This is a genomic window from Chloroflexota bacterium, from assembly GCA_013152435.1.
Classification (GTDB): Bacteria; Chloroflexota; Anaerolineae; order DUEN01; family DUEN01; genus DUEN01.
In genome coordinates, this window is the sequence record JAADGJ010000118.1 from 1 (window position 1) to 50,610 (window position 50,610).

The following is a 50,610-nucleotide window of genomic DNA, read 5'->3' on the forward strand; positions in this document are numbered from 1 at the left end:
TGAAGGATATGCATAGGCGACGGGGTTACCGATACCCGCCGCCTGTCCCCAAATGGACGAAAAAGGCTCTGCTTCAATACAATATCTCAGCGTCTTTGTACCTTCGTGGTGAATGGTTAGATGCCCTTTAAGGGAATTCATGTCGCCCATTCCAAAAATGAGCGGAAAGCTCTTACCCCGGGCAAAGGCAGCCGATGCGGGACGGAGAAGGGAGGGTTGTTATAGGTCCAAACCCCTATCACTGCTTGTTCCCGCCGGTGTGTCCTTGAGGACACGCCTATTCTGCGTGGAATGAGCGAGATGTCAGGGAGGCAATCATCTTCTGGCCGCCATCTTGCTCTTCCGGCAAGAGGGAAGGAGTCTCAAATGCCCAAATATCTGGCTCAGTGCAACTACGTCGGAGAAGGCATCAAAGGGCTACTGAAAGAGGGAGGTTCCAGCCGGCGTGCCGTTGTTGAGAAGCTGGTCGAGTCGATGGGAGGAACGATTGAGGCCTTCTACTACGCCTTCGGCGAGACCGATCTCTACGTGATTGCCGATCTCCCGGACAACGAGAGCATGGCGGCAGTCGCTCTGTTGGTCGCTGCCAGCGGAGCGATCGCGATCAAGACGACGGTGCTGCTCACCCCCGAAGAAGTGGACGAAGCGGTGAAGAAGACGCCGGTCTATCGCCCACCCGGACAGTAGACAAAGGACGGTGTGGGCACATGAATGGCCGTCCCAACAGGCTGCCTTTCGAAGAGCCGTGCGCGGAACCCCCGCCGTCGGCTTCGTAACACCGGCCGGCGGCGGGGAACTCACGAGCCTTGGGGCCTATGCGTATCAACGGACGGTGCTCTTCAGATTTGGAATTCAGGGAGCCGCACATTGCTCCTTGCAGGCATAGCCAGGATATAATTATCCACACGGCTTTGATCTTCCCAACGGTGCTTCCCCCGTCCAACACCGAAATCTTCCGATAAGCGAGGGAAATGTATGTCGAAGCACATAGGAATCGTCGCATGCAGCGCAGAAGGAGCAGCTCTTTGCTATCGCACCATCTGCATAGAAGGGGAACAATTCCTTGGGAAGCGATACGCCCACCCCGAGGTCACCATGCACACATTCCCCTTCAGCGAGTATATGCAACACATTGAGGCAGCGGATTGGCAAAGCGTAGCGGATCTCATGCTCGCCTCCGCCGAAAAGGTGGCCGGAGCAGGGGCTGATTTCGCCATATGCCCGGATAACACCATCCACCAGGCGTTCGAGCTTATGGCCGGGAAGTCCCCTATCCCCTGGCTCCACATCGCCGAAGAAGTGGCCCATGAGGCAAAGCGCAAGGGCTACACGTGCTTGGGAATCCTGGGGACTCGCTTCCTGATGGAATCCTCCGTCTACCCGGAGAAGCTAAGCGCCATGGATATCGCGTACAGAATCCCCGAGGCGGAGGATCGGGAGCGAATCAACGCGATCATCTTCGACGAGCTCGTGTACGGCCGGTTCTATCCTGAATCTCGCGCTTACTTCCATCAGGTCATCAGCGAATTCAAGAGCCAGGGATGCGACGCCGTTGTGCTCGGTTGTACGGAGATCCCCTTGCTGGTAACGCGAGAAGGCTCCCCCTTGCCGACCCTGGACTCTACGCGAATCCTGGCCAGGGCCGCCTTGCGGAGAGCCGTTCAGGCGACATCCGGGTGAGAACGGGGAACAGGCACTTTCCTCTGTGGCCGGATGAGTCGCCCGCCGGAGCGTGAAAATTCCTATCCCATACGGAGAACATAACACATGAAACTCGTGGATAAGATCGTGGAGGTGTCGAACAAGCCCCCTTCCTCGAAGAGACGATTGGCGGCGATCATTCCCCCCATTCTTGTCTTCTTCTTTTTCTTCCCCTCCTTGCTCTTCTTGATCCCAAACCTCGTTCTGGACAGGCGACTCAACCTGCCGACGCTTCCTGGCACTCCCATCAGGGTGGCAGTCGGTTCCATCCTGATCGCTCTAGGCGTCCTCTTCCTCCTCTGGACGATCAAGGCACAGAGGGAGATCGGAAAGGGAACGCCCATGCCGTTGATGGCCACGCAGAAACTCGTGGTACAAAAGCCCTACTCCTACTGTCGAAATCCGCTGGCCTTCGGGCTGATTAACTTCTATCTGGGTATCAGCATACTCATCGGTTCGATCAGTTCCATGATCATGGTGCTCCTCTTTTCCACGATCATCTTGTCGTACATCAAGCTCATTGAGGAGAAGGAGCTTGAGAGAAGATACGGAGACGAGTACATCGAATATAAAAAGAGGACACCTTTCATTATCCCCGGATTGAGGCGTGAGCACTGAGCGTTTGAAAGCCATAGGCGTGTCTTCGGGGTCCTTTGCGCGTTGGATTCCGTTCACCTCGCATACCAGAACCTGGAGGCCGGGCAGTGCTGGCGGGTTGTCTACAAGCATAGGGCCGCTGTCGTTAGACAACCTGGCCATAGCCTTGAAATCATAACCGTTTTCCAATAAGTGTCTGGCGATGGGGGATCAGAAGTATGGAAGCCGAATTCGATTATGGCGAGCCCTCGCCGCGCTATACTGGAATTGCGACTTTCATGCGCACGCCACTGGTTCGCGATCCGTCTGGGCTGGATATCGCGCTCATTGGTGTGCCCTTCGACGGCGGGGCAGAAAACCGGCCAGGTCAGCGTCACGGGCCACGCGAGATCCGCAACATGTCGAGCTTGATACGTACCACTCACCATGTCACCAGGGTTAACCCGTACAAGCTCTGTCGTATCGCCGACCTGGGCGACGTCCCAATTGCCAACGTATTTCATATCGAGGCGAGCCACGCCGATATCACAGAGTTTTACCGCAAAGTACACGCTGCAGGCGTGGTGCCACTGAGCGCGGGGGGCGACCATTCGATCAGCCTGCCCATCTTACGCGCCATTGCCGCGGATAGACCCGTTGGCATGGTGCATATCGACGCTCACACCGACACTTGTGACGAGGAATTGGGCTCTAAGTTCACCCATGGCACGCCCTTCCGACGGGCTGTCGAAGAGGGGCTCCTTGATCCCAAACGAACGGTGCAGATCGGAATCCGTGGTACCCAGAACTCAGAGGAGGGGTGGGATTTCTCTCTGGAATCCGGCATGCGCGTCATCTTCATGGAGGAATTTGCCAAGCTGGGTGTGGAGGCGGTGATCGCTGAGGCGCGGCGCGTGGTGGGGGATGGTCCTACTTACGTCTCCTTCGATGTAGACAGCCTCGACCCGGCATTCGCGCCTGGCACGGGGACACCCGAGGTTGGTGGGATGACCTCTCTCGAGGCACAAATGCTGTTGCGGGGCCTACGTGGCCTTGACCTGATCGGCGGCGACGTGGTCGAAGTATCGCCGCCTTTCGACCCCTCGGGAAACACAGCGCTCGTCGGCGCCACCATGATGTACGAGATCCTATGCATTTTGGCCGAAGCCGTCGTCCGACGAAGAGAGGCCACGGAGAAGATTATCTAACAGCGTGTCTGAAAATTTACCGGCAAGATGTCTGAGGGACCTCCCTCAACGACCAACTCCACAGGGGGAGGTGTGGAGGGGGCCTCCCCTCCACGGAAATCCCACTTTTCCAGCCTGCACCTGCCTCTCTCGGTCCTTCCCGAAGGGTCCGGGCCGAGGCTGGGCAGATCGAAGACAAAAGAAGGGCTTTTTCCGGAGGGCCTCTCCACAGCAGAAGCAACGGCATTTTTCAGACACACTCTAACAGCTCGCTGAAACCGCCCTGCCAAGCGCATCAGGCGTATCACGCCCTGGACTGAGGAATTTCTTCGATGAGAAAAACGCCAAAAAATAGCGGCGAGCATATGCTCGCCGTTATTCTGAGAGCCCGGGAGGCGTGAACCAAAGCCGAGCCACCATCTATTTGCTGGGTTGATCGGGCTGGCCGCTGCAAAAAGGAGCGGATCCCTCGACGCCTCTACCGCATGGATCGCCAGCGGTCGGCCAGACTCTGCGATCGAGTGGCATCCCGGATCAGCGCCTTCGCGGAGGGCTTCGCCCAGGAAGGCGGCGGCACGTCATAGTCGAACCCCGGCAGGGTTCTGCGCTCGATCTTGCGCCCCAGCAAGTGCTCGATCCGATAGACCAGCGCCTCGTCGTCCGGGGTGACCAGCGTGATGGCATCGCCATCCGCCTCGGCGCGGGCCGTACGCCCGATCCGATGCACGTAATCCTCGGGGTGCTCCGGCACGTCGTAGTTGAGCACATGAGAGATGCCCTTCACATCCCACCCCCGAGCGGCGATATTCGTGGCGACCAGGACTCGATGCCTGCCAGATCGGAAGCCCTCCATGGCGGCGATTCGATCCCGCTGCTTGAAATCCCCATGGATGCACGCCGTGGCGATCCCGGCCTGACGCAGCTGCCGGGTCACGATATTGGCCTGCTGCTTGGTCCGGGTGAAGACCAGCATACTCTGGATCTCCATCTGTTCCAGCATGGCCACCAGAAGCTTCGTCTTAAGGTGCCTGGGCACCGGGTAAAGCGTCTGCTGGATCGCCTCGGGAGGACGGGCCAGATCGATCTTGATGTTCACCGGATCGCGTTGGAACTGGCGAGCCAGCGCCAGGATCGCCGGGGGCATCGTGGCTGAGAAGAGCATGGTCTGGCGTTGGCGAGGCATGCGGTTGACGATCCGCTTGATATCGGGCAGGAAGCCCATATCCAACATCCGGTCGGCCTCATCCAGCACGAGGACCTGCACGTCCTGGAAGCTCACGTTCCTGCGGCGCATATGGTCCATCAGGCGCCCCGGTGTGGCGACGACGATATCGACGCCCCGACGCAGTTGATCGGTTTGCTTCTTCATCCCGGCCCCGCCGTACACGGCTACGCCGCGCAATGAGGTGCGAGCGGTGAGCTTCCGGGCTTCCCCGGCGACCTGGATGGCCAGCTCACGAGTCGGCTCCAGGATCACGATGCGGGGGTTGCGGGTTCGGGCTGGCTCTCGCAGCAGGCGATCCAGCGCCGGCAGGAGAAAAGCCAACGTCTTGCCGGTGCCCGTCTGGGCGCAGCCGACGATATCGCGCTTTTGCAGGCCGGGCGGGATCGCCCGGGTCTGAATCGGTGTCGTCTCCTCATACCCTAGGGCGCTGATCGCCTCCTGTATAGGTCCGCTTAAATCTAATTCTGTAAAGTACATGGAACTCCTTTGATCTTCCTCACGTTCATGCAGGCATTTGACCTGCGGATTCGCGTTGGTTCGAGTGTTATAAAAAACCGCCCCGATTGCGTGAATCGGAGCGGTAAGGGATGCCAAACCGATTGACTTCACCAACGGTACCTGATTATACCCGCGAATGGGGCTGGTGTCAAAACGGATAGGAAGGGTAACCGAACGGATTCAAATGCGCTTGACCCCCCCACCCAGGGAAGGCACAACGGACACCGGGGTCGCCCCGCGGCATTTCCACCATTTTGGATACGCCATCGGTCAGGGGGCGAAATGGCCACAGATCAGGGGATGGATGTATACTTACCGAGAGGTCAGGGAGGGCCGTCGCGAGATCGGGCATCCGGGACAACACCAAACCATGGGGTAGATGATGACCAGACAGAAGATCACGTTCTTCCTCATCGTCGGATCGGCGGTAATCCTCGTGATCGTCGCCTCGGCCCTGCATGGATGGCCAGGGGAACCATCAGGACTTCCGAGCCGGGGTACGGCAGAGCCCACCGCCGAGGGGACGCCCTCTCCCGAGGCACTGGTCACCGAGATCCTCAGCGGTAAACGCACGTGGAACGGGCTCCAGATCGGGGTGATCAGCGTCGAAGAGGACGGGTGGCCGCTGGTGAAGGCGCAAAACCCATACAATGAGCCGCCAGCGCCCGGGAAGCGGATGTTGCTGGTCACCGTGCAGGTCGAGAAGGCGGAAGACGCGGACGATCAGCCGGTCTCCGTCGGGGCACAAGACTTCAAGGTAGTCGGCGAACGGGGCGTCGTCTACACCACGTACGGCAAGGAGACGAGATGTGGGGTGGTGCCCGATGAACTGGACGGGGTGGTGACGCCCGATCACCCGATCAGCGGCGCCATATGCGTGCAGGTACCGGAGGACGAGAAGGACCTCGTCCTGGTGTATGAGCCGTATGTCGGGGACAAGCCGGCGGTGTACATCCCCCTACCGCCGGGGAAATGAACGAGGAAGGTCGCTGGCCCGGCCGCCCGTCCGGAGCCTCGGCCCGATGAGGCGGCACAGGACACGAATAGCGAGGTTGCATATTGGCTTCGTACGATGACAAATATCGTCAGGAAGGCTACTACTGGGGTGTGCGCCCTTCGGCTCTGTGCTATCGGGTGCTGGCATTGATGCCCCCAGAACGGCCGTTGAGGTTATTGGACATCGGATGTGGCGAAGGTCGCAACGCCGTCTTCTTCGCCCGCAACGGCTATCAGGTCACGGCGTTCGACCTGTCGCCCGTAGGGGTCGAGAAGACCCGGCGGATGGCTCGGGAGGTGGGCGTCTCCCTGGAGGCGTTCACCGCCGATCTGTTGGAGTTCCGCCTGGAGGAGCCCTTCGATATCTTCTTCTCCACGGGCACGCTGCACTTCGTCCCCGAGGAGTTGCGAGCGGAGCTCCTCGATCATTACAAGCAGTTCACCCGCCCGGGCGGCCTCCACGCCTTCTCCGTATTCGTCCGGAAGCCGTTCATCGCCGAAGCCCCCGATGCCGACGAGGGGACTCGCCTGTGGATCTCCGGCGAGTTATTCACGCACTACCACGATTGGAAGATCGAATTCTGCACGGAGGAGATCTTCGACTGCACGTCCGGGGGCATCCCCCATCAGCACGCGGTCAACCGCATCCTCGCCAGGAAGATCCTCGCGTGATGCTCCGCCGGGCAGCGATCACATAGGAATCGTTTAGAGCGTGTCTGAAAATTTCCCGGCAAGATGTCTGAGGGTCTCCCCCAACTCCAGATCCACAAGGGGAGGTGTGGAGGGGAGGACCCCTCCACGGAAATCCCACTTTTCCGGCCTGTACCTGCCTTTCTCGGCCCTTCCCGAAGGACCCAGGCCGAGACCAGGCAGGTCGAAGGCAAAAGAAGGGCTTTTTCCGGAGGGGCTCCGCCCCTCCGAGCCTCCCCACAGCAGAAGCAACGGCATTTTTCAGACACACTCTTAGATGGATCACCCGAGATGCAGGAGGAGAGAGCGATGAACAGCGAGGGATACTTCGAGCAGGTGGCCGGGCGGTGGGACGAGATGCGGCGACAGTTCTTCCCCGATACAGTCCGGGAGACGGCCCTGCTCGCCGCAAACGTGCAGGCAGGAGAGATCGCTGCGGACATCGGGGCCGGAACGGGGTTCATCACGGAAGGGCTGTTGCAACGAGGGGCAAAGGTCATCGCCGTCGATCAGTCCAAGGCGATGCTCAAGGAGATCCGGAGGAAATTCGGGCCGGTGGATTGCCGGGTCGGCGAGGCGACTCGTCTGCCGGTCCCGGATGGGACGGTGGATTACGTCTTCGCGAACATGTGCCTTCATCATGTGGACGTGCCACCGGAGGCGATCCGAGAGATGGTCAGGGTGCTGAGGCCAGGTGGGAAGCTGGTCATCACCGACCTGGACGAACACGATTTCGAGTTCCTGAGGACGGAGCAACACGATCGCTGGATGGGATTCAAGCGGGACGACGTGAGGCGCTGGTTTGAGGCGGCAGGGCTAACGCACATCCGAATCGACTGCGTGGGCGAGGAGTGCTGTGCGGACTCAGCCTGCGGCGACGAACGCGCCAGCATCAGCATATTCCTGGCGCTGGGGACGAAGCCGTCGGGGAATCAGAAAAGCGACTAACAGAATCAGGATCTGCTAGTCGCCTTTCGGGGTTCAGCTCGGGGACGAGGACTCGAACCTCGACCAAGGGATCCAAAGTCCCCCGTCCTGCCATTAGACGATCCCCGACTACACGGGTACTCCTGAGTGCCGAGGCCCAGAATCGAACTGGGGACACCGCAATTTTCAGTCGCGTGCTCTACCAACTGAGCTACCTCGGCAAACAGAAAAGGAGCGGGCGATGGGATTCGAACCCACGACCTTCTCCTTGGCAAGGAGACGTTCTACCACTGAACTACACCCGCTTGTTGGATCGGGACATGAGATAGAGATAGAGGAGAATCCTCCATCACTATCGCCTGCCCCTATCTCTATCCGCTCGGTGGACCCGGTCGGATTCGAACCGACGATCTCCTGCTTGCAAAGCAGGCGCCTTCCCACTTGGCCACGGGCCCGAACGACCAGGTGCCCGTCACGACGTGGTGCCGACGAGAGGACTCGAACCTCCACGCCCTTGCGGGCAGCAGATCCTAAGTCTGCAGCGTCTGCCAATTCCGCCACGTCGGCAACCTGGATACGGCCGGACAGCCTTTTGGACTGGCCATACCCCCGATTCTGTATTAGCCGTCATCTGTCTCACCGGGCCCACAACCCGGTGGCGGCTCCTAGCTTGTAGGGTGTTACCCTACCTCGCCGTCGCCGCTGCGGCGAGACCGAACCTGCTTCCGCAAGCCCGGCCCACTCGCCTTGCTCCCGGCCGCACACTCGCCCAGCCGGTGACATTACTGCCACCGCTGGTGGGCTCTTACCCCACCGTTTCACCCCTTACCCGGCAAGAGCCGGGCGGGTCTGCTTTCTGTTGCGGTTGTGGTCACCTGGCGATTACTCACCAGGCGCCCCCACTTACTGTTTCGTGGGGCGGCCTTCCCGGCCGAACCGGGTGGGAGTCGGGAAGTTCCTCTGAGGCGCTTTTGCGCCCCAGCGACGGCGACCAGCCCGCTGTCCAGCCGTATAAGTTTCCTCGCTTGTAACGTGCCTCAGCGGGCAGCATTATAGCACAGCGACCCCCATGTGTCAACTGTTATTTAAGCCTCGGAGCATAAAATCCGCAACCCTATGTGTCTTCGAGCCGCCGACGCCATGCCTCCAACAGCTCGGCCAGGTCCGAAAACACCCAATCCGGCGGCGGATCCGCCGTAGCGAACTGCTCTGCCGTGGTCACCCCGCACAACACGCCGATCGTGGGCAACCCGGCCCGATGCCCCCCCACGATATCCGTCTCGTACCGATCCCCGACCATGGCCGTCTCCTCCGGCCGGGTGCCCAACCGGGCCAACGCCAACTCGAAGATCCCCGGCTCCGGCTTGCCGATCACCTTCGCCTTCACCCCGGTGGCCACCTCCAACATGGCGATGATCGAGCCCGCCCCGGGTGCCTGTCCCTCCTCCGTAGGCAAACTGGCATCCGTGTTCGTAGCGATGAAGGGAGCCCCGCGACGGATCGCAAAGGCGGCCTCCTTCGCCTTCTCATACGTGAACGTCGAATCGAATCCCGCCACCACATAATCCGCCTGGTCGTGACGATCCACCAGCCGGAATCCCTGATCGGCCAACGCCTCCCGGATGCCGCGCTCGCCGATGACCAGCACGGCCGCCCCCTCCGGCGCCTCCTGTCGCAGCCAGGCCGCCGTGGCCAACGCCGATGTGAACACCCGATCCTCGTCGACACGAATACCCAGACCGGCCAGCTTCTCCACATACTGGCCGGGCGTGCGACTGGAATTGTTGGTCAGAAAGAGAAACGGCGTGCCCTCCGCCTGTAACTGAGCGATGAACTCCCGAGAGCCGGGCAACAGCTCCGTCCCGGCGTATACCACGCCATCCATGTCCAGCAGAAACGCTCGTATATCACGCAACGATCGTGCGACCATGATCTTCTACGACGATTCCTCCTTGTGAGATTCCGCCTCGGCGGCCGCCACATCGGACTCCACGTCCACGGCGGCCGTGGCCACCGCCCAGGCCACGATCCCCCACGCCCCGCCGGAGATCAACAAGGCCAGCAGAATGGAGACGGGATTCAGGGGCACCTGTCCCCGCAGGATCCCGACCACGGCCAACAGCAACCCCACGACGGCCGCACCCAACCCGATCTTCAGCGGAGCCGACAGTCGCCTCATCCCCCCTCCTCCCCGGCCGGGCGCCAGTCCAGGACGTTCAACTGAAACTGCTGTCTGCCGTTCCATTCGTTTACCTCAAAGGTGAAGGCCAAATCGACGCGAGCGGGCATTTGATCCACCCACTCGCCCTGCTGGAAAGCGATCGCATCGAATACCACGCGGCCGTCGCTCACCGTTAATCGCAGATGCCGCTGATCGGCCCCCACCGCCCGACAGGAACGCACGGTCACGCCATGAGCCACCAGCACCGGCTGCTCGTTCCCATGGCCGCACGGCTCGACCCGCCTCAACTGCTCGTACATATCCCGGTTCAGCTCGCTCAGCTCCACCACCGCGTCAACGTACAGCCTGGGCACCAGGTCCTCATCAGATAGCTCCTCCCGGGCAATGGCCTGGAGCCGATCCTTGAGCTCGGACAGATGCTCATTGCGCACGGTGAACCCGGCCGCGGCCGCGTGGCCGCCATGCCGCACCAATAGATCCCGGCAGCGATCCAACGCCCGCGTGATGTTGAACTCCGGGATCGAGCGGGCAGATCCCCGGCTGACCTCTTCCTCCTGACGGACGACGATGGCTGGGCGATAGGTGGCCTCCACGATCTGCGACGCCACCAGCCCGACGACGCCGTGCTCATAGTGGGGCGCGGCCACCAGATGCAGGTAAGCATCTTCCTCCAGCTGCATCAGCGCGTCCTCCGTGTAGCGCCGGGTGAGGTCCTGTCGCCGCTGGTTGAGCCGGTTCAGCTCCGCCGCCAACGTGAGCGCCCGAGCGGGATCGTCCGTGGTCAACAACTCGAACGCCAACATGCCGGAGGACAGGCGGCCGGCCGCGTTGATGCGAGGCCCCAAGATGTATCCGATCGTCGTGGCCGTGACCCGACCCGGCCGCACCCCGGCCTGATCCATCAGCGCCAGCATACCCCGACGCGTGGGCTCGTTCAGGCGCTCCAGGCCATGGCGCACCAGGTCACGGTTCTCGCCCAACAGCGGGACGATATCGGCCACGGTTCCCAGGGCGACCAGATCCAGGAGGTCCTGCTCCCGCAGACCGCCATCGGGGATGTCCCGGTCGTGTGCGGCGGCCCGCAGCAAGCCTCGAGCCAGATGATAGGCAACCCCCACGCCCGCCAGCGAGTCGAACGGATAGCGGCTATCCGCCCGCTTCGGGTTGATCACCGCGCGGGCGGGCGGCAGCTCGGGCCCGATCGAATGATGGTCGGTGATGATCATGTCCATGCCCAGGCGCTGGCCATACGCGACCTCCTCCACCGACCGGATCCCGCAATCGACCGTCACCACGACCCGGCACCCCTCCTCCCGCAGCCGCCCCAACGCGTCGAAGTTCAGCCCGTATCCCTCGTCCACCCGATGAGGGATATAGGGGCGCACATCCCCGCCCAGGGACTGCAGCGTGACCGTCATCAGCGCGGTGGACGTGACCCCGTCCGCGTCGAAATCGCCGTAGACGGCGATGCGCTCCCCGCGGCGCAGGGCATAACGCAGCCGGGTGACCGCCTCGCTCACGCCCGCCAGCCGATACGGGTTGTTGGAGATCTCAGAGCCTTCGAGGAAAGCCGCCGCCTCCTCGGCCGAGGTGATCCCGCGTCGGGCCAGGACGCGCACCAGCAGCGGATGGAGATGGGATAAGCGAGCGGCGATCTCAGGCGAGGGGTCTGGGGCGATGACCCAATGTTTGGCTCGTGGCGGCACCGATTCCCCCTGCAATGTCGATGTCATGCGCTCCGTGCGAGAAAGCGGCTGCATTATAGCCCAGCCGGAGAGAACAGGCAACGCGCCGCGAGTCCCTGGGAACCAAGATCCCCGGGCTTTAGAGGCCCGGGGATCCATCGAGGCGAGAGCCAGTATCTGCCCTCCTCACTATCGGCGGCTACGGAAACCCGCCCTGTTGAAGCGTCACCGCCAACCTGTTGATCACAGCCAGCCCTGATTGCGTGCGAACTCCGTGATGAATGGGATCTCGGTTTGCTTTCCCTGATAGGCCTGGTAAGCGTAGTAGAACGCCACCAGATGCGGGAAGAAGAAGATGATCCACAGGAAAAACCCCAGACAGCCCAGGGTGACAAAGGTCAATATCAGGTAGACGATCATGGCGATGATCTCGTAGACAAACCCGACCACCCAGAAGATCGTGGAGTTGATGGCGTGGAAGCGCTGGAACGGTCGTCGCTTGTTCTCCTCCGCGATCAACAGGACCAGCGAGACCAGGGGGATTTGAAGGATGGCCAGCCCCAACCACGCCAGCGCGGCCATCAGACGATCATCGTCCGAAACCTCCACGTCGCCTCCTCCCTCCGGCACAGTCGGGCCGGGCGCCGGTGAGGGCTTCTCGGGCTGGGCGGGCTCCTCCTCCGCCGGCTCAGCCTGAGCGGGCTCCTCCTCCGCCGGCTCAGCCTGAGCGGCCTCCTCTCCGGGCTCCCCTGTCGCAGACGGCTCCGCCTGCGAGGTCCCCTCTACGGATTCCGTGGCTTCCTCCGTCGGCTGGGCCTCCGGAGATGTCTCCTCCCCCTCAACTTGGGGCTCCTCTGCCTCAGGCAGATTCTCGTTGCGTTCCTCTTCCATCATCGTTCCCTTCCCTCCAGAAACTGATGAACCTCTTCCACTCCTCGCGATACGAGCGATATGGCCAGGCTTTCAACCGCCAGGCAGCATCACTCCATATCCGCTACGACCGCCGAGGTCGGCCAGTCATTGAATATTACGTCTAAAGGCCGCCTCGGGTTTCGCGCCCCGTCACGTCCATCATGCCACGATTGGGAGGCGAATACTTGACCGGCATCCGACCGATGGCTGACGATCGGGCATCCAATGGGGTGGAAATGCAGCGAAACAGCCTCTGATGCCCATCGCAGGGTCTCAGAGCGCTTCCGGTCCCTTGGGAACGCGGGCCGGATATGCTACAATCCACGGGCACGGCTTCGAGAGGAGGCGCAGATGAACAAGCCGTCTCAGACTCGCGTGATCTTTATGGGGACGCCCGAGTTCTCCGTACCCAGCCTGGCCGCCCTGGTGGAGGGCGGCTACGATGTGGTCGCTGTGGTGACGCAGCCGGATCGCCCGGCCGGGCGAGGACGCAAGGTGGTCCCCTCCCCGGTGAAACAATACGCGCTGAACCATGGCCTGAAAGTATTGCAGCCGACCAGCGTGCGGAAGCCGGAGACGGTGGCGGAGCTGGCAGCCCTGCGTCCGGACGTCATCGTGGTCGCCGCCTACGGGAAGATCCTGCCCCCCGAGGTGCTGACATTGCCCCCCAAGGGCTGCGTCAACGTCCACGCGTCCCTGCTGCCCCGCCACCGGGGGGCGGCGCCCATCGCCGCCGCCATCCTGGCCGGGGACACGATCACCGGCACCACCATCATGCTCATGGACGAGGGAATGGACACGGGCCCTATTCTGGCACAAGCCACCCTGGAAATCCAGCCGGATGACACGGCGATCACGTTGGGTCAGCGGCTGGCCCGCCAGGGCGCCGAGCTGCTCGCGGCCACGCTCCCCATGTGGCTGACGGGGGAGATCCATCCACAACCCCAGCCCGAGGAGGGAGCGACGGTCTGTCGCCCGATCCGGAAGGAGCACGGCCGGATCGACTGGGCGCGTCCCGCCATCGAGATCGAGCGGATGGTGCGGGCATATCAGTCATGGCCGGGCGCCTATACCTCATGGCAGGGACAGCCGCTGAAGATCCTCCGGGCGCATGTCGCGGAGGGCTCGGCGGAGCCCGGAAAGGTCATCCCGTGGGAGGAAGGAGCGGCCGTAGGCACGGGACAAGGGCTGCTGGTGCTGGAGGAGGTCCAGCCGGCGGGAAAGCGGGCCATGTCGATCCAGGACTTCCTGCGCGGCCGCCCAACGTTCCTGGAGGCCCACTTGGGATAGGCCACAGGGATGGCAGCGCACCCATCCGTTGACCGTCGGCAGCAGCTGTGCTATCCTCAGGCGAACCTACCCTGAGGAGATGCGCTTTATGACATCGCCCGCCGTCGACATATCATTCCACGTGCGATACGCCGAAACGGACGCCATGGGCATCGTCCATCACGCGGCCTACATCGTCTGGTTCGAGGAGGGGCGCAGCGCGTTCATGCGAGCCTGCGGCTTCCCTTACTCCGAAGTGGAGCGACGCGGCTATTGGTTTACCGTGGCCGAGGTGCACGCCCGCTTTCACGTGCCCGCTCGCTACGACGAGCGGGTGACCGTACGCACCCGCCTGGCCGAGCTGCGCAGCCGCGGCCTCACCTTCGCCTACGAGATACGCCGTTGCGCAGACGATCAGCTGTTGGTCACCGGGGAGACCCGTCACATCTGCATCGATCACACCGGCACGGTGCGCCGGATCCCGCAGGACCTGCTGGCCATCCTGCGCTCGGCGCCCGTTAGCCAGGCCGGAGAAGCACCCACCCAGAGGAGGGAATCATGAAGGAGATCGTTCGCACGGAGAAGGCACCGCGTCCCGCCGGTCCCTATTCCCAGGGCGTCATCACCGGCGGACGGACCCTGTACGTGGCCGGCCAAGGGCCGGCGAACCCTGCCACCGGCGAGATCCCGGAGGGGATCGAGGCCCAGGTCACCCAATGTCTGGAGAACGTGAAGGCCATCGTCGAGGCGGCCGGCGCCACCATGGCCGACGTCGTCAAGGTCCACGCGTACCTGAAGGACATGGCCCACTTCCCGATCTACAACCAGGTCTACCAGCGATATTTCCCCGAGCCTTATCCGGCGCGCACCACGGTGCAATCCGATCTCTCCGGCATCCTGGTGGAGATCGATGCGATCGTAGCACTCCCGGATTAGGAGGTCCCCATGCGCCGCGATGACCTGGACACCCCCGCCCTGATCGTGGACCTGGACATCATGGAGGACAACATCCGGAGGCTCCAGGCCTACTGCGATGAGCATGGGATCCGCCTGCGCCCACATATCAAAACGCACAAGACGCCCGCCATCGCCCACATGCAGGCGCGAGCCGGGGCGCAGGGCATCGCCTGCCAGAAGCTGGGCGAGGCGGAGGTGTTCGCCGCGGCCGGCTTCGACGATATCCTGATCCCGTATAACATCGTGGGGCGGACCAAGCTGGAGCGGCTGGCACGCCTCATGCACCAATGCCACCTGATCGTGGCCGCGGACTCCATGACGACGGTGCGCGGGCTGGCCCAGGCCGCCGCCGAGGCCGGTCGGCCGCTGGACGTGATCATCGAGCTGGAGGGAGAGATCGGGCGAGCAGGCGTGCACACGCCGGAGGAGGCGGTAGAGCTGGCGCGGGCGATCGAGGACGCGCCGGAGCTACGCTATCGCGGCGTGATGACCTATCCCAGCATGCCGGAATCCGCCCCCCGCCTGCGCGCCTTCCTGGACGCCCTGGCCGCGACGGGGCTGCCGGCGGAGATGGTGAGCGGGGGCGGCACCGGGGCGGCCTATCACTCGCACGAGATCCCGGAGCTGACGGAGATCCGCGTGGGCACCTACGTGTACAACGACTGGAACACAGTGAAGCACGGCTGGTGCACACCGGAGCAGTGCGCCCAAAAGGTGATCTGCACAGTGGTCAGCCGCCCCACTCCAGACCGGGCTATCATCGACGGCGGCAGCAAGACCTTCTCCAGCGATGGCGGCCTGCCCATGGGACGTATCGAGGAGTACCCCGACGCGGCCATCTATCGGATGAACGAGGAGCACGGCTACGTGGACATCAGCCGATGCCGCCGCAAGCCGGAGGTGGGCGAGCGGGTCACGGTGATCCCCAATCACGCCTGCCCCGTCAGCAATCTGTTCGACGTGATCTATGGGGTGCGTGGCGACCAGGTGGAGGCCATCTGGCCCATCCTGGCCCGCGGCAAGCTGCAATAGCGAACGCCGCACAGCGCCGGCGTGGGAGCCGGCACCGCTACGATGGGACGCCGGCGGTCTGGAACCGCCATGCCCGGCCACACACAGCAGGCCGAGCTCCCACGCTCGGCCGCTTACCCAGCGACCGGCGCCGGCGTGGGAGCCAGCGCCGCTACGATGGGACGTCAGCGGCCCGGACCGCCATGCCCGGCCACACGCGCAGGCCGGGCTCCCACGCTCGGCCGCACAACAGCAGATCAAGACGATTAGCGACAGGTGGGAGCCGCTGCTGCGAAGGGGGATAACGAGGTGACGCAACCGAATCCGAACACGCTCATGGTGATCGGCGGGGGGTTGGCCGGATGTGAGGCCGCCTGGCAGGCCGCGCAGCGCGGCATTCAGGTCGAGCTGTACGAAATGCGCCCGGTGCGCCAGACGCCAGCCCACGTCACCGATAAACTGGCCGAGTTGGTCTGCTCCAACTCGCTGGGATCCAAGCTGCCCGACAGGGCAGCGGGCCTGCTCAAGACCGAGCTGCTACGGCTGGGCTCCATGGTCCTGGCCTCCGCGTTCGAGACCGCGCTCCCGGCCGGGGGAGCGCTGGCCGTCGATCGGGAGGCGTTCGCCGATCTGGTCACCCGGCGCATCGAGGAGCACCCCAACATTCGCGTCATCCGGGAGGAGGTGACCTCCATCCCCACCGATCGGCCCGTGATTGTGGCTAGCGGCCCCCTCACCTCGGACGCGCTGGCGGAGGACATCGCCCGGATCACCGGGCAGGAGTACCTGTACTTCTTCGACGCCATCGCCCCCACCATCACGGCCGAGTCGATCAACATGGAGATCGCGTTTCGCGCCTCACGCTACGGCCGCGGCGAACAGGAGGAGGGCGATTACATCAACTGCCCGCTGAACGAAGAGGAATACAACCGCTTCGTGGATGCATTGCTGGAGGCGGAGACCATCGAGCTGCGAGAGTTCGAGCGACGCATGTGGGAGGATCCTCGCTTCTTCGAGGGCTGCCTGCCGGTGGAGATCATCGCCCGCCGGGGCCGACAGGCACTGGCGTTCGGCCCCATGCGCCCCGTAGGGCTCATCGACCCGCGCACCGGCCGCCGCCCGTACGCGGTGGTCCAGCTACGCCAGGATAACCTGGCCGGCACGCTCTACAACATGGTCGGCTTCCAGACGAACCTGAAGTGGAGCGAGCAACGCCGGGTCTTCCGCATGATCCCCGGACTGGAACACGCGGAGTTCGCCCGATATGGGATGATGCACCGGAACACCTTCATCAACTCCCCCACGCTGCTCCGTCCGACCCTGCAATTCCGCCAGCGGGATGACCTTTTCTTCGCCGGGCAGATCACCGGCGTCGAGGGGTACGTGGGCAACATCGGCACCGGGCTGGTGGCGGGGATCAACGCCGCCCGGCTGATGCAGGGCCAGCCCCCGCTGGTCTTCCCCCCAACGACGATGCTGGGCGCCCTCTGCCACTACATCACCCACGCCGATCCCAAGGATTTCCAGCCCATGAAGGCCAACTTCAGCATCCTGCCTCCGTTGGAGAGGCGCATCCGGAAGAAGCGAGAGCGCTACCGGGCCTACGTGGCGCGGGCGCTGGCCGATCTGGAAGCGTTCGCTCGGGAGCACGGGCTGACGCTGAACCCCACGCCAACCCTGTGATCGGAGTTACGCCGCCCATCCCCCTCGCGGGATAGCCTCGCACCCAGCGTTCTCCCGCGGAGGGGCTTCTCTCCCGCACTCCCCCTTTGCAAGCGCAGTAGCCGCTCACAACCCTCCCAATCGGAGGCAGCGCTTCGCGATCAACTGAGTGCCCCCGAACGGTCTTGGACGAGATCCCAGATCCCTTCAACGGTGAACCGTCACCAAGCGCGGGCATGTTGACGGGTCATCCAGAATTTCCTATAATAGAATCGTCTTGAGGCGTGTCCGAGGAATCCAGTTGCTCCTGCGACGGGGAGGGGCGGAGCCCTTCCGAAGAATGCCTTCCTTCCGCCTCTGGCCTGTCCGGCCTTGGCCCAGATCCTGCGGAGAGGGCCAAGAAAGGCAGGTGCAGGCCGGAAACGTGCGGGCATCCGGCTCTGTGGAGGGGAATCCCCCCACAGCTCCTCCCGTGGAGCGCATGGCTGAGGGATGCCCTCAGACACCTTGGCGATAAATCTTCAGATACGCTCTTGAATCGCGTCTTCTGATTCGCCCTTGCCGCACGAAGGAGGGATCTCAATGGAACGCTCATCACTTCTGATCGCCATACTGTTGGTCGGAGGACTGGCCTTCCTGGCCGGCTGCGCCGCGATGAGCCCGGAACAACTAGAGCAATTCGCGGCGGCTCGCGCCACGGATGCGGCCGCCAGCCAGGCCATCGCGAACGCGAAGGCGACCGAAGTGGCCGCGGCAGCGCAGCTCGCCACGATCGCCGCACAACTCACCGTCACGCCGACCCTGACGATCACCGCGACGGCCACCGTATCACCGACCATGGTGCTCACCGAAACGGCCTCTGCCGCCCCCACCCCCACACCCCCAGAGGCCTTCGTCAGCCCGGCGGGCGACGTGGCGGTCAACGTGCGCTCCGGCCCGGGGCTGGTCTGGGAGCCATTCGCCACGCTCGCGCCGGGTCAGGAGGTTCGGATCATTGGCGTCAACCCGGATCGGACCTGGTGGCGCATCTGCTGCGTGCAGGAGGACAAGCCCGGCTGGGTCAGCGCACAGGTCACCCGCGCTCGCGGCGAAGTGGACAACGTGCCCGTGGTCCCGCCCATCCTGCCGGATGACCTGACGGCCACCTGGAGCATGCACTGGGAATGCCACTCTCGCGGCTGTAAGACCACCCAATGCGAGGGGAAGAATACCGCCCAGGCGAGCAAGGTCATCAACGAACGCTGGCTCGAAGTCGCACGCGAGGCGACGTGGGAAGACGACTGCGGGGAGACATCCACCTGGGTCGTGCTGGTGGACCGATACTCCGGAGAGGAGGGATCCCCCCCGGAGAAAGAGGTGCTCTTCCACTTCTTTGAAGGGCCCGCCAACCTGGGGGAGGCCAATCGTACCATCACGCTGGGCGACAAAGAGATCCCCGTATGGTGCACGGAACCCCGGTCTATGGAGGAGGAACAGGGAGAGGGATGGACCGTCGTGCTGGAGGGCGAAGCGTGCTACGACCTGCGAAGCGGGGTCGCTCTCACCATGGATTACGTCAAGCGATGGCTCTTCACCGGCACGTATGAGGGGAAGGAATACGAGCGCGAGTACTTCGGAGACTACGAGGTGTACAAGCAGGTCCTGGAGGAGACCAACCTGGAGCTTGGCTCTTCGTCGGGGCCCTGATCACCCGGCAGGCCGGGAGAAGAGGAGCACACAGGCTCGGGCGGTTTCGCCCGAGCCTGTTTCATCTTCTCCATGGACGCATCCAGGCGTCGCAACCCATCCTCCCAGGATCTCCTCTATCGCCGGCGGATCAGCGTGGCCACGACCAGCACGAGCACCAGGAGCACGGCCAGCCCGACGACCAGGAGCCCGGTTGATCCCACCGCCCGGGATATGAGCGGCACCGGCGTGGGAGTCGGGGTCGGCATGGGGACGGGCGTCGCGGTCGGGGTGGCCGTGGGAGTCGCCGAAGGGGTCGCTGTGGGAGTCGGTGTCGGAAGCAGGGCCGCGCCGCTCATCTCCTCCAATACGGGGGAACGGGCCGGATCCTCCGTGGTGAACACGACCTGATACTGCAGATAGCGCGCCGGGGGTCCATCCAGGCGCGCGATGTTCTCACCATCGGCGCTGGCCTCGGCCACCGGGGTCCATTCCTCCCACGTCTTGCCATCCGGGCTCATGCGAACGGCCACGGCCAGGCCCGTGCCCTCGGGCACCCGGGCCATCCATCGCAACTCCCGCCACAGCACCGGCTGTCCCGCATCCATCGGCGGCGAGGTGAACACGCCGCGCTCGCTGTACACCGGCGGCGCCGTCGCCAGGCCGATCCGATACTTATCGCCGTCATAGCCTGAGTACCACAGACGGTACAACTCGCCATCGAACAGCACATAGGGTTCGGCCACATGGACGCTATCCCAGCTCCCGGCGGGGCCCAGGTCCAGGATGGGGTTCTCCGCGCCCGGCCGCCAATGGATGCCATCGTCCGAGACCTCGTACCCGATCCGCCAATGCTTACCGTCGTGCCCCTCGTGCCACATCTGATAACGCTCGCCGTCGAAGATCACGTGGGCCCGGGCGACGGAGAAGTCGTCCCAGGAGCCCAGCGGGCCGACGTCCAGCACCCAGCGATCCTCGGCCCTCCGCTCCCAGCGCAACCCATCGGGCGACCAGGCATAGCCGATCCGCAGCGTGTCCGTTCGCTCCGACCCGCCGTTGTACCACATCTCGAACTTCTCGCCGTTGAAGAGCACGGCCGGCTCGGAGATGTAGTTCGCATCCCAACGATCGTCTCGCTCCGCCACCATCAATGGGTTCCCCTCATATCGCGTCCAATGCGCACCATCGGGCGAGGTGGCGTAGTTAATGGACCAGCGCTCGAAGTCATGGGCGCTGTACCACATGCGAAACTGCTCGCCGTCGAAGAGGACGAAGGGCGGATAGACGATGTTGGCATCCGGCCCGTCGGCCGGGCCGACGTCCAGCACGGGGTTCGCCGGGTGGCGGGTCCAATCCACGCCATCCGGCGAGGTGGCATACCCGATGCGCATGGGCGCCTTGTGACGGCCCGCGGGCGGCTCATCCCGGTTGCGGCCGGAATACCACATGTGGAAGGTCTCGCCGTCGAAGACCACCTTGGCCTCGTCCACCACGGTGGCATCCCAGGCGCCGGCCGGCCCGGTATCGAGCACCGGATTCCCCGGATATTTGGTCCACACGCCCGGTTGAGAGCGCAGCCGCAGGAAGCCTCGCGGGTCGTGATCGTAGGCATAAGGCGTGCCCAGCGCGTCCAGGCCGCGGGCGTCCAGGTGATCCCGCTCGCCCGCCATGAAGTCGGCCTGCGTCGTGTGGGTGAAGGTCACCACTCCGCCATTCATTCGCAAGGACAGGCGGATTGTAGGGGCCAGGCATGCCTGGCCCCTACAATGGGCATCCACGTAGCCCAACGCCGGCATCAAGGAGAGGAAAAGCGTAATGAGCGGCAAGAGTGCGAGGCGGATGCTCCACCCATAGCCCCTACGGCATCGCCCGCGATTTTTGGTAGGAGCACGGCGCCGGGCCCCTACCATAGATAGACGCTCCGCCGATGGCGCGTTCTCCAACGCTCTCCCCGGTGATATCATGGTGGATAATCCCTCAGGAATTCGTAGGTGATGCGGGAGAGGTCGGCCATGAGCGTCGAGCTCAGCTCCCACTCCAGCCACACCGGCCGATAGAGATAGACGGCGATGACGTAAGGCCCGTTGGGCCCCCAGATGGCGGCCACATCGCCGTGGGTGTCGTCGATGAAGCCATGCTTATGGGCCATACGCGTGCCCTCCGGCACCCCCGCCTCCAGCAGCACGCCGATGCGCAGCCCCGCCATCCAGTCGATCATCTCCTGGCACTCGTGCGGCGTGAGCTCGCCCGGGTAAGCGGCCAGCAGCGTCCCGCCCCCCTCGGCGCACTGCACGATCATCTCCATGAGCAGCCCCATGTCCTTGGCCGTGGTCTGCATGAACGGGTCCGGCTTCGTGTCCAGGTCCTTGCGTTGGTTGGCCGGCGTGACCACGTGCGGGGGAACGCCGGAATGCTTGTCGTACGGGGCGGCGATGAACGTGTTGCGTAACCCCAGCCGGCGCATCGACTGTGTCACGATCTGCGCCCCCCGATCCGGGCTGCCATCGCCGATGATGCCCAGCAACAGATTCGCCGTGTAATTCCCGCTCAGCCGCATGGTCTCCGAGATCAGACGGGACGTCTCCACGTCGGGCTCATCGTCCAGGTGCCGGTAGACCTCCATCAGGATGGCGATCTTCATCGTGCTCATGGCCGCGTAGGCCACCTCCTCGTTGATCCCCACCTCCCGCCGGTTGCGGATATCCCGCACCCACACGCTGGCGATGCCGGGGAAGCTATCCAGCCTGCTCTGCAGGAGCTCATGCAACAATGAGATGTCCGGCTTGGGCGGCGGCTCCTCGATGACCACCAGGTCCGCCTGGCGGTCCGTCGCCCGAGTGAGCGCGGCGATCAGGCCCGGCACAGAGGCCTGAGGATCCAACCGCTGACCGGGCTTGCCGGGAGTGATCCGCCCGGTGGCCGGAACCACACGTGGGGGCACCGGGTCTCGATCATAGCGGGCGGCAATCTTGTTCAGCCAGGCGGCCAACGCGGTCGTGTCCAGCGAGAAGCGAACGGGGACCTCAACCTGAGGAGGAGGTTGATGAGTGGCATAAGCGAAAAAGCCACGCCAGAAATACTCGCCGTGGCGATACCGTTCCGCCTCGGCGAAGATCGCCTCCAGGTCCGGCTGGAAGCCGATCTCGGAGGGCCGCAGGAGCAGATGCTGCTCCCCATAGCGGATCAGCACCGGCTGCGAGAGCGCGTCCGCTAGCGCCTGGGCAGCCTCGTCGAGGGTCCGGGCGCCGCTCAGGTCCATCCCGGCGATGGTCACACCCCGAGGGATCGGCCCCATCTCCTGGTGATACGTCCAGAGCCGGGGCCCCAGGGAGGCGGCCAGAAAAACCGCCAGCCCCAACAGGAACACGCGAGACCTACGCATCCATCGCCTCACGGCCGCGCACAGCGCCGGGCCACGGCCTCACTCCCACTCGATGGTACCGGGCGGCTTGGAGGTGATGTCATAGACCACCCGGTTCACGCCGGGGACCTCGTTCACGATGCGGCTGCTCACGCGGGCCAGCAGGTCATAAGGCAATCGCGCCCAATCCGCCGTCATGAAATCGTCCGTGGTCACGGCGCGCAGCGCGATCACGTTGGCATAGGTGCGGCCGTCCCCCATGACGCCCACCGAGCGCACGGGCAACAACACGGCGAAGACCTGAGCCGTCTGACGATAGAGCCCCGCCGCACGCAGCTCCTCCAGCAGGATCGCGTCCGCCCGACGCAGCGTCTCCAGACGCTCCCAGGTCACCTCGCCCAGAATGCGGATCGCCAGCCCGGGGCCGGGGAAGGGATGGCGCCACACGATCTCCTCCGGCAGCCCCAGCGCCTCGCCCACGGCCCGCACCTCGTCCTTAAACAGGTAGCGCAACGGCTCGACAAGCTCGAACTGGAGATCGGGGGGCAGCCCGCCCACGTTGTGATGGGTCTTGATCTTCTGGGCGGCCCGGGTCTCGGCCGACGTGGACTCGATCACATCGGGATACAAGGTGCCCTGCGCCAGAAAGTCCACCTGTCCCAACGCCCGTGCCTCTCGCTCGAACACCCGGATGAAACGAGCGCCGATGCGCTTGCGCTTCTCCTCCGGATCGGTGACCCCGGCCAGGTCGGCGAGGAACTCTTCGGTAGCGTCCACGGCCACCAGCCGCAGCCCCAACGAGCGTTGGAACGTCTCCACCACCTGCTCCGGCTCCCCCTGACGCAGCAACCCCGTGTTGACGAAGATGCACGTGAGCTGATCGCCCACCGCCCGCCCGACCAGGGCGGCCGTCACCGCGGAGTCCACGCCGCCGCTCAGCCCGCAGATGACGTGGCCGTCCCCCACCCGCTCGCGAATCCGGGCGACCGCCTCATCGATGAAGGAGCCGGGCGTCCACGTCCCCTGACAGCCGCACACGCGGTACAGGAAGTTATGCAGGATCTCACGGCCGTAACGGGTGTGTTCAACCTCCGGATGGAACTGCAGGCCGTACCAGCCGCGGGCGACATCGCCCATGGCGGCGATGGGGGAGTTGTCCGTGCGCGCCAGGGCCGACCAACCGGGGGGCAGGGCCTCGATCCGATCGCCGTGGCTCATCCAGACCGGCTGGCGCTGGGGCACCCCCACGAAGAGGGGCACGGTGGGATCCAGGATCTCCAGATCGGCGGGGCCGTACTCCCGCTCAGCAGCGGGGGCCACGCGCCCTCCCAGCTCGTGGGCCAGCGTCTGCATCCCGTAGCAGATGCCCAGCACGGGCTTGCCCGCCCGCAATACCGCCCGCGGCAGGCGCGGCGCGCCCGGCTCGTAGACGCTGGCCGGCCCTCCCGACAGGATGAACCCCTTAGGCGCCAACCGCTCAAACGCCTCGTCCGGCGCGTCCCAGGGGACCAGCTCGGAGTAAACGTGGGCCTCTCGGACCCGCCGGGCGATCAGTTGCGCGTACTGGGAGCCGAAATCGACGACCACGACGGCTTCACGGGCCATACCCTCACTCCAGGAACTCGATGCGGCCGTTCTCCATGTTGGAGATGATGACCAAGGACTCGATCGGGATCCCCAGCGTCCCCAACAGCTCACGGCCGCCCTCGAAGCGCTTCTCGATCACCGCGCCGATGCCCACCAGGGTCGCCCCCGCCTGCTCGACGATCCGCACCAGGGCGGCGATGGTCTGGCCGGTGGCCAGGAAGTCATCCACCAACAACACCCGATCCTCCGGCCCCAGGTACTCCGGGGAGACCAACAACTCGACCTCCCGCCCTTTCGTGTGAGACGGCGCCACGTCGCGATAGACCTGATCGGGCATGGTGATGGGCTTGCTCTTGCGTGCGTAGACGACGGGGACGCCCAGGGCCAGCGCGGTGGTCAGCGCCGGCGCGATGCCCGAGATCTCCGCCGTGATGACCTTGGTCACCCCCGCCTCGCGGAACCGATCGGCCAGCGCCCGGCCCACCTCCAACATCAACACGGGATCCACCTGGTGGTTGATGAAGCTGTCCACCTTGAGGATCCCTCGCCCCAGGTTACACCCCTCTTCCAGGATACGTTGCTTCAGAGCCTGCACTCCGACGCCTCCTCCTCCTGTTGAAGCCACGCCCTCGCGTGGCTCGTGAATCCACGGCACCCGGTCGCCGATGTTCATACGCAGCATCCTGCCCAGAGCGTTGGGCTATTCTACAACATGAGGCATCGGCCGAGCAAGCCTGCCGGGGCCAAGAACGGCCTTCCCAGGGCTCCAAGATCCAGATGGCCACGGGATCGCCCTCGGCAGACCCTACGCGTGCCCACGCCCTTTGGGGAGGATCGGAGGGGCTTACCCCGGGTGGAGACGATTTTCCGGCCTGCACCTGCCTTTCTCGGCCCTTCCTGAAGAGTCCAGGCCGAGGCCGGGCAAGTCGAAGGTAGAAACAACGGCATTTCTCAGACACACTTTATTGAGCTTCGCTTAGATGAAGCCGGGGCAGGGGCGATTCATGAATCGCCCCTGCCCACAGGTAGGTGGCGGTGGATAAATTCCTCGTCTGGGAAAAAGCCCGCAGGCGCATCCCCTTTATAGGGTCATACCCCGAGTCTTTGCACCTGCCCATGCGTGCTCCAAGCGGACAACAGTCCGCTCTGTGTCGCCGGACTGTTGTCCGGCGGGAGCTTAGGCCATAGGCCAGAGCCCCCGCCTCAGCCGGGCAAGGCAAGGCTGAGATAAGCAATACGGAAGCGCGGCCCCGCATCTCCGGGGTGGCTCGGAGGGGCGGTAGCCCCTCCGAAGAACTCTATGTTCAGCCCTTCACCTGCCCCGTGGGGCCGGAGGCCACCGGCCAAAGCCCCAACCAGGCAGGGAAAAGGCGAGAGAAAGCGTTTTTCTGCGGAGGGGAGGCCCCTCCGCACCACTCCTGGGAGCTTGCGACGGGCATCGTGGGCTGTTTCGCGGAATTTCCACCCTTTTGGATGCGCCACCTGATCGGGACGAACGTTGAAAATCCTGGAGCTTCATGGTAAAATGTAGTAGTCAATCCTGGAGGACAAGCACACGTAGGAGGGCTGACATGGGTAGACGGCGTCCCACCATCGCCGGCGTGCTGCTTCTGCTCGCGTGGATGCTGACCATCCCGGGCAGCGCCGGCGCCAAACAGCCCGCGGATCCTCCCGGCTGCACGAACCTCATCGTCAACGGTGACTTCGAGCACACCGGCGGATGGTGGCTCCATGTCAGCCCCGCCACACCGGCCTACGTCCCCGCACCCAACCGCTCGGGAACCGCGATGCGACTGGGGATCACCAGTCCCCCGAACCAGGAGGCATACTCCTCCATCGAACAGACCGTCACCATCCCCGCCGACGCAGCCACCGTAGAGTTGAGATGGGACTTCTTCGCCATCGCCAAGGGCCCCGCCGACGACGACCGACAGCAGATCAAGATCCTGGACCCCATCTCCCGTGCTCCCCTTGAGATCCTATGGGATACCCGACGAAACGACCACACCTGGCTCACCGCCGCGGCGGACATGAGCATGTACAAGGGGAAGACCATCATCCTCTACTTCAACGTGTACAATGACGGCGCAGGCGCCGACGACGAGACCACAGCGCTCTACCTGGATAACGTGAAGCTGGAGGTGTGCACGGGGGTGACCCCCACCCCAACGCCATCGTCCACCCCCTCCATCTCCACGACCGCCACCCCGCCCACGTCCACCCCCACGGCAGCCCTCCCCAACGTCGCGATCATGTACATCGAATACGATCCGCCGGGGGCCGATATCAACGGGGAATACGTGCGCATCGAAAATCTGGGAGGGACGGCCGTCAGCCTGACCGGATGGACCCTGAGCGACCAGGCGAATCACAAATACACGTTCCCTCCCTTCACTCTGAACCCGGGCGCGTCCGTGCGCGTCTGGACCGGCAGCGGCGTCAACACGGCCGCGGATCTCTACTGGGGGAGGACCACGCCCGTTTGGAACAACGGCGGCGACACAGCCTACCTGCGGGACAGCGGAGGCGCCCTGATCGACACGTACACCTACACCCCCGTGGCCACACCCACCCATACGTTCACGCCCTCCCCCACCTCCACGAGCACGTCGACGGCTACACCTTCGGCTACGGGCACGCCTCCTACCCCCACACCGACCCCAACGCCGACGACCGCGGCCACCAGCACGCCGGTCCCCACCACCGCGCCGACCACGGCGCCCACCGCCGTGCCCGGCAACTGCACCCAACTTCTGCAAAACGGCGGCTTTGAAACGGACGGCGGCTGGCAGCTGTACCGCACCTTGTTATGGCCCACATTCGTTGGACCACCCAATCCCGTTCACAGCGGCTCCCGGTCCGTCATGCTGGGCAACCAAAGCCAGCCGGACGCCGCCTCGTACTCCTCCATCCGCCAAGCGGTCTTCATCCCAGCGGACGCGCAGACGGCCCGCATCGAGTTCTGGTACTGGGCTCGCTCGGACGCCCCCAACGGCAGCGACCGACAACAGCTCCTCCTCCTCGATCCCCTCTCCTATGCCCGCATCGCGGACCTGTGGCGTCCCCATCCGTTGCACAACGAACAGAGCTGGCAACGCAAGGTCATCGATCTGACGCCTTATCGGGGGCAGTGGGTGCTCGTCTATTTCAACGTTTACAACAACGGGGATGGTCAGCGCACCATCATGTTCCTGGACGATGTCGCCCTGTTCGCGTGTTGGGCATCCCCAACCAGCACGCCTACCCCCACAGCGACGAGCGTGAGTCCCTCCCTCCGCCCATCGACGGACATCTCCCTCGCCCGGCCCACCCCCTCGCCGGCGGCCACCGCCCCTGTCACGCGCACGCCGACGGCCACACCGACCATCACCCGGACGCCCACCCCCAGGCCGGCCGTGACCGTGATCGCCGTCACCGAACAGCCACCCTCCTCCGCCGGCTCGGACGAGGGAACTGCCTTCTGGGACAGCATCATGGGATGGTTCCTCCGGAGGGGGCTTCCCCTCATCGGTGTATTCGCCGGTTTGCTCATCTTCTCCCTCATCCTCGTCCTCGTCTGGCTGGCCTATGGATCCAAGAGCGACGAGCCTCACCTCTAGCGGGCGAGTCCGTCTCCACGATGACGCCTTGCATCCCCGGGATCATGCCCGCCACTCTCCCCAGAGGGCAGCGGATTGAGAGCGTATCTGAAAATTTACCGGCACGATGTTCTGAGGGGGTCTCCCTCAACGACCGGCTCCACAAGGGGAGGTGCGGAGGGGGCCTCCCCTCCACGGAAATCCCACTTTTCCAGCCTGCACCTGCCTCTCTCGGCCCTTCCCGAAGGACCCAGGCCGAGGCCAGGCAGGTCGAGGGCAAAAGAAGGGCTTTTTCCGGAGGGGCTCCCCCCAGCAGAAGCAACAGCATCTTTCAGACACACTCTGAGGGACGGATGAACGTCGCCCGGGCGTCCTCCATCCGCCGACCACCCGTGCGGCAGATAGGTTTGACGCTCGCGAGCAGGTACGTGATAATGAGGCCATGAGCATCCTATCTCGGGGATCCATCAGCCGCCTATGGAAGCCAGCCATCCTTCTGTTATTCATCGTCGGGGGCAGCCTGCTGGTCCTGCTCATAAGTCGCGATGGCAGCCAGGCGGACGTCCCGCCTCCGGCCTCCTCGACGGCGCTCGCTCACGCGCCCCAGCCCACCTTCACGCCCACTCCCTCGTCGACGCCGTCCTCCACTCCCACGCCCACCCCGACCGCGACGCCGAGTCCCACCGCCACGCCGATTCCCTCACAGCGCTTTGAGGAGGCGGTCCAGCTCCAGGCCGAGGGCCGATTCGACCGCGCCCGACGCCTGTTCGCCGAGGTCGTGGCGGAGGCCGGTGGCACTCCTCTGGAACACGAGGCGCGCTTCCGCCTGGGCCAATGCTACCTGGCCGACGGACACTACGGGGAGGCGGCCGCCGCCATGCTCCAGGTCCTGGAACTGGACCCGGATGCCGCCCGCCGACGACGGGCCCGATTCCTGCTGGCGGAGGCGCTGAGAGGGCAAGGGAACTGGAACGGGGCGATCGAGGCGTATCAGGCCTACCTGGATGCGGGTGGGCTGGCTCGCGCTGAGGCATGGGAACGGATTGGGGATGCGTATCGGCAGATGGAGGAATGGGAACTGGCCGGGGACGCCTACGGCCGGGCCATCGAGGCCGCGCCGGACATCCCCACGGCGCTGCGCCTGCGGGAGATCCTGGCCCAGATGGCGCTGGACCGCGACGACCCCGAAGCGGCCATCGCCCAATACGAGGCCATCCTGGACATCGCGCGCAATCCCGGCTATCGGGCTGAGATCCTCTACCGGGCGGGGGAGGCGCTGCGGATGGCCGGGCGAACCCGAGAGGCCATCCAACGCTACCAGGCGGCAGCCGATACGGCGCCCACCAGCCCCTACGCCCATCGCGCCATCGTGGCCCTCCTCGACCTGGAAGCGCCCGTGGATGAATATCAGCGGGGCATCATCAACTACTACAACGGCGTCTACGCGCTGGCAGTGGCCGCCCTGGATCGCTACGTGACAGCGAACCCCGACGCCCACAAGGGCCAGGCGTACGACTTCATGGCGCGAGCCTACCACGCGATGGGCCAATACGAGGAGGCGATCGCCGTCTGGGAACGCGTGATCGAGGAGTTCCCCCAATGTCCCTGCTGGGGGCAGGCATGGCTACGTCGGGCGGCCGCCCAGGCCGCCATGGGCGACGCCGCCGCCGCCCGCTCCGGGCTGCTCACCTTCGCGGACGATTATCCTCAACACCCGCTGGCCGCCGAGGCGCTTCGGCAGGCGGCCCGGCTGCTGGAGACGGCAGGGGACTGCCGGGCAGCGGCCGCTGCCTACCGCGACGTCCAGGCCCGCTATCCCACCTCCGCGGAAGGGAAGAAGGCGCTCTTCGCGGCCGGGATGTGCATGTACCGTCTGGAACGCTGGACGGAGGCGGCCGACGATTGGCGCCTCCTGCTGGACGCTTACTCCTTGGACACGGATGAGCTGATCGCCAAGACGCGATTGTGGCTGGGGAAGGCTCTGCTGGCAGCAGGCCAGCCGGCTCAGGCGATGGAAGCTTGGCAGCCTCTGATCGCGCAACCCGAGACATACTACGGCCAGCGCGCACGGGCGCTGGCGCGTGAGGCCGGGCTCCCCCTGAACGCGCCCCTGCCGACGGCGCCGCCTCCCGGCCCCTCCGACCAGGAGGCAGCCGAGGAGTGGCTACGAAGCTGGCTCTCGGATTCGCCGCCGGGCCCCCTCTCGCTACTGCCTCCCGAGCTCGCCCGGGATCCGTCGCTGCTGCGCGGCCAGGAGCTGCTCGCCCTGGGGTTGGAGGACCTGGCGATCGGGGAACTGAATCGCCTTCGCCAACGTTACCAACACGACCCGCTGGCCCTGTATCGGCTGGCCCTGCGCTTTCGTGACATGGGCGTGTATCGCCTCTCCATCGCCTGTGCCGAGCGGCTCATCGCCCTCTCGCCAGGTCCATTAGAGAGCGCGCCGCCCTTCATCCAGCGGTTGGCCTATCCCGTCTACTTCGCCGATCTCGTCGAGGCAGAGGCGGCGGAGCAGGCGCTCGACCCGCTGCTGGTCTACGCCGTCATCCGGCAGGAGAGCCTCTTCGAGGTGAGCGCGACCTCCCTGTCGGCCGCGCACGGGCTCATGCAGGTCATCCCCGCCACCGGGGAGTGGATCGCCACCCGGCTGGGCTGGCGCGATTACCGTCGGGAGCTCCTGTACCGCCCCTACGTCTCCGTGAAGTTCGGGACGTACTACCTGCGGGCGGCGCTACAGATGCTGGACGGAGACGTGATCGCCGCGCTGGCGGGGTACAACGCCGGGCCCGGCAACGCGCTCCGCTGGCTGGAGCGGGCGGGCGGCGACGATGACCGATTCTTCGAGGAGATCACCCTCAGCGAGCCGAGAGTATATGTGCAGCGCATCCTCTCCTTCTACGCCACATACCGAAGGCTCTACGGCGCGACCACGGCAGCCGACAGGGAGGCCCTCTGGCATCCGGCTGCCCCGCCAGCGGATCAGGCCCGGGCATCGGACTCCCCATCCGAACAGGCCCACACCCCCGAGGGCTGACCCGTCCGGATCCCACATCCCGGCCCTCGCTCCCCCACTCCGACCTTATGCTATAATCTGGATGCCAAGACATCCCATCCCATCAAGGAGATGAAGTGGATCGATGATGTTACCCTTCGTGGAACGACTGGCCCGTGGCCCCATCCTCTGCGACGGAGCGATGGGGACCCTGTTATACGAGCGCGGCGTGCCTTTCACCCGATGCTTTGATGAGCTGAACATCTCCCAACCGGATCTGATCCTCGGCATTCACCGCGACTACATCGCGGCCGGGGCCGAGATCATCGAGACGAACACCTTCGGCGCCAATCGGGTTAAGCTGTCCGGATATCGGCTGGCCGACCGCGTGCGAGAGATCAACCAGGCGGGCGCCGCGCTGGCCCGACGCGCCCGAGAGGAATCCGGTCGCGGGGTCTATATCGCGGGCTCCGTGGGGCCGCTCGGACAGCATCTGACCCCGCTGGGGAAGATCACACCCGACGAGGCGTATGAGATCTTCCGTGAGCAGATCGGCGCGCTGGCCGACGCGGGCGTGGATCTCATCATCCTGGAGACGTTCGGAGCCCTGGATGAGCTGACGGAAGCGGTGAGAGCAGCCCGCTCCGTCTGCGACCTGCCCGTCATCGCCTCCGTCACCTTCGCCTCCGATGGACGCACCCCCGTTGGCCATACGCCGGTGGAGGTGGTCACCACATTGCAGACGCTGGGGGTGGATGCCATCGGCGTCAACTGCAGCACCGGGCCTTCCGGCGTGTACGCGGTGGTCGAGCGGATCATGCATGTGGCAGGTGACACGCCCCTGCTGGTGCAGCCGAACGCGGGATGGCCGGAGCACCATCAGGAGCGACTCCTGTATCCCGCCTCGCCCGCCTACTTCGCCGACTATGCCCGCCGCTTCCTCCAGCAGGGCGTGTCCATCGTCGGCGGATGCTGCGGCACAACGCCCGACCACATCCGGGCCATGCGACGGTCCGTGGACGCCGTCCTCGCCGGCGTCGCCCCCAGTGAGCCGGAGGACTGGTCGATCCCGGTCCTGACGGATGTGGAGCCCCCCGCCCCACCGGTGACCCTTGGCCCAACCCGGCTGGCCGAGAAACTCCAGCGCGGGGATTTCGTCGTCTCCGTGGAGGTGGATCCACCCAAGAGCTTCAACCCGGAGCGCGTGCTGGCCGGGGCGCGGCTCCTGCAGGAGGCCGGGGCGGACGTCATCAACGTGGCGGACAATCCCATGGCGCGCATGCGGATGAGCCCATGGGCCGTCGCGCATCTCATCCAGACGCAGGTCGGCATGGAGGCCGTGTTGCACTTCCCCACCCGGGGGCGCAACCTGCTGCGGGTCCAGGGCGACCTCCTGGCGGCCCACGCGCTGGGCGTCCGCAACGTGTTCGTCGTCATGGGCGATCCCCCCAGCATCGGGGACTATCCCCAGGCCACGGACTCCTACGACGTGGTGCCCTCCGGGCTGGTCAAGCTCATCAAGCAGGCCTTCAACCAGGGCGTGGATCAGGCCGGCGAGCCCATCGGCCAGCCGACGGCCTTCTTCGTGGGCGTGGCGCTGAACATGGACGCCCCCAACCCGGAGAGGGAAGCGAAAGTGCTGCGACGCAAAGTGCGGGCCGGGGCGGACTTCGCGCTGACGCAGCCCATCTACGACGTCGCGGTGCTACACCGCTTCATCGAGCGGTTCGGCCCTCCGCCGATCCCCATCCTGGCGGGCATCCTGCCGCTGCGCAGCATCCGCCACGCGGAGTTCCTGCATAATGAGGTGCCCGGCATCCACATCCCCGACCCTATCCTGGACCGCATGCGCCACGCGGAGGATCCGGCCGCCGAGGGGATCCGCATCGCGCAGGAGATGGTGTTGGCCGTGCGAGATCTGGTGCAGGGGATCTACCTGATGCCACCGTTTGGCCGCTTCCACATCGCCGCCGAGGTGATCTCCGTACTGGGACGGTGATATGCTGTAGAGCGAAGCCGATCGTTTCACCCCAGTCTCGACAGGGGCATCCAACCGTGCCCCCAGGCTCGGCAACGCCCGCCGAGGAAAGGAGGCGACGATGGCCGTAGTGACGATCTCTCGTGAGTTGGGTTCGGAGGGAACGCGTATCGCGGAGGAGGTCGCCCAAGAGCTGGGAGCGGTGTGCGTGGATAAGGAGGTGCTGGCGGAGATGGCGCGCCAGGCCGGGCTGCCGGTGGAGGTGATCGTTGAGGCCGAGGAGAGGCTCATGTCCCGCCCCTCCCTGGTCAGCCAGGACATGAGGGCCCTGTTCTCCAAGGGGCAGGGCACCCGGGCCGGGCCGCTGACCGAGTCCGCCTATGTGGAACAGATGGCGGAGGCGATCCGGGCCCTGGCCCAACGGGACCACATCGTGTTCATCGGGCGAGGGGCTCAGATCATCCTCCAGGATCACCCCCACGCCCTGCACGTGCATCTATACGCCTCGCCGGAGGTGCGAGCCCGACGGATCCAGCAACGGCGCAACCTGGCCACTCTGGACGCCGCGCTGCACATCATCCGACGCGCCGACGAGCAGCGCCGAAGCTGGTTCCGCCGATTCTTCTCCGGCGCCGACTGGAAGAGCCCGCGCTATTACCACCTGATGATCGACACCGGCCGGGTGCCCGCGGGGCTCGCGGCCGCCATCATCGTGCAGGCGGCGCGAACCCCACCGCCGGAATGATCCCCACGCGGGGAAAACAAAGACGGAAGACAGGAGCCTGGCGCTCCGTCCTCCGTCTCTCGTCCCCTGTGATCGTGCTCTCGCTACGCGGTGATCGCCTCGCCGCCATCCACGCGAATGACCGTGCCCGTGATCCAGGTCACGGAGGGATCGGACAGCGCTCGGATGGTATTGGCGATATCCTGCGGCGTGGTCATGCGCCCCATGGGGTTCCGCCGGGTGGCCTCCTGGATCATCTCCTCGTGGCCGGGGATCTTCCGCAACGCCGGGGTGTCCGTCACGCCCGCCTCGATGCAGTTCACCATGACGCCGTACGGCCCCAGCTCCAGCGCGAGCTGGCGGGTGTAGGCCTCCAGCGCCGCCTTGGCCGCTGAGACGGCTCCGTACGTCTTGAAGGCCCGGTAGGATCCGGCGCTCGTCATGGAGAAGATGCGACTGCCCCGGGCGAGCATATCTCGCCAGAACAGCTCCTGCACCCAATACACCAGGCTGCTCGCCATCACGTTTAGCGTCATCTCGATCTGCTTTTGCGTGATGGCCTCCTTGGGCGAGGGCGCGATGAAGGGCAGCAAGCTACCGAAGGCCAGCGAGTGCATGAGCAGATAAATCGGCTGAGGCGGATCCGACTCCTTGAGCACCTCCTGCATCCGGTCTAGCGCCTGCGCTCGCGCCTTGGGATCGGCCGCGTTCTGATTGAAGAACACCGCCCGCCGCCCCATCCCCTCGATCTCGTCGATCACGCGCTGCGCATTCGGCAGGGTAGCCCGTCGATCCAGGTGAACGCCGAAGATGTTCATCCCCGCCCGGGCCAGCTCAAGAGCCGTCGCCGCTCCGAAGCCGCTGGATGCCCCCAGGATCAATGCCCACTTTCCCTCTAGTCCGTTTCCCATCGTCTGCTACTCCTCCCTGCGATCTGTGAATGGCGCAATCGGCCAGAGCGACCGATCTTTCGTTACGCTGTAACCCCAAAAACGCCCAGAAGGCGCGGTCAGTTATGTACGAAACCCCTCCCCGCCCGCCATGGAGGCGAGGTGATGAGGTCCGCACGGGGGATCACCACGCGATGATTGTATCACACTCCACCCTCCCAGGCACATTTTCCACATTCCCTCGCCATTCCCACACATTCCCACATATTCCCACACCAGGATGTGGGAATCCCCAGACTTTGGCTCTTTTCCGAAAACCTTACTGTCCTGGGGAGGGAGGCCGGGAACGAAGGATCGCGGCGACGCAAGGCACGACTTTCCGTCGGTTTACGTCCAGGGGCACAACCTTACGTCGGGCGACGCGTCGCCCGTCCTTACAACATGGCAGCCAGGAAAGCCATGTCCATCCGCTCCGAGCATGAGCCAGGACAAATCCCACAGATTCCCACATCGGGATGTGGGAATCTGTGGGAAATCGAGCCCCCTATTTGCGGCTCTCGGGCTTCATGTCTCAGAGCGTGTCTGAAAATTTACCAGCAAGGTGTCTAAGGGGTCTCCCTCAACCACCAGCTCCACCGGGGGTGGTATGGAGGGGACCTCCCCTCCACGGAAAACCCTGCTTTTCCTGCCTGCACCTGCCTTTCTCGGCCCTTTCCGAAGAACCCAGGCCGAGGCCAGGCAGGTCGAGGGCAGAAGAAGGGCTTTCTCCGGAGGGGCGGAGCCCCACCCTCTGGTTTGGCCCTTTGGGTAGCGAAGGGCAGTGCCCTTCGCTACCCATACCAAGATACGGGATACCATAAAAGAGGCCGCATATATAGGACCTCAAAGAAAAAGGCCAAACTCCAGGGAGGGGCGGAGCCCCCCGGGCCTCCCCACGGCAGAAGCAATGGCATTTCTCAGACACACTCTTAGTGATTCCTCCTTTCAGCGTTCCCCTGTCTTTCGAAGCAACGGCATTTCCGGGGGGAAAGCCTCGCCCGCTCCCAAAATTGAACCATAAATCTATTTTTAAATTTGTAAATCTTTGACGCCTGCGCCGGGTTGCGGTACAATGCCCTCGAAGGGATCGCCCGGCGGATCAGCAAGAGGCGCCCCGAGAGGACATAAGGGAAGAAACGGCGCGGGAAGCGCATCAGAAGCGGACACGACGGGCTCGCACGGAGATGAGGCAAGTGAACGAAATCGAGGGACAATCAGGAGACAGGAATCCATGAGCGAAAACGGAACACCGAACCAGTTTCCATATCCAGGACTGCCGATCACGACCGACGGCTCCGGTGCCGTCGTCTGGGTAGAGACGCACATCACGCAGGGGGCGTGTGCTTACCCCATCACCTCGTCCACGGCCATGGGCGGAGGATACGCCGCCGCGGTGGCCAATGGGAAGAAGAACCTCTGGGACGAGCATATGGTCTTCATCGAGCCGGAGTCCGAGCACAGCTCCGCGACGGCCTGCGAGGGGTTCGCCCTGGCGGGCGGCCGCGTGACCAACTTCACCTCCGGACAGGGGCTCGTGCTCATGAAGGAGGTGCTCTACACCATCGCCGGCAAACGGCTCCCCTGCGTCTTTCACATCGGCGCCCGGGCGCTGACATCCCAGTCGCTGAACGTCCACGCGGGACACGACGACGTGATGGCCGTATCCGACGTGGGCTGGGGCATCGTGTTCGCCCGGACCCCCCAGGAGGCGGGCGATCTGGCCCTGATCGCCCGGCGGGCGGCCGAGGACAGCCAGACCCCCTTCCTGAACGTGCAGGACGGGTTCCTCACCACCCACACGGTGGAGAACGTGCTCCTGCCGGAGCCTGAGCTGATGAAGCAGTTCGTGGGCCGCCCAGAGGACAAGCTGATCAACCTCATGGACCCGGGCTTCCCCCTTCAGAGCGGCGTGGTGCAGAACCAGGATTCCTACATGAAGGGGAAGATCGCCCAACGGGCCTGGTACGACAGGGTGGAGGCCATATTGCAGGAGGCCATGGATGAGTTCTACCGGCTGACCGGCCGCCGCTACGGGCTGATCGACGCCTATCGCATGGAGGACGCCGAGTACGCGATCGTCGGCATGGGCAGCATGATGGAGACGGCGCGAGCGACGGTGGACTACCTGCGAGACGAGCGCGGCATTCGCGTCGGCATCGTCCACGTCACCGCCTTCCGGCCATTCCCCGGCCCTCAACTGGTGGAGGCGCTCCGCAACGTGCGCGCCTTCAGCGTCATCGAGCGCCTGGACAACCCCATGGCGCAATCCAACCCGCTGACCATGGAGATCAAGGCGGCCTTCGCCGATGCGCTCACCGGCGCCGATCGCTATCCCGAGGTCACCCGCATCCCCACGATCTACTCCGGATCGGCGGGGTTGGGCAGCCGTGACATCCGGCCGGGCGACTTCATCGCCACCGTCACTCACATGATCGAGAACGGCCGCCGCTATTTCGTCCTGGGCATCAAGCACGAACTGGCTCTGGACAACTCCTTCGACCCGGACATCCGCCCCAAGGGCGCCTTCTCCATGCGCGGGCACTCGGTGGGCGGCTACGGCTCGGTCACGACCAACAAGGTCATCGCCGACATCGCCGGTGAGGTCTTCGGGCTCCGAGTGCAGGCCTACCCCAAGTATGGATCGGAGAAGAAGGGGCTTCCCACCACCTACTACCTGACGATCTCCGAGGAGCCCATCCGCACGCACTGCGAGCTGAAGTACGTGGACTTCGTCCCGTTAAACGACGTGAGCGCGTTCTACACGGGCAACCCGCTGGCGGGTCTGCAGGAGGGCGGCATGGTCTTCATCCAGACGGCCAAGACGGATCCGGCCGAGGTCTGGGCCGACGTGCCCGAGTACGCCAAGCGCATCATCCGGGAGCGGAGGATCCGGGTGCTGGCCCTGGACGCGGCGAAGATCGCCGAGGAGGTGGCCTCCCAGCCCGACCTCCGAGTCCGCATGCAGGGCATCGTCCTGCTGGGCATTTTCCTGCGGGCGACCCCCTTCGCCGAGCGGGCGGGGATGAGCCGGGAAGAGCTGATGGCCGGCGTGGAGCGAGCGCTCCGCAAATACTTCGGCAAGCGCGGCGAGCAGGTCGTGCAGGACAACCTGACCGCGGTGCGCCGGGGATACGAGGAAGTGTTCGAGATCCCCAAAGAGGTGATCTACGGCGAGGCCGTGACGGCATAGGAAGTCTTTCTTGGGAAGGGCACAACGAGCGGAAGTGAGGTTAAGATATGGGTGTGGTAACGGATCGTGAGGATATCAAGAAGATCCGCACCGGTGATAACGGAGACGAGCGATACTCCGACATCATCGACGTGCAGGAGTTTTTCGACCGTGTGCTGACAGCTTACGAACAGGGCACGGCAGATGCGGAGCTGGAGGCCGACGAGGAGGTCGGCCGCAGCCTGGTTCCGGCTGGTACGGGTGCGTTGCGAGACTTCTCCTACATCGCGCCGGAGATCCCACGCTTCATCGCCGAAAACTGCGTGGGCTGCATGGAGTGCGTCACCGAGTGCCCGGACACGGCGATCCTGGGCAAGGTGGTGGAGCCGGATGTGTTGGATCAACACCTGGCGGAGGTCGAGGACGAGGCCGTCCGAGAGGACCTGCGCCAGCAGTTCGCCAAGACCACCAAGTACTACACCAGTTACGAGCGCAAGGGCCAGAAGCCCGGCCTTTTCAGCATCATGATCGATCCCACGAAGTGCAAGGGGTGCGCGGAGTGCGTGGTAGCCTGCGGCGATCACAACGCGTTGCAGATGATCCGAAAGCAGGACGATACCATCCCCACCTACCGCAAGCGGATCGAGTTCTTCCGCAAGCTGCCGGAGACGCCGGAGCGCTTCATCAACGAGCGTGTGCTGGCGGACATGATGCTGGCCGAGCGCTCGCTGCTGTACGTCGGCGGGGCGGGCTCCTGCGCGGGCTGCGGCGAGGCCACCGTGATCCGCATGATGCTGGCGGCCACCGGGTTCGTCTACGGAGCGGAGAACATCGGCATCGTGGCGGCTACGGGCTGCAACACGGTGTACGGTTCCACCTACCCCTATAACCCCTACCGGGTCTCCTGGACCAACTCGCTGTTTGAAAACGCCCCGGCCGACGCCATGGGCATTCGCGCTCGCTGGGATCAGATGGGCTGGCAGGAGAAGCGGCTGTGGGTGCTGGGCGGCGACGGGGCCATGCTCGACATCGGATTCCAGTCCCTCAGCCGGATGCTGGCCTCCGGCATGGACATCAAGGTCCTGGTGCTGGACACCCAGGTCTACTCCAACACCGGCGGCCAAGCCTCCACCGCCACGTACACCGGCCAGAACACCAAGATGTCCGTCCACGGCAAGGCGATTGAGGGCAAGCAGGAGCAGCGCAAGGAGCTGGGGATGATCGCCATGATGCACCCCAACGTGTTCGTGGCGCAGACCACGGCCGCGCACATCAACCACTTCTACCGGGCCATCATGGATGCGAACTCGTTCCCCGGCCCGGCCGTGGTGAACGTGTATACCACCTGCCAGCCGGAGCACGGCGTCGCCGACGATATGTCCTTGCACCAGGCCAAGCTGGCCGTCGACTCCCGGGCATTCCCGATCTTCATCTACGACCCGAGGAAGGGGAGCACGTTCCGAGAGCGGCTCAGCCTGCGCGGCAACCCGGCCATGAAGGAGGACTGGTACAGGAACCCCAAGACGGGCGAGGTGATCGACTTCATCTACTTCGCTCGCACGGAGGGGCGGTTCGCCAAGCAATTCGATCAGGACGGGAACCCTTCGGAGACGCTGCTGCGGGCCAATGCGGACCGGCTGGCCAACTGGCACCGGTTGCAGGAATTGGCGGGATTGCGCTGATCCGGGTATAATGGCCCACTGACATCACCGGTCGGAGGGAGATCACGGGGGCGGGCTTTGCAAGCCTGCCCCTGTTTTGCGTGCAGGGAGCAAACATCATGCCAACACAAGACGATCTTCGCCAAACGCTGCTACGACTGGACGGGCGCGGGTATCCCGCCTACAAGGACTTGGCCCGGCGGTACGAGTTTCCCGGATTCACCCTGTTCATCGATCACGTCCAGGGCGACCCCTTCGCATCCCCCAGCCGGCTCCGGGTGCGGGTGCCCCAATCGGTCGCCCGATTCGGCGCGTCCACGTACTCCACCCGCAGCCGAGAGATCGCCTTGCGCGATTTCCTGTGCCGCCGCTTCGCTGAAGCGTGTCGCCAGCGCGCAGGGCGACGCGGGAGCGGCCGCAGCGGGCTCCTGGCCATGGATACCCCCAGCCAGGAGGTGCTGGAGCGAACCGCAGTGCTGGTGACGGCGGAGTGGGTGGAGGCCCGGTTCGTGGCCGGGCTGCCCGCCGCCGGGCGACGCATCCTGGGCCGCCAGGCCGCTGAGATGCTGTGCGAGGACCTGCCGGCCATCGTGGAGCGGGCGCTGCTGGCCCGCAGCCAGCCGCGGGAGGCCCTCCTGGAGCATCTGCGCGTGGTCGAGGACGCCGACGCGCTGCGGGAACAACTGGACGCGCTGGGATTGGTGGCATTCGTGGCCGATGGGGCCATCTTGCCCAGGCGCAGCGGCGTCGACGATCGCCCCATGGAGCGCGGCGCGGTGCCCTTCGAGTCGCCGGAGTCGCTTCGGGTCACGGTCGAGTTGCCGCACGCCGGGCGCATCACGGGGATGGGCATCCCCCGCGGGGTCACGCTGATCGTGGGAGGCGGATACCACGGCAAGTCCACGCTGCTAGCCGCCATCGAGCGAGGGGTCTATAATCATATCCCGGGCGATGGCCGCGAGCGCGTGGTCACCCATCCGGCCGCGGTCAAAGTGCGGGCGGAGGACGGGCGCCGCATCGCCGGCGTGGATATCAGCCCCTTCATCACGAACCTGCCGTTCGGGATGGACACCCGCAGCTTCACTACCGACAACGCCAGCGGCAGCACCTCCCAGGCCGCCAACATCATCGAGGCGCTGGAGGCGGGCGCACGGGTCCTGCTGGTGGACGAGGACACCGCGGCGACCAACTTCATGATCCGCGATCACCGGATGCAGGAGCTGATCGCCAAGGAACATGAGCCGATCACTCCATTTATCGACAAGGTACGGCTGCTATACCGGGACTACGGCGTCTCGACGATCCTGGTTATGGGGGGCAGCGGCGATTACTTCGATGTGGCCGACACGGTGATCGCCATGGAGAATTACCGGCCATGGGACGCCACAGCGCGCGCCCGGGAGATCGCCCGCAAGTACGCAGCGGAGCGCCGTCCGGAAGGCGGCGACTCCTTCGGCACGATCACCCCTCGCATTCCACTGCCGGACAGCCTGGACCCCAGCAAGGGGCGCCGTGAGGTGAGCCTGAAGGCGAAGGGGCTGAAGACCATCCTCTTCGGACGGGAGGAGATCGATCTGAGCGCCGTGGAGCAGTTGGTGGACGACTCCCAGGTGCGAGCCATCGCGCAGGCGCTGTATTACGCCCGTGAGAAGTATATGGACGGGCGCCGCACGGTGAAGGAGATCCTGGACGCCGTGATGCGCGACATCGATGAACAGGGGTTGGATGTGCTCGATCCACGCCGGATGGGGGATTACGCCCGCTTTCGGGCGTTCGAGCTGGCGGCGGCGCTCAACCGGCTGCGCACGCTGCGGGTGAAGGCGGCAGAGACGGCCGTGGCCCCATCCCCGTGAATTCGGATGCCCACGGCGACTTCCATGCCGCCACGGGCCGGGCTCTCACCCTTGGCCCACGATAACTTCCATGAGGGATTTCCCGGCCACCTCTGCGATGTTGAGCGGGGTCCAGAGGTGGCACTTTGCCGAAATCGGCCGATTGTGGTACACTTTGTGTACTGCCCCTGTAGCTCAGTTGGACAGAGCGAGGGCTTCCTAAGCCCTGTCGTCGGGGGTTCGAGTCCCTCCAGGGGCGCCTGATATTCCTCTATCATCCACCCCACATTCCCACCATCACATCCGGTGACATGGCGGCTGACGGAATGAGGGGCGCCATGTCGAATGAGCCAGGGTCTCGGCGAGTCCCCACGGGAATCCAGGGGCAGCCGACGAGACCTCGACACACTGACGATCGCATTTCCTCTCTTTCGCTGGAGCCTCAAGGATAACCCACGCCCCATCGCAAAGGGGATGATCAGCTCATGCGCTACGCAGCCGCCGCCATCACGATAGCCATCCTCCTGGTCGGCACCCTCACCATGGCCGTGTTCGGCCAAGACGCCAGCACATCGCTCCAACCGGGCATCGCTCGTATAAGACCGCTGCAGGCGAACATCCAGCAACGGATTCCCATATCCCTCGCTATGCTCGTGCCAATCGGACCATCCGCCACGCGAACCATCACATTGCCAGTGACGCTCGAGCTCAACCTGCGGATTATCCTGACCAACACCACAGCCGCTATCACGAAGACGAGCCCCCACAAGACCAAAGCTATATCCGAGACCCAGCCGGCCGCATGTCCCGGGGGATGCATCACCCAACCGGACCCATCGTGCGACATCAAAGGCAACGTGAATCCGAGATCCGAGACGAAGATCTATCACACGTCCACCAGCCGCTGGTATAGCAGAACGAAAATCAGGCCAGAAGAAGGGGACCGCTGGTTCTGCACGGAGGAAGAGGCCCAAGAGGCCGGATTCAGACCCCCCAAAAAGTGAACAGGAGCAAACACATGCGACGCATGATCCTCACCATCGCCATAACCGTCCTGCTACTTAGCACCCTCGCCCTGGCTGTGTCCGGCCAGGAGGGCGATACCCCGGCCGAGCCCATTATCGCCCAAATCCAACCGCTGCTCATCAACATCCAACAGCAAATACCCGTATCCGTCACCCTCTCCGTCCCCATCGGCCCGACCACGACTCAAACCGTCACCCTTCCGCTGGTACTCGACCTCAACCTGCAAATCGGCCTGGCCGACACCGTCACCGCCACCATCGAGACGATCACGACAACTGAGCCCATTTCTATCACCGTAAGCGAAATGGCAGAAGAAGGCGAGGAACTAAAGGACAACCTTGGAATCCCATATGAGCTGGAGAGCACAGATGGCGTTGAGATCATCCAATGGACTGCGTCCAAGAATATCTTCGACCACTTTCAGATAGTTGGTGAGTTGCGCAACGTTGATGAGGAACACGTACTGGATTATGTGAATCTGGTTGTTAGCATGTACGACGAGGACGGGAAGTTGCTGGATGTGGCGAGCGGTTTCATGGAACTCGACAAAGTGGAACCAGGTGGAACATCACCGTTTAGGGTAAGTACCCCAGTATCTGCGGAGGACGTAGCCCGATATCTGGTGCAAGTGGAGGCTCGGTTCGAAAAGTAACACGAGGCAAGGCTGCACGAATGGCAGATATGGCTCCTGGCGGTGAGTCGATCCCACAGGCTTGCGCCTCTCACACTCCCGATGTATGATTTTTGTGCAGCGATACAGAAGGAGTGCCAACATGATGGGCAGAACGATCGCCGCCGCGATGTTCTTCGTCCTTCTCCTCAGCACGCCCGCCTTTGGGCAGCGCAATCCGTGGCCCCTCCCAAGCGATTACCCTCGTTTCCCCACCGCAGGGATGACCGAGTTTCAAGGTACGCTGGATCAGGCCTGCGCCGGACTGCCCGTCTACATCTACGCAGGGACAGGGCCGGAGGGAGTGCTGCTAGGCAGTTCCTTAGTAAATCCAGACGGCTCTTTCTCGGTCACCCTGAACCGTCCTCTGGCCGAAGATGAAACCATGACCGTCTTCGCCGAATGCCGTGACGGGGCTTATGTCTGGGACATCTTTCACATCCCTCCTCCTATCATCCCCGAACCAACCACCCTTGTACTCGTAGGTTCTGGCCTGGGACTGCTGGCGCTGCGCCGCCTGTGGCACTAGTTCCGTCTCGGCGTCACTTCGTGCTTCAGGAGGGCCCCATGCGCTGGATGAGCATGATTGCTGGGTTCTTGGTACTCATCCTACCTCTGACCACTCACGCACAGCCCAACCCACCCTGGTGTACACCCCAAGGTACATATGTCCCTAGCGATTATAGGCCTACCCCAAAACCTCCAACTACTATAATTCAAGGTATTACAGACCACAGATGTATAAACTCAACTATATACGTCTTCTCCGGTAAGACGCCCGATGGTGAATTACTTGGCTACAGCACTGTAGAATCGGATGGGACGTTTACCATCCACCTCTCACGTCCTATGCGCTATGACGAAACGATACTGGTCTACGCTGACTGTCCTGACTGGTGTGTTTGGGAAGTATTTAAATGGACTGCCCCTCCCATCATCCCCGAACCGGCCACCCTCCTGCTCGTAGGCAGCGGGCTTGTGGCGCTGGGGCTAAAAGTTCTTCGTAGTCGACATCGGTAATGCTTCCTTACGTTTCTGGCACTTGAGAGTGTGTCTGAGAAATGCCGTTGCTTCTGCTGTAGGGAGGCCCGGAGGGGCCCCGCCCCTCTGGGAAAAGCCCTTCTTCCGCCTTCAACCTGCCTGGCCTCGGCCTGGGTCCTTCGGGAAGGGCCGAGAAAGACAGGTGCAGGCCGGAAAAGCAGGGTTTCCGTGGAGGGGAGGTCCCCTCCACACCTCCCCCTGTGGAGCTGGTAGTTTCTGAGACTTCTGCTGAAATAGCCTACTTAGGAGGCAATCCATGCCCATAATGGTATTTGGGTTTGGGATATTCTCGCAGTTGCCCCTCCCATCATCCCCGAACCGACCACCCTCCTGCTCGTAGGCAGCGGGCTTGTGGCGCTGGGGACAGGCGTGCTTCGCGACGCACGGAAGAGGAATTCCCCCAGGAGCACCTTGTTCCACTCCATCGACGCACATTGAAAAGGGCCGGGATCATCTCCCAGCCCGGCGAATATACCATCTCACCCGCCCGAGTCACGAACCGGCAGATCCCCCATCGAATAGGGTTCCGGGACCCTTCGCGAGCGCGTGCTCGCCAACCGAAGCAGCATCTGCAATCCGATCAGGGACAGCCGAGGCTGGAACACCAATAGCCGCCAGAAGGTCTTCGTCAGCTCATCTCGGGTATACCGCTCCAAAAGCCGCTGCACAGGGGGCGTGATACATCTCACCAGGCGATCATAGACGGCGTTATCCATGCGGTCGAGCAACACCCGGAGCAGCCAGTGCAGGTCCAACTCCCGCTTGAGCGCGCGCAGCTCCCGGGCATAGGAGGTCCCCCGCAACAGAGAGCGCACGGCGGCCTCCGCCCCCCACAGGCCGGTAACGGTGCCCCCCACCGTGGTGACCTTCACCTGGCCGGCCGCATCGCCCACCAGCAAAACCGGCGCATCTCCCACACGTCCCCACGGCCGCAGGCGTGGATGGTGCATGGCGACCAGCCCGCCCTGATAGGCCAGCGGCTCCAGATCATGTCGGTCCAGGAAACGCGCCAGCAGATCCCTCGTCTCGACCTTATGGTCCCCAACCAGCCCCAAAACCCCCCGCTCCGACGACTCCGGGATCAGCCAGTAGAAGAAACGGGTGTCCTGAGCGTCAAACCAGACCTTCGTCACGGATGGATCCCATCCCGACGGCAACGGGATCTCCGCCTGCAGGATCGGCACGACGGGGGGGCGCTTGATCCCCGCCGCCGCGGCGACGTCGCTGAACGGGCCATCCGCACCGATGACCGCCCGGGCATGCACCGTTCTCTCCCGCCCATCAGCCGTGCGCAAACATAAGGCCACTCCCCTCGAGCCCACATCAAAGGCCATAAAACGGTGACTATAATGGAGGTCCGCTCCCGCCTCCTGCGCTCTTCGAGCCAGCGCCTGCGCAAACTGCCGTCGCTCGATGATCAGATCCGGCTCCCGCAGCGTGATCCGGACGGCCGCGCCCGGGGTGGCCACGGCCATCACCTGGACCTGATGAAGGACTGCCGTTTCGGGAACCTGGGTGAAGAGGTGAGACCACCGCGGAGTCACGATCAGCGTACGACGAGGAGGCGCAATCCCCTCCCTCCTCTCGAAAATCCCCACTCGCCATCCTGCCCGGGCCAATCGCTCTGCCGCGTACAGTCCAGCGGAAGATGCCCCGATCACAGCAACGTCTAGATCCATATTCCGCCTTTTCCTCCCGATAAACTCCGATGGTAGCGTCGCACTGAACCACGGTCACGGGGCCAGGGACAAAAGCTCCCCACGCACCCCATCGGCATGCCTAATGATGCCACCCTGACGGCTGCGGTCCGGGATTATAGCGTGAGAAGGCTCATACAGGCAACTTCTCATCACATGGAGGAGCGGAAGGGAAGCAGAGGCCATGGCCAACGATCACGGGATCACGGGGGAGGATCATCGCGAGGGTCGAATCATCTTGTGTAACGTCACCAAACCCTCACGAGCGATATCGAACCAACGGTAAGGATAGTATAAAGGCCACAACCAATCAGGGCGCGGACGATACCGCCAACGCATGAATGTCGGATCCGGCCAAAGCACGCCCCGAATCAGACGCCAGCGCGCCCGCCGATCCAACGAGAACAGGTTGGCCCACAAGCGGGTAGCCCTCGTCTGCAAAGACGACGCCTTACGCCGCACCAGATATTCGGAGTCTGCCTCCTGGTCCTCGGCTAGGCGATCGAGGAACCCCTCGGGCAAGGGCGTCCCATAGCTCTCCGACATCCTCTGGAGCGCCGCACGAAGCGCGGCCGTCCACTGAAACGCCCGGGCCTGTTGCGCCAGCAGATCCCAGTCCAAACGCTCTCCACATCGACTCACCAGCAGGTGAAGATCATACAGCCAGAGCAGATAGGCCTGAGCTCCCCCATGCTGCAGCATCAAATGTGCGGACAGATAGAGCAGGTGAGCCGTAGGGGTTAACATGTACAAACACACGCGAGCCGCGTCCCTCTCCCCTACGCACTCGGCACCCAACGCCTCCCCATCCACCGACAGGGGCTCCACCTGCGCCCAGAACCAGTCCAGAGGCGGGGTGCGCCAGTCCGCATCGCCCGCTACCAGATTCCAATGCAGCTCGACAACGACGTTCTCCTGAGGGCCCCCCAGCAAACGCACATGATGCCCGATGAGCCGATTGATCCCAGGGCTCACCTCCGGGATCCGCTCCTCGTATCCCAGGGACCGCATCGCCCGCATGGCCGCTTCCATGAAAGCGCGCGGGACCAACAAGTCCAGGTCGCTCAGGGGACGCAGGGCCACGGAGGGATACACGGTGGACGCCAGCGCCGCCCCCTTCAGCACCACGATGGGGAGCCTGCCGTCCGCCGTCAGGGCCTGGTCATCCGCCGACAGCTCATCCTGGAAGGCGGAGGCGATGCGCTCCAGCTCCTGATAGATCAGGGTGTTGTGAGCGGCCGTGGCATAATGCCGCCGGGCAAGCCCCCATTGTAGATCCTCCGGCCAATGATCGAGGCAGCCGGATTCCCTCAACGACCAGTACAGGAGCGGTGCCACGCCCTCCTCTCTCGCTATGGTCAGCAATCGCTCGTAATGCTCGGGGCCGAACGATGACCAGGGCACGAGATCCGCCCGCTCCGTCAGGACCAGGCGAAGCGCCGTGTAAAGGGCCTCCTCATCAGGCAACACAGAACTCCCCTCCCTCAAGCGCCCATCACCGCTCGACACCAGCTCGGGAGCCGTTCGTCCGAGGCGCACTAAACCAGGGGCCGACCATTACCGCTATCCGGCCCCTGCACCCCCATCAACTTCAGCACCGTCGGGGCGATGTCATACAGCCGAGCCCCCTGCACCCGCTGATGATTCCGCCTATCTCGCGGATCGTACAGGATGAACATCCCGTTCTGGGCATGGTTGCAGTCATCCGGCCCCGTATCGTTCTCAAACGTGTAGATATCCCCATGCCCCAGCGACCCCACCGATCGCCACAGCAGATCACCGAAGTAGACCATCAGATCGGGCGCCACGCCGTTCACCGCCCGATAGATCTCCTGCGGCTTGAAGACCCGGGTGCCGATATCGCTCCCGTCCGGCCCCGGGATAGCCCGGATCTTCTCGGCCAGCTCGTTGCGAAAGTCCTCATACTCCTCCGGTGGAATCACCCCTTGCGGCTCTCGGTCACGCACGTTCAGGAACACCCGGCCGTAATATCCACCGCTCCCCCAGGCCCTGGTCCGTGACCAATCGACCTCCAGATCCTCAAAGCGCACGAGCTTCCCCGGCTCCGGATCCTGCTTGAACGCCAGATATCCCTCTCTCCACAGCCATTCGTTGATGCAGATCCCACCCTCCATACGCTTGGCGCCGTGATCGGAGACGACCAGCACCACCGTGTCCCGATCGATCTTGTCCAGCCACTCACCGATCTTGCGATCGATATACACGTAATAGTCCCGAATCGCATGCTCGTAGCGGTTTCCGGGCTCGTACCGGCGGTGCTGGGGATCATGATAACTCCAGAACCCGTGATGGATCCGATCCACCCCGATCTCCATCACCATGAAGAAATCCCATGGCTTGCTGGTCAACAGGTGATCCACCACCCGGAACCGCTTCTCCGTCATGTCCCAGATCTGCTTCAGGAGATTGTCCTTGTCGTCCGTGCGGAACTGCGGCACATCCACGTCATAATCCGGGGCGATCGAGAGCACCTCATATTTCAACTCGGCCGGATAGGCGAAATCGCTCTGAATCCCCGGCGTTAGGAACCCCGAGATCAGGTACCCGTTCAACGGCTTCACCGGGTACGTCTGCGGCACGCCGATCACCACGGAGGTCTTCCCCGCCTCGGACAGGTAATCCCACACCCGTTTCGCCCGCACGACGTTGTTAGTGGCGATGAACATCTTATCGTAGCTGTGGTTGGCCCGGTTACGGAAGCCATAAACGCCCAGCTCCCCCGGGTCCCATCCCGACAACATGCAGGTCCACGCGGGCACAGTGATGGCCGGTATACACGAATCCAGATCGCCCCACAGGCCGTTCTCGGCCAGGAAGCGCAGGTTTGGCAACTCATCCCGCCAGCGGTCGAAGACCAGCTCCGGCGCGGCACAATCCAGGCCGATCACGAAAACCTTCCGATCCCTGCTCCTCCGCCGCAATCGATCCCAAAACCCCATCTTACCTCCGCTCATGAAACGTGTTCGATCCCCTCATCTCAAGGGGCTACCCCGAGTTGCGGGGCAGGACATATCGCGTATCCACGATCAGCGCGGCCCGTCGGGCGATCTCCCCCCAATCGTAGTCGCTGTGATCCGTCGCGATCACCACGCAGTCGGCCTCCGCCAGCGCCCGATCCAAGTCCGGCTCCGACGTCATCTCGAAGCCGTGATGAGAGACGCCCGGCACGTAAGGATCATGATAGCGAACGTCCGCCCCTTTCGCCCGCAACATCTCGATGATGTCCAGCGCCGGCGACTCCCGGGTATCGTCGACATCCCGTTTGTACGCCACCCCCAGCACCAACACCCGGCTTCCCTTCACCGGCTTGCCCGCCTCGTTCAACGCATCCTGAACCTTGTTCACCCAATATTGGGGCATCTCGCTGTTGATCTCACCAGCGAGCTGGATGAACCGGGCGTTGTAATTCAACGCCTTCAGCTTCCAGGATAAATAGTGCGGGTCCAGAGGAATGCAATGGCCGCCAATCCCCGGACCCGGCATGAACGGCATGAAGCCGTACGGCTTCGTCGCCGCCGCCTCGATCACCTCCCGCACGTCCACCCCCAGCTTATCGCACATCAACGCCACCTCGTTGACCAGGGCGATGTTCACCGCACGGAAGGTGTTCTCCAGCAGCTTGGACATCTCGGCCGCGGCGGGGGAAGAGACCGGCACCACCCGCTCGATCACGGCCTCATACAAGGCGATGGCCACCCGCAGACAGGCGGGCGTCACACCTCCCACCACCTTGGGGGTGTTACGAATCGTGTAATCCGTGCGCCCGGGGTCGATCCGCTCCGGCGAGAACGCCAGGAAGAAGTCCCGACCCACGCGAAGTCCACTCCGCTCTAACGTGGGAAGCAGCAACTCCTCCGTCGTCCCCGGATACGTGGTGGACTCCAACACCACCAGCATATCGGGATGCAAGTGCGCCGCGATGCCCTCCGCCGCCGCCAGCACGTAGCGGATGTCGGGATCCCGACTCTTGTTGAGCGGCGTGGGCACGCAGATCAGGGCCGCCTCCGCATCGGCCAGCGCGCCGTAGTCCGTCGTTGCATCCAGGCGGGCGTCCTCCCCACGGACGGCACGGGCCAGCTCCGCGGAGGGAACATCTCGGATGTACGACACCCCCCGCCGGATCGACTCCACCCGGGTGGCGTCCGTATCGATGCCCACCACCCGATAGCCGACCTCAACGAAGGCCATCGCCAACGGCAGCCCCACGTACCCCAGGCCCACGATGGCCACCGTCGCCTGGCGCGCCCGAAAACGCTCCATCAGGCGAAGAGCGGATTCGGGGAGCTCCGCTTCCGCTCCCACCCGCTCAGGGCCCTCCCCTTCCAACAAGCCCTCCATCACGCCCTCCGCCTCCGGGTTCTATTCCCGCCCGTCCGGCCGCTGGACCGCCTGATGATCCACATCCCGATCCTGATCCATCTCATGGGCAAGCCAATCCCGCACCCGGATCAGGGTCTCGTCCAGGGAGATGGTCGGGCGCCAGCCCAACAGGTCCTGTATCCGACGGGTGTCCGGGACCCGCCGGCGCATATCCTCAAACCCGGGCGCGTAAGCCTGATCGTATGGCACGTACACGATCGGCGAATCGCTCCCGGTGACCTCCTTCACCCGCCGCGCCAGCTCCTCGATCGTCACCTCCTCCGTGCTCCCCACATTGAACACGCGCCCCATGGCCTCGGGATGGGCGATCAACCCCTGGATGGCCCTCACCGTGTCCAGCACGTCGCAGAAGCAGCGGCTCTGTTGCCCGTCGCCGTAGACGGTGATGGGCTCCCCGCGCAGGGCCTGCCCCACGAAACGCGGCACGACCATCCCATATCGTCCCGTCTGGCGCGGCCCCACGGTGTTGAACAGTCGGGCGATCACAACCGGCAATCCGTGCTCCCGATGATACGCCAGCCCCAGGAACTCGTCCACCATCTTGGAGGCGGCGTAGGACCACCGGCTGCGAGAGGTCGGCCCCAGCACCACGTCGTCGTCCTCCCGGAAGGGGACCCGAATCCCCTTCCCGTACACCTCGGACGTCGACGCGAGCAACACGGGCACCCGATAGCGCGCGGCCGCCTTCAGCACCGCCTCCGTCCCCATCGCGTTCGCCTCGATGGTGTAAGTGGGGTGGCGCACGATCAGGTCGACACCTACGGCCGCCGCCAGATGGCAGATGGCATCGCACTCGCTGACCAGGCGATCCAGGACGATCT

Annotated in this window: 39 protein-coding genes, 6 tRNA genes, 1 other RNA gene and 1 pseudogene; 26 read left to right on the plus strand and 21 right to left on the minus strand. The window is 64.1% G+C overall.

Annotated elements, in window-relative coordinates; genetic code table 11:
* Window positions 1-366: 366 nt before the first annotated feature.
* From GXP39_16620 to speB, 4 genes are all read left to right on the plus strand, one after another.
* Window positions 367-687 carry a GYD domain-containing protein gene (locus GXP39_16620; GenBank protein ID NOZ29662.1) on the plus strand — a complete coding sequence of 107 codons (321 nt, stop codon included), beginning with the start codon at window positions 367-369 and terminating at the stop codon, window positions 685-687.
* Between the two features lie 288 nt (window positions 688-975).
* Entirely contained in the window at window positions 976-1,680 is a 705-nt protein-coding gene (locus tag GXP39_16625) for an amino acid racemase (protein ID NOZ29663.1), read from the plus strand.
* 87 nt (window positions 1,681-1,767) lie between these two features.
* Window positions 1,768-2,319: an isoprenylcysteine carboxylmethyltransferase family protein gene (locus tag GXP39_16630; protein NOZ29664.1), complete on the plus strand. Its 552-nt coding sequence runs from the start codon at window positions 1,768-1,770 to the stop codon at window positions 2,317-2,319.
* 197 nt (window positions 2,320-2,516) lie between these two features.
* Entirely contained in the window at window positions 2,517-3,485 is a 969-nt protein-coding gene (gene speB / locus GXP39_16635) for an agmatinase (GenBank protein ID NOZ29665.1), read from the plus strand.
* Window positions 3,486-3,942: 457 nt separating this feature from the next.
* On the opposite strand, the gene GXP39_16640 is transcribed toward speB, so the two are convergent.
* A complete protein-coding gene (locus tag GXP39_16640; protein NOZ29666.1) occupies window positions 3,943-5,166 on the minus strand; it encodes a DEAD/DEAH box helicase in 1,224 nt (407 codons plus the stop codon).
* A gap of 400 nt (window positions 5,167-5,566) precedes the next feature.
* On the opposite strand from GXP39_16640, the gene GXP39_16645 reads away from it, so the two are divergent.
* From GXP39_16645 to GXP39_16655, 3 genes are all read left to right on the plus strand, one after another.
* Window positions 5,567-6,163: a DUF4352 domain-containing protein gene (locus GXP39_16645; GenBank protein NOZ29667.1), complete on the plus strand. Its 597-nt coding sequence runs from the start codon at window positions 5,567-5,569 to the stop codon at window positions 6,161-6,163.
* 83 nt (window positions 6,164-6,246) lie between these two features.
* A complete protein-coding gene (locus GXP39_16650; protein NOZ29668.1) occupies window positions 6,247-6,855 on the plus strand; it encodes a methyltransferase domain-containing protein in 609 nt (202 codons plus the stop codon).
* 327 nt (window positions 6,856-7,182) lie between these two features.
* Complete coding sequence (locus GXP39_16655) at window positions 7,183-7,821, plus strand: class I SAM-dependent methyltransferase (GenBank protein ID NOZ29669.1); 639 nt, start codon at window positions 7,183-7,185, stop codon at window positions 7,819-7,821.
* A 37-nt stretch (window positions 7,822-7,858) separates the two neighbouring features.
* On the opposite strand, the gene GXP39_16660 is transcribed toward GXP39_16655, so the two are convergent.
* The 10 genes from GXP39_16660 to GXP39_16705 all read right to left on the minus strand — a co-directional run bounded on the left by GXP39_16660 (window position 7,859) and on the right by GXP39_16705 (window position 12,561).
* Window positions 7,859-7,929, minus strand: a tRNA-Gln gene (locus tag GXP39_16660).
* Window positions 7,930-7,948: 19 nt separating this feature from the next.
* Window positions 7,949-8,021: transfer RNA gene (locus GXP39_16665), tRNA-Phe, on the minus strand.
* Between the two features lie 12 nt (window positions 8,022-8,033).
* A tRNA-Gly gene (locus tag GXP39_16670) sits at window positions 8,034-8,105 on the minus strand.
* Between the two features lie 78 nt (window positions 8,106-8,183).
* A tRNA-Ala gene (locus GXP39_16675) sits at window positions 8,184-8,255 on the minus strand.
* A 25-nt stretch (window positions 8,256-8,280) separates the two neighbouring features.
* Window positions 8,281-8,367 (minus strand) — tRNA-Leu (locus tag GXP39_16680).
* 22 nt (window positions 8,368-8,389) lie between these two features.
* Window positions 8,390-8,799, minus strand: an RNA gene (gene rnpB, locus GXP39_16685) — RNase P RNA component class A.
* 115 nt (window positions 8,800-8,914) lie between these two features.
* Window positions 8,915-9,730: a TIGR01457 family HAD-type hydrolase gene (locus GXP39_16690; protein NOZ29670.1), complete on the minus strand. Its 816-nt coding sequence runs from the start codon at window positions 9,728-9,730 to the stop codon at window positions 8,915-8,917.
* A 6-nt stretch (window positions 9,731-9,736) separates the two neighbouring features.
* Window positions 9,737-9,979, minus strand: a complete 243-nt coding sequence (locus GXP39_16695) for a hypothetical protein (GenBank protein ID NOZ29671.1) — start codon at window positions 9,977-9,979, stop codon at window positions 9,737-9,739.
* The gene (gene recJ / locus GXP39_16700; protein ID NOZ29672.1) at window positions 9,976-11,715 is read right to left on the minus strand and encodes a single-stranded-DNA-specific exonuclease RecJ; all 1,740 of its coding nucleotides are present in this window, start codon (window positions 11,713-11,715) and stop codon (window positions 9,976-9,978) included. Before recJ ends, GXP39_16695 begins: the two co-directional genes overlap by 4 nt.
* Window positions 11,716-11,910: 195 nt before the next feature.
* Window positions 11,911-12,561 (minus strand): hypothetical protein, encoded by a 651-nt coding sequence (locus GXP39_16705; protein ID NOZ29673.1) that lies wholly within the window; start codon window positions 12,559-12,561, stop codon window positions 11,911-11,913.
* A 369-nt stretch (window positions 12,562-12,930) separates the two neighbouring features.
* Here GXP39_16705 and GXP39_16710 point away from each other — a divergent pair, with 369 nt between their 5' ends.
* The 6 genes from GXP39_16710 (at window position 12,931) to GXP39_16735 (ending at window position 19,164) form a co-directional block, all read left to right on the plus strand.
* Complete coding sequence (locus GXP39_16710; GenBank protein ID NOZ29674.1) at window positions 12,931-13,869, plus strand: methionyl-tRNA formyltransferase; 939 nt, start codon at window positions 12,931-12,933, stop codon at window positions 13,867-13,869.
* 88 nt (window positions 13,870-13,957) lie between these two features.
* Window positions 13,958-14,410, plus strand: coding sequence for an acyl-CoA thioesterase (locus GXP39_16715; protein NOZ29675.1), 453 nt, complete (start codon window positions 13,958-13,960; stop codon window positions 14,408-14,410).
* Window positions 14,404-14,784, plus strand: a complete 381-nt coding sequence (locus GXP39_16720; GenBank protein NOZ29676.1) for a hypothetical protein — start codon at window positions 14,404-14,406, stop codon at window positions 14,782-14,784. The genes GXP39_16715 and GXP39_16720 overlap by 7 nt, the downstream gene beginning before the upstream one ends.
* Before the next feature lie 9 nt (window positions 14,785-14,793).
* Complete coding sequence (locus GXP39_16725) at window positions 14,794-15,837, plus strand: D-TA family PLP-dependent enzyme (GenBank protein NOZ29677.1); 1,044 nt, start codon at window positions 14,794-14,796, stop codon at window positions 15,835-15,837.
* Window positions 15,838-16,152: 315 nt separating this feature from the next.
* Complete coding sequence (locus tag GXP39_16730) at window positions 16,153-17,499, plus strand: methylenetetrahydrofolate--tRNA-(uracil(54)-C(5))-methyltransferase (FADH(2)-oxidizing) TrmFO (GenBank protein ID NOZ29678.1); 1,347 nt, start codon at window positions 16,153-16,155, stop codon at window positions 17,497-17,499.
* 561 nt (window positions 17,500-18,060) lie between these two features.
* Entirely contained in the window at window positions 18,061-19,164 is a 1,104-nt protein-coding gene (locus GXP39_16735; protein ID NOZ29679.1) for a hypothetical protein, read from the plus strand.
* A 116-nt stretch (window positions 19,165-19,280) separates the two neighbouring features.
* Here GXP39_16735 and GXP39_16740 read toward each other — a convergent pair whose 3' ends face one another.
* From GXP39_16740 to xpt, 4 genes are all read right to left on the minus strand, one after another.
* Window positions 19,281-20,849, minus strand: coding sequence for a hypothetical protein (locus GXP39_16740; GenBank protein ID NOZ29680.1), 1,569 nt, complete (start codon window positions 20,847-20,849; stop codon window positions 19,281-19,283).
* Between the two features lie 254 nt (window positions 20,850-21,103).
* Complete coding sequence (locus tag GXP39_16745; protein ID NOZ29681.1) at window positions 21,104-22,525, minus strand: class A beta-lactamase-related serine hydrolase; 1,422 nt, start codon at window positions 22,523-22,525, stop codon at window positions 21,104-21,106.
* A gap of 39 nt (window positions 22,526-22,564) precedes the next feature.
* A complete protein-coding gene (gene guaA / locus GXP39_16750; protein ID NOZ29682.1) occupies window positions 22,565-24,109 on the minus strand; it encodes a glutamine-hydrolyzing GMP synthase in 1,545 nt (514 codons plus the stop codon).
* 4 nt (window positions 24,110-24,113) lie between these two features.
* On the minus strand, window positions 24,114-24,686 hold the full coding sequence (gene xpt, locus GXP39_16755) for a xanthine phosphoribosyltransferase (protein ID NOZ29683.1): 573 nt from the start codon (window positions 24,684-24,686) through the stop codon (window positions 24,114-24,116).
* A gap of 922 nt (window positions 24,687-25,608) precedes the next feature.
* On the opposite strand from xpt, the pseudogene GXP39_16760 reads away from it, so the two are divergent.
* From GXP39_16760 to GXP39_16775, 4 genes and pseudogenes are all read left to right on the plus strand, one after another.
* Window positions 25,609-26,643, plus strand: a pseudogene (locus GXP39_16760) (hypothetical protein).
* Window positions 26,644-28,111: 1,468 nt separating this feature from the next.
* Window positions 28,112-30,703 carry a tetratricopeptide repeat protein gene (locus GXP39_16765; GenBank protein NOZ29684.1) on the plus strand — a complete coding sequence of 864 codons (2,592 nt, stop codon included), beginning with the start codon at window positions 28,112-28,114 and terminating at the stop codon, window positions 30,701-30,703.
* A gap of 103 nt (window positions 30,704-30,806) precedes the next feature.
* The gene (locus GXP39_16770; GenBank protein NOZ29685.1) at window positions 30,807-32,660 is read left to right on the plus strand and encodes a bifunctional homocysteine S-methyltransferase/methylenetetrahydrofolate reductase; all 1,854 of its coding nucleotides are present in this window, start codon (window positions 30,807-30,809) and stop codon (window positions 32,658-32,660) included.
* Window positions 32,661-32,760: 100 nt separating this feature from the next.
* A complete protein-coding gene (locus GXP39_16775) occupies window positions 32,761-33,384 on the plus strand; it encodes a cytidylate kinase-like family protein (protein NOZ29686.1) in 624 nt (207 codons plus the stop codon).
* An 83-nt stretch (window positions 33,385-33,467) separates the two neighbouring features.
* Here the strand turns inward: GXP39_16775 and GXP39_16780 are convergent, their stop codons facing one another.
* Window positions 33,468-34,274 (minus strand): SDR family oxidoreductase, encoded by an 807-nt coding sequence (locus GXP39_16780; protein NOZ29687.1) that lies wholly within the window; start codon window positions 34,272-34,274, stop codon window positions 33,468-33,470.
* A 1,249-nt stretch (window positions 34,275-35,523) separates the two neighbouring features.
* On the opposite strand from GXP39_16780, the gene GXP39_16785 reads away from it, so the two are divergent.
* The 9 genes from GXP39_16785 (at window position 35,524) to GXP39_16825 (ending at window position 44,129) form a co-directional block, all read left to right on the plus strand.
* The gene (locus GXP39_16785) at window positions 35,524-37,482 is read left to right on the plus strand and encodes a pyruvate ferredoxin oxidoreductase (protein NOZ29688.1); all 1,959 of its coding nucleotides are present in this window, start codon (window positions 35,524-35,526) and stop codon (window positions 37,480-37,482) included.
* A gap of 47 nt (window positions 37,483-37,529) precedes the next feature.
* Window positions 37,530-39,143, plus strand: a complete 1,614-nt coding sequence (locus GXP39_16790) for a thiamine pyrophosphate-binding protein (protein ID NOZ29689.1) — start codon at window positions 37,530-37,532, stop codon at window positions 39,141-39,143.
* 98 nt (window positions 39,144-39,241) lie between these two features.
* Window positions 39,242-40,975 carry an ABC-ATPase domain-containing protein gene (locus GXP39_16795; GenBank protein NOZ29690.1) on the plus strand — a complete coding sequence of 578 codons (1,734 nt, stop codon included), beginning with the start codon at window positions 39,242-39,244 and terminating at the stop codon, window positions 40,973-40,975.
* Window positions 40,976-41,138: 163 nt separating this feature from the next.
* Window positions 41,139-41,213, plus strand: a tRNA-Arg gene (locus GXP39_16800).
* Between the two features lie 226 nt (window positions 41,214-41,439).
* Complete coding sequence (locus GXP39_16805) at window positions 41,440-41,958, plus strand: hypothetical protein (GenBank protein ID NOZ29691.1); 519 nt, start codon at window positions 41,440-41,442, stop codon at window positions 41,956-41,958.
* A 14-nt stretch (window positions 41,959-41,972) separates the two neighbouring features.
* Window positions 41,973-42,632: a hypothetical protein gene (locus tag GXP39_16810; protein NOZ29692.1), complete on the plus strand. Its 660-nt coding sequence runs from the start codon at window positions 41,973-41,975 to the stop codon at window positions 42,630-42,632.
* 121 nt (window positions 42,633-42,753) lie between these two features.
* Window positions 42,754-43,179, plus strand: coding sequence for a PEP-CTERM sorting domain-containing protein (locus GXP39_16815; GenBank protein ID NOZ29693.1), 426 nt, complete (start codon window positions 42,754-42,756; stop codon window positions 43,177-43,179).
* 38 nt (window positions 43,180-43,217) lie between these two features.
* The gene (locus GXP39_16820; protein NOZ29694.1) at window positions 43,218-43,670 is read left to right on the plus strand and encodes a PEP-CTERM sorting domain-containing protein; all 453 of its coding nucleotides are present in this window, start codon (window positions 43,218-43,220) and stop codon (window positions 43,668-43,670) included.
* Between the two features lie 273 nt (window positions 43,671-43,943).
* Window positions 43,944-44,129, plus strand: a complete 186-nt coding sequence (locus GXP39_16825) for a PEP-CTERM sorting domain-containing protein (protein ID NOZ29695.1) — start codon at window positions 43,944-43,946, stop codon at window positions 44,127-44,129.
* A gap of 41 nt (window positions 44,130-44,170) precedes the next feature.
* Here GXP39_16825 and GXP39_16830 read toward each other — a convergent pair whose 3' ends face one another.
* The 5 genes from GXP39_16830 to GXP39_16850 form a co-directional block, all read right to left on the minus strand.
* On the minus strand, window positions 44,171-45,370 hold the full coding sequence (locus GXP39_16830; protein NOZ29696.1) for an NAD(P)/FAD-dependent oxidoreductase: 1,200 nt from the start codon (window positions 45,368-45,370) through the stop codon (window positions 44,171-44,173).
* A gap of 234 nt (window positions 45,371-45,604) precedes the next feature.
* On the minus strand, window positions 45,605-46,858 hold the full coding sequence (locus GXP39_16835; protein ID NOZ29697.1) for a nucleotidyltransferase family protein: 1,254 nt from the start codon (window positions 46,856-46,858) through the stop codon (window positions 45,605-45,607).
* Between the two features lie 68 nt (window positions 46,859-46,926).
* Window positions 46,927-48,348, minus strand: a complete 1,422-nt coding sequence (locus tag GXP39_16840) for a phosphodiesterase (protein NOZ29698.1) — start codon at window positions 48,346-48,348, stop codon at window positions 46,927-46,929.
* A gap of 46 nt (window positions 48,349-48,394) precedes the next feature.
* Window positions 48,395-49,747, minus strand: coding sequence for a nucleotide sugar dehydrogenase (locus tag GXP39_16845; GenBank protein ID NOZ29699.1), 1,353 nt, complete (start codon window positions 49,745-49,747; stop codon window positions 48,395-48,397).
* Between the two features lie 21 nt (window positions 49,748-49,768).
* The coding region (locus GXP39_16850) for an NAD-dependent epimerase/dehydratase family protein (protein NOZ29700.1) at window positions 49,769-50,610 on the minus strand (842 nt) is incomplete at its 5' end.

Coding starts and splice junctions, on each gene's coding strand:
- GXP39_16745 (NOZ29681.1), bottom strand. CDS start 22,525: ATGCGTAGGTCTCGCGTGTTCCTGTTGGGGCTGGCGGTTTTTCTGGCC.
- GXP39_16645 (NOZ29667.1), top strand. CDS start 5,567: ATGATGACCAGACAGAAGATCACGTTCTTCCTCATCGTCGGATCGGCG.
- GXP39_16830 (NOZ29696.1), bottom strand. CDS start 45,370: ATGGATCTAGACGTTGCTGTGATCGGGGCATCTTCCGCTGGACTGTAC.
- GXP39_16715 (NOZ29675.1), top strand. CDS start 13,958: ATGACATCGCCCGCCGTCGACATATCATTCCACGTGCGATACGCCGAA.
- GXP39_16820 (NOZ29694.1), top strand. CDS start 43,218: ATGCGCTGGATGAGCATGATTGCTGGGTTCTTGGTACTCATCCTACCT.
- GXP39_16845 (NOZ29699.1), bottom strand. CDS start 49,747: ATGGAGGGCTTGTTGGAAGGGGAGGGCCCTGAGCGGGTGGGAGCGGAA.
- GXP39_16840 (NOZ29698.1), bottom strand. CDS start 48,348: ATGGGGTTTTGGGATCGATTGCGGCGGAGGAGCAGGGATCGGAAGGTT.
- GXP39_16695 (NOZ29671.1), bottom strand. CDS start 9,979: ATGAGGCGACTGTCGGCTCCGCTGAAGATCGGGTTGGGTGCGGCCGTC.
- GXP39_16735 (NOZ29679.1), top strand. CDS start 18,061: ATGGAACGCTCATCACTTCTGATCGCCATACTGTTGGTCGGAGGACTG.
- GXP39_16690 (NOZ29670.1), bottom strand. CDS start 9,730: ATGGTCGCACGATCGTTGCGTGATATACGAGCGTTTCTGCTGGACATG.
- GXP39_16770 (NOZ29685.1), top strand. CDS start 30,807: ATGATGTTACCCTTCGTGGAACGACTGGCCCGTGGCCCCATCCTCTGC.
- GXP39_16765 (NOZ29684.1), top strand. CDS start 28,112: ATGAGCATCCTATCTCGGGGATCCATCAGCCGCCTATGGAAGCCAGCC.
- GXP39_16620 (NOZ29662.1), top strand. CDS start 367: ATGCCCAAATATCTGGCTCAGTGCAACTACGTCGGAGAAGGCATCAAA.
- GXP39_16630 (NOZ29664.1), top strand. CDS start 1,768: ATGAAACTCGTGGATAAGATCGTGGAGGTGTCGAACAAGCCCCCTTCC.
- GXP39_16795 (NOZ29690.1), top strand. CDS start 39,242: ATGCCAACACAAGACGATCTTCGCCAAACGCTGCTACGACTGGACGGG.
- GXP39_16785 (NOZ29688.1), top strand. CDS start 35,524: ATGAGCGAAAACGGAACACCGAACCAGTTTCCATATCCAGGACTGCCG.
- GXP39_16625 (NOZ29663.1), top strand. CDS start 976: ATGTCGAAGCACATAGGAATCGTCGCATGCAGCGCAGAAGGAGCAGCT.
- GXP39_16725 (NOZ29677.1), top strand. CDS start 14,794: ATGCGCCGCGATGACCTGGACACCCCCGCCCTGATCGTGGACCTGGAC.
- GXP39_16655 (NOZ29669.1), top strand. CDS start 7,183: ATGAACAGCGAGGGATACTTCGAGCAGGTGGCCGGGCGGTGGGACGAG.
- GXP39_16805 (NOZ29691.1), top strand. CDS start 41,440: ATGCGCTACGCAGCCGCCGCCATCACGATAGCCATCCTCCTGGTCGGC.
- GXP39_16790 (NOZ29689.1), top strand. CDS start 37,530: ATGGGTGTGGTAACGGATCGTGAGGATATCAAGAAGATCCGCACCGGT.
- recJ (NOZ29672.1), bottom strand. CDS start 11,715: ATGACATCGACATTGCAGGGGGAATCGGTGCCGCCACGAGCCAAACAT.
- GXP39_16710 (NOZ29674.1), top strand. CDS start 12,931: ATGAACAAGCCGTCTCAGACTCGCGTGATCTTTATGGGGACGCCCGAG.
- GXP39_16780 (NOZ29687.1), bottom strand. CDS start 34,274: ATGGGAAACGGACTAGAGGGAAAGTGGGCATTGATCCTGGGGGCATCC.
- GXP39_16640 (NOZ29666.1), bottom strand. CDS start 5,166: ATGTACTTTACAGAATTAGATTTAAGCGGACCTATACAGGAGGCGATC.
- GXP39_16810 (NOZ29692.1), top strand. CDS start 41,973: ATGCGACGCATGATCCTCACCATCGCCATAACCGTCCTGCTACTTAGC.
- GXP39_16815 (NOZ29693.1), top strand. CDS start 42,754: ATGATGGGCAGAACGATCGCCGCCGCGATGTTCTTCGTCCTTCTCCTC.
- speB (NOZ29665.1), top strand. CDS start 2,517: ATGGAAGCCGAATTCGATTATGGCGAGCCCTCGCCGCGCTATACTGGA.
- GXP39_16775 (NOZ29686.1), top strand. CDS start 32,761: ATGGCCGTAGTGACGATCTCTCGTGAGTTGGGTTCGGAGGGAACGCGT.
- guaA (NOZ29682.1), bottom strand. CDS start 24,109: ATGGCCCGTGAAGCCGTCGTGGTCGTCGATTTCGGCTCCCAGTACGCG.
- GXP39_16705 (NOZ29673.1), bottom strand. CDS start 12,561: ATGATGGAAGAGGAACGCAACGAGAATCTGCCTGAGGCAGAGGAGCCC.
- GXP39_16730 (NOZ29678.1), top strand. CDS start 16,153: ATGGTGATCGGCGGGGGGTTGGCCGGATGTGAGGCCGCCTGGCAGGCC.